Raw genomic sequence first — 56,999 nt, 5'->3', positions numbered from 1 at the left:
GTAAGACCCCTTAAAGACGATAAGGTAGATAGGTCAGGAGTGTAAGCATGGTGACATGTTAAGCGGACTGATACTAATAGGTCGAGGGCTTGACCGAAAAGGCAAGCGAGCTTGAAAGAAGAAAAACTACTGTCTGGTTTTGAGTGTCCTGAAGACACTTGAAAAGAAGAATCTGGTAATGATAGCATGATGGACACACCTGTACCCATTCCGAACACAGAAGTTAAGCATCATCGCGGCGAAGATAGTACATTGTGCGAAAATAGCTCGTTGCCAGTTCCTTCTTTTTTTTATGTTTTAAGAATTTTCCCTTAAGTGGTTTTTTATTTTCATATAATGAAAGCTTTTACATATTTAAAATAATTAGTCTAAACTATCCCTTGAGGTGAATATAATGGAATTAAGTATTTTGTTAATTCAACAAATATGTCAATTATTTATTATGATCTTTTTTGGCTTTTTGCTTGTAAGAGGTCGAGTTTTAACAGCGGAAAATAGTAAAGTATTATCTATTTTACTTTTATATGTTGCATGCCCTTGTGCCATTATCAATTCTTTTATGATTGATTTTACATCAGATAAGTTGATTGGTTTAGGAATATCTTTTTTAGGGGCTATTTTAGTACATATCATTTTTATTCCACTTGCTAATTTATTAGGAAAAATTTTTGGTTTTACACCTATTGAAAAAGCAACACTTATTTATTCGAATTCTGGTAATTTAATTATTCCTTTAGTAGGAGCCATCTTAGGGAATGAATGGGTCATTTATTCAAGCGGTTATATGGTTATACAAACTATTTTATTATGGACACATGCTAAAAGTCTAGTTTGTAATGAACCATCATTTGACGTAAAAAAGATTCTATTAAATATTAATATTATTGCTATCATTATTGGAATTTGTCTTTTTATGTTTCAATTACAATTACCATCTTTACTTGTTGATACTTTTTCTAAAGTAGGAAGTATGATGGGACCATTAGCAATGATTGTTATTGGAATGCTTATTGGAGAAATGGATTTAAGGAGTATTTTTGTAGAAAAGAGAACATATTTAATTTCTTTATTTAGATTAGTTGTCTTTCCATTAATTATGATTCTTATTTTTAAATTTACAGGTATGTCTCGTTTAACAGTTGATGCTGACAAAATTTTGTTGATTACAATTTTAGCTGCATCTGCACCACCGGCTGCAACGATTACACAATTTGCACAGCTTTATAATAAACATCCAGGATATGCAAGTATTATGAATGTGATGGGAGTTATATTTAGTATTATTACAATGCCACTCATGATTATGATTTACCAATTATTATAAAAAGGTAGAAATACCTTTTTATTTATATATTAATAAAAGGAGTTCAAATGAAAAAAATATTATGTGTTTTGTTATTATTTGTAATAGGTTGTACACCTAAAACAACAATGATTGAAATTCAAAAACATGTCTATGTAGAAAAAGAATTTAAAGACAGTTGGTTAGAAATGAATGAATTTGGAGATAGCTATATTAAGGAAGAACTACAAGGAGGATATGGTTATTCATATGATGATCAATATTTAGAAATCTTTTTTAATTCAGGTGGTAAAATTGAGCTTTATAATTATAGTATAAAAAAAGATAATTTGATCATTTCAGGCGAAATGATTCCTCCTGCAACTATTCGTTTAGTTCATCCGCATCTTGAGAATGTCACAAGTGAAGGAGTAATTATTCATGAATTAGGACATTATTTTGATGAAAAGTATCATTTTAGTTCTTCTAAACAATTTATAAAACTTTATAAAGAAAATAAAACATTATTCAAACAAAAGACAAAAAAAGAATATTTTGCAGAATGTTTTAAAGAATATGTTGGAAATCATCAAGAAAAGGTAAAACCTTTTCAATCTTATATGGAAACAATTACTAAAAAAATACGACAAAATAATAAATGACTCATGCAAAAAGCGTGACTTATGGGTAAAAAAACGATATAATGTGTCTAAAAAAGAAACTAATAAATAGGTTTTGATTAATGATATAAATGCTTTTTAAAATATGATAATATGTTATGGTGAGGTGAAAATGATGGATGATTTTATTAGACCGCCAAAAAAAGAAGTAAAACAAGAAACAAAACAAAGACCAATCAAAGAAGTTTTAATTGTTATTTTGATTATTGTTTGTCTTGCAATTGGGTATTTTGCAGGCTATGTTTCAAAAAAGAATGTTATTGTTAAAAATACAAATGATAGCAGTATTATTAATGAAGTTTATGATACTTTAGATAAGTATTGGGTAAATACGAATGATCAGGATGTAAATTTAAATACCTCTGCTATTGAAGGAATGGTTGCAGGATTAAATGATCCTCATTCAAGTTATCTAACAAGCAAAGAAGCTGTTGAATTTAATCAAACAGTTGCTGGAAATTATCAAGGCATTGGTGTAGGTTTTTCTATGGTAGAACAAGGGGCCATGATTACTAAAGTATATAGTGATTCACCAGCAAGTAAAGCAGGCTTAAAAGTTGGCGATATTATCACGAAAGCAGATGGAAATGAATTAGCACAAGCAAGTACTGATCAAGTAAGAGACTATGTGCGAGGTGAAGATGGAACAGAAGTTACATTAACGATTTTAAATAATCAAAAAACAAGTGATGTGACAGTTACAAGAGGCGCATTAGATACTTCTGCTTTTTATGAAATAAGAAAACAAGGAAATGTATCTTTTGGATATATTGAATTATCAACTTTTGGAACAGATACCGCTAAGCAAGTAGAAATAGCCTTAGAAATGTTTAAAAAGAAAAATATTCAAACATTAGTTATTGATTTAAGAGATAATGGTGGAGGCTATTTAACAGCTGCTACAGATATTTTAGATTTATTCTTTACTTCAGATGAAGTAATTTATCAAATGAAAGAAAAAAATAGTGCAGCAAAAAAATATTATGCAGAATCAGATAAAAAATATGAATTTGAAAATGGTTATATTCTTGTAAATGAAAATACAGCAAGTGCTTCTGAATTAACAGCAGGAGCTTTACAAAGTGAAAAAGGATATCAACTTATTGGTAAAACAACTTATGGAAAAGGAAGTGCACAAACTCAAAAAACGCTTTCTGATGGATCAGTTTTAAAGTATACGTATGCTAAATGGATGATTCCTAATGGAACATGTATTAATGGAAAGGGTCTAACACCTGATGAAGAAGTTGATAATGTTTCATTATCAGGAATTACAACAAAAGATGTAAAAGAAACCTTAAAAGTTGATTGTGTAAATACACGTATTAAATCTATGCAAAAGATGCTCAATATTTTAGGATATTCTGTTGATCGAGAAGATGGTTATTTTTCAGTTAATACACAAGCAGCATTACAACAATTTGAAACAGATAATCATTTAAATGTAGATGGAGAGTATAGTCAAAGTGATAAACAAATGCTGGTTGCAAGAATGATGATTTATATCAATAATCATGAAAATGATAAACAGTATGATCAGTTAATGAAAATCATAAAATAAGGTGGTGAAACTATGTCTCAGTTTAAACTCGTTTCTCCTTTTCAACCAATGGGAGATCAAGTTCAAGCTATTCAAGAACTTGTAGATGGTTTAAAAGCAGGTAAAAAGGAACAAGTCTTACTTGGGGGAACTGGAACAGGAAAAACATTTACTGTTGCTAATGTTATCAAAGAATATAATAAACCAGCGTTGGTTTTAGCACATAATAAAACATTAGCAGGACAATTATATTCAGAGTTAAAAGAGTTTTTTCCTGAAAATAGAGTAGAGTACTTTATTTCAAACTTCGATTTTTATCAACCAGAAGCTTATATTCCAGGTAGAGATCTCTATATTGATAAAAATGCAAAAACAAATTATGAAATTGAAATGTTACGTTCAGCAGCAATGAATTCACTTATTGAAAGAGAAGATGTCATTGTTGTTGCTTCTGTTGCTTCTATTTATGGACTTGGAAATCCTGAACAGTATAAAGAAATGATTTTCTCATTACGTGTTGATCAAGATATTGATCGTAGAGAATTATTGACATTTTTAGTCGATCGTCAATATCAAAGAAATGATATTGAACAAACTAAAGGAACTTTTAGGGTTCGTGGTGATGTTATTGAAATTGTTCCAGGACATAGTGAAAGTTATTTGATTCGTATTGAATTATTTGGGGATACAGTAGAACGTATTTGTGAAGTAGATCCCCTTACAGGACATATTTTAGGTTCTTATAATACGTATACTATTTATCCTGCTTATGGATATGTTACGAAAAAGGAACAAATGTTAAAAGCTTGTGATACGATTTCTAAGGAATTAGAAGAACGATTACAGTATTTTAAAGATGAAACAAAGCTATTAGAGTATGAACGTCTTGATCAAAGAACGAGACATGACGTGGAAATGTTAAGAGAAGTGGGAATGTGTCCAGGAATTGAAAATTATTCACGACATATCGATGGACGAAAAGCAGGTCAAAGACCTTATACATTGATTGATTATTTTCCTAAAGATTTTTTACTTGTCGTAGATGAAAGTCATGTTATGCTTCCACAAATTAGAGGAATGTATAATGGGGATCGTTCTCGTAAAGAAACATTAGTAGAATATGGTTTTAGACTTCCAAGTGCTTTGGATAATAGACCACTTGTTTTTGAAGAGTTTGAAGATTTGATTCATCAAGCTATCTTTGTTTCTGCAACGCCAGGTGATTATGAACTAGATAAGGTTCATCATCAAGTTGTTGAACAAATTATTAGACCAACAGGGCTATTAGATCCAATCATAGAAGTAAGACCTATTGATGGTCAAGTAGATGATATTATTGATGAAATTCATCAACGTATTGAAAAAAATGAACGTGTATTGATTACCACACTTACTAAAAGAATGGCAGAAGATCTCAGTGCTTATCTTGTAGAACTTGGGTTAAAAGTTGCTTATTTGCATAGTGATACTAAAACATTAGAAAGAACAGAAATTTTAAGAGATCTACGTCTTGGAAAATATGATGTTTTAGTGGGTATCAACTTGTTAAGAGAAGGGTTAGACTTACCAGAAGTTTCTCTTGTTTGTATTTTAGATGCTGATAAGGAAGGTTTTTTAAGATCGGAAAGATCATTGATTCAAACTATTGGACGTGCTGCTAGAAATAGTCATGGTAAAGTTATTATGTATGGTGATAAAATTACTGATTCTATGCAAAAGGCCATTGATGAAACAGCAAGACGTCGTGAAATACAAGAAAAATATAATAAGGAACATGGTATTATTCCTCAAACAATCAAAAAGGAAATTAGAGAAGCTATCCATGGACAAGAAAATGTGGATGAAGCCATTTCTCTTGTTAAAAAGGGTAAGAAAGCGAAGAAGAAAGATAAAGAAACACTTATTAAAGAACTTGAAAAACAAATGAAAGAAGCAGCTAAAGCACTTGATTTTGAAAGAGCAATGGAACTTAGAGATATGATGTTGGAGTTGCAAGGTGAAGTTTGAGTTTAATCATTTAGAAAAAAGTGTTTTAGATTCTTTATCTAAAAAGGGTCGAGTTTATCTTGTAGGTGGTATTGTTAGAGATATGGTGATGTATCAAAAGGTGGATTACCATGATGTAGATGTAGAAATCTATGATCTAGAAATAGATGAGATTATTGATATTTTATCTCAATATGGAAAAGTAAACGAGGTAGGTAAAAGTTTTGGTATTTTAAAATTGGATTGTTTACCAAATTTTGATTTTGCTTTACCTCGTATTGAAAGAAAGAAAGGACAAACACATCGAGAATTTGAGGTAGAAGTTCATAAAGATTTAGATATGAAAACAGCATGTTGTAGAAGAGATTTTACAATCAATGCAATGATGTATGATTATCAAAATGGAAAGCTGATAGATTATTATCAAGGACGAGAAGATATTAAAAATAAATGTTTAAAAATGGTTGATGAAAAAACATTTTATGAAGATCCTTTAAGAGTATTAAGATTAGCTCAATTTATGTCTCGTTTTGAATTTCAAGTGGATTTAAAAACAAAAGAGATTTGTCAAAAAATGGTCAATGAAGGAGTTTTACAATATTTATCTTTAGAACGAATTCAACAAGAATATAATAAGTTATTGATGTCTTCACATCCATCAACGGGTTTAAAATTCTTATTAGAACTCAATGCTCTTATTCGTCCTTTAGAAACATTAGTAACATGTCCTCAAAGATTAGATTTTCATCCTGAAGGAAATGTGATGAATCATACTTTATTAGTTGTTGACTTAGCTGCTTTATGTAAAGATAAAACAAGTTGGCCACTTGCTTTCATGTGGAGTGCTTTACTTCATGATATAGGAAAACCATTAGTAACAACTCCTGAAGGAAAAGCACCAGGGCATAATGAAAGTGGTGTAAAAGTTTTTAATCAATATTTTAGTCATTTTTTTACAAATAAAAAAATGAAAAAATATATTCGTACAATGATCTATTATCATATGCATTTGATGAATATGGTAAGAAATCAAAGTAAAGATTATAGTTACTATAAATTATTAAAAGGAATAGAAGGAATTTTTCCTTTAAACGATTTAGTATGTATGTCGAAATGTGATAAGTTAGGACGACTTGCAAATCGTCCAGAAACAATTTCAACATTAGATACTTATGTTGAAGAAAAGGTTTCAAGATGTGGAAATCATGCATTAAAACCTTTTGTGGATGGTAAACTCTTAATAGAATTAGGATTTAAACCTAATCAAGATTTCAAAGAATTACTTGATTGGGCCTATGATTTACAAATGAGAGGGCATGACAAAGAAAGTGTTATCCAATTATTGAAAGGAAGAAAAGATGGAAGATAAATTAATTATTCGAGGAGCAAGAGAAAATAATTTAAAAAACATTAATATCGATATTCCTAAAAATAAACTTGTTATTATGACAGGTCTTTCTGGTTCAGGGAAAACATCTTTAGCTTTTGATACAATTTATGCTGAAGGACAAAGAAGATATGTAGAATCACTAAGTGCTTATGCAAGACAGTTTTTAGGCAATATGGAAAAACCAGATGTTGATGCGATTGAAGGTTTATCACCTGCTATTGCAATTGATCAAAAAACAACTTCTAACAATCCACGTTCAACTGTAGGAACAGTTACAGAAATCTATGATTATTTAAGATTGTTATATGCACGTGTAGGAAAAGCTTATTGTCCTAAACATGATGTTGTTATTGAAAGTCAAACAATTAAACAAATGGCAGATACGATTGACCAATACGCTGATGGCGATCGTTTAATGGTTGTCGCAAGAGTTGTTAAAAGAAAGAAAGGAACTTTTAAAGATTATTTTGCGGACTTATTAAAAGATGGTTATTTACGTGTGGTTGTTGATGGACAAAATTACATGTTGGATGAAGAAATTGAACTTGATAAAAATAAAAAACATGATATTGATGTCGTTATTGATCGTATTATCAAAAAAGAAGGTTATCGTAGTCGTTTAGTAGATTCTTTAGAAGTCGGTTTGAAACTAACGGGTGGAGAAGTCATTGTTCAAAACTTAACAACAAAAACAGAAGAACTTTTTAGTGAACATCTTGCTTGTCCAATTTGTGGTTTTTCTGTTCCTAAATTAGAACCACGTTTATTTTCATTTAATAATCCATTAGGAGCTTGTCCGGATTGTCGTGGATTAGGGATTAAAAATGAAGTGGATGATGATTTATTGATTCCAGATTGGAGTAAATCAATTAATGAAGGTGGACTTCGTTATTTTAAAACAGCAGTAGGAACAAATCGTATTGAATGGCAAAGATTTTTAATTCTTTGTAAGAAATATAAAATAGATTTAGATAAACCATTAAAAGATTTTACAAAACAAGAATTGAGTTATATTCTTGATGGTTCGAGAGAACCTATTAGTTATGAAATCGTATCAGATAGTGGAAATGTCTCACGTACAACAAAATTTATTGAAGGTGTGAGAACATTAATTGCAAGAAGATATGAAGAAACAACTTCAAAATGGTCAAAAGAATGGTATGCATCCTTTATGTCAGAACATACTTGTCCTACATGTAAGGGAAGAAGACTTAATGATCAAGTTCTTTCTGTAAGAGTCGGTGGTTTAAATATTGCTGAATTTACAGAACAATCGATTGGGGATGCTTTACATTTTATTCAAAATATAAAATTAACAGACTATGAAATGAATATTGCTCGATTAGTTGTTAAAGAAATCAATGATCGTCTTACATTCTTAAATAATGTTGGTCTTGGTTACTTAACACTTGCTAGACGTGCAGGAGGATTATCTGGTGGAGAAGCTCAACGTATCCGTCTAGCAACTCAAATTGGAACACGTCTTACGGGAGTGTTATATGTTTTAGATGAACCATCTATTGGTTTACATCAAAGAGATAATGAAAAGCTTATTAAATCTTTACAAGATATTAGAGATTTAGGAAATAGCGTTCTCGTTGTTGAACATGATGAAGATACAATGAGAGCTTCAGATTTTATTGTTGATATTGGTCCAGGAGCTGGTGTTCATGGTGGACAAGTCATTTGTGCAGGAACACCAGAAGAAGTTATGAATTGTAAAGATTCTATTACAGGACAATATTTATCTGGAAATAGAAAGATTGAAGTTCCTAAAAAACGACGTAAAGGGAATGGCTTATTTATTGAAGTCAAAGGGGCTAAGGAACACAATTTAAAGAATATTAATGTTAAATTTCCTCTTGGTAAATTCAATGTCGTTACAGGAGTATCAGGAAGTGGTAAATCAACATTAGTGAATGATATTTTAGGAAAATCATTAATGAGATATGTTTATCAATCAAAAGAGAGACCAGGTTTACATAAAGAAATCTTAGGAATTGAAAATATTGATAAAGTCATTGAAGTTTCACAAGATCCAATTGGAAGAACACCACGTTCAAATCCAGTAACTTATACAGGTGTCTTCGATGATATTCGTGATTTATTTGCACAAACAAATGAAGCGAAAATGAGAGGTTATGATAAAGGAAGATTCTCATTTAACGTTAAAGGTGGTCGTTGTGAAGCGTGTCAAGGTGATGGACTAAAGAAAATTTCAATGCACTTTTTACCAGATGTCTACGTTCCTTGCGAACAATGTGAAGGTAAACGATATAATGAAGAAACTTTACAAGTGACTTATAAAGATAAAAATATTTATGATATTTTAGAAATGACAGTAGAAGAAGCGTTAGATTTCTTTGATAATTTACCAAAAATTAGAAATAAGATCCAAACACTTTATGATGTTGGTCTTGGTTATATTAAACTTGGTCAAAGTGCAACAACTCTTTCTGGTGGAGAAGCTCAAAGAGTTAAACTTGCAAGTGAATTACAAAAGAAGTCAACAGGGAAAACTGTTTATATTCTTGATGAACCAACAACTGGATTACACAGTCATGATGTTTCAAGACTTATCGATGTTTTACAACGTATTGTTGATCAAGGAGATACAATTATTGTTATTGAACATAATTTAGATGTTATTAAAGTAGCAGATCATATCATTGATTTAGGACCTGAAGGTGGAGCTGGAGGAGGAACAATTGTTGTTACAGGTACTCCAGAAAAAGTAGCAAAGTGTGAAAAAAGTTATACAGGTCAGTTCTTGAAATCAATGCTTTAAGGAGAAAAAAGATGAAATCAATTACAGTAGAAAAATTATTAGGGAATAATAAAAATTATCAACAAGTTACAGGAAATGAAGAATCTTTAAAAAGAGTTATTTTAACTGGTGAAATCAATCGACCAGGTTTTGAATTAGCAGGATTCTTTAAACATAGTGACTTTAGAAGAATTATTGTCTTTGGTGATAAAGAAATGGCTTTTATTGCTGAGATGACAGAAGAAAGACAAAAAGAAATCTTTCCGTGTTTAATTAATGAAGAAGTACCTTGTATTGTAATTTGTAAAGGACATGCTTGTCCTGAAGTATTAAAAAATATTGCTGATGAAAGAAACTTTCCAATTTTTCAAACAGAAATGATTACAGGTGTTGTATCAAGTGAACTTATGAATACCTTAGAAGAAAAACTTGCAAGAGAAACATTAATGCATGGTGTTTTTCTAAATATTCATGGTAAAGGTGTCATTATTAAAGGGGATAGTGGAATCGGTAAATCAGAAATTGCTTTAGAACTTGTTAAAAGAGGCCATTTATTAGTTGCTGATGATGCTGTAGAACTTTATCGTATAGGACAAAAAATCGTTGGTAAAGCACCTGCTGTTCTTGCTAATTTATTAGAAATTAGAGGAATTGGGGTTATTGATGTTTCTAAGATGTTTGGTATTTCTGCTATTTTAGATAGAAATGATGTTGATTTGGTGATTCAGCTAGAACGTTGGGTACCATCACGTGAATATACACGTGTAGGGGTTGAAGAAAATGATATTTCAGAAGATGTTTTGGGAATTAAAATTCCTAAAATAGTTGTTCCTGTATCAAGTGGTCGTAGTATGTCGGTTATTATTGAAGCGGCAGTTATGAATATGCGTTTACGTGACGTAGGTATTGATTCAAGTAAAGAATTTGTTGAACGTATTCTTAAAAATATTGATCATAATAAACAAGAACAATGAGATTTTTCCCAAGTTTTAATACCTTTATAGAAATTGGACCACTTTCTATACAATGGTATGCAGTTTGTATATTGACAGGTGCAGCAATTGCTTATTTTTTAGGGCAATATCATTTTAAAAAATTAGGTTATTCAAAAGAAATACTTTCTGATTATGTTTTTGGTTTATTATTTGTAGGAATCATTGGTGCTAGAATTTGGTATGTGATTTTTATGTGGAATGAATTGTATGCCAATAATCCGATGGAAACCATTATGATCAATCATGGAGGACTTGCTATTCAAGGAGGAGTTATCACAGGACTTATTTATAGTTATTTCTTCTTTAAAAAAAGAAATATTTCATTTCTTGTTGCGGGGGATGCCATCATGCCAGGTGTCCTTATTGCCCAGGCATGTGGGAGATGGGGAAATTTCTTTAATCAAGAAGCTTATGGAAGTGCAGTTGATTTAAGTTTCTTAAAAGCACTTCATTTACCACAGTTTATCATTGATAAAATGTATATTCATGGTCAATATTATCAACCTACATTTTTATATGAATCCTTAGGATGTGTGATTGGTTTTTTAATTATTTTCTTTATTATTAGAAAGTACCAACAAAAACAAGGAATTCAGTTTTTTACTTATTTTATTTGGTATGGAGTTATTCGTTTTTTCATAGAAGCATTTAGAACAGATAGTTTATATGTTTTTGGATTAAAAACAGCACAACTTGTTTCTATTGTATTTGTTATTGTTGGTTTAATAGGATTTATTTATTGTCATTTTAAAGGACAAGATGTATTGGAGGAAAGATAGTGCATAAGACTATCTTTTTTTTGTAAAATAGATATAATAATTTACATTAAGGAGAAAAGTATGAAAAAAGCAATTATTTTTGATTTAGATGGAACACTCTTAAATACAGATTTATTAATAAAAAAATCATTTATACACACATTTAAAAAATATAAACCAGGTTATACTTTAAGTGAAGAAGAACTGCTTTCATTTCTAGGGCCTTCTTTAAAAAATACCTTTAGTCGATATGTAGAAGAAGATCAAGTGGATGAATTAATTCAATATTATCGAGAATATAATCATGCACATCATGAAGATTATGTCACAATTTATCCATATGTTGAAGAAATGTTAAAATATTTAAAAGCACAAGACTTTCCTCTAGCTGTAGTTACAACAAAATATAAAAAAGCAGCTATATTAGGATTGGATTTATTTAATATAACACCATATTTTGATGTCATCATTGGAGAAAATGATGTGAAACATTCAAAACCTGATCCTGAAGGAATATTATGTGCATTAAAAAAATTAAATTGTCAAGAAGGTTATTACGTAGGTGATAATGTAACTGATATTCAAGCGGGTAAAAATGTGGGAATTAAAACAGTAGGAGTGAAATGGTCACCTAAAGGATATGCTCTTATAGAAAAAGAACATCCAGATTTGTTAATTAATGATTATCAAGAATTTATAAATTATATAAAGGAGAAAGAAAAATGTTAGATTTAATAATTATTGGTGCTGGACCTGCGGGGTTAAGTGCTTGTTTATATGCGAGTCGTGCGGGATTAGATGTTTTAATATTTGATAGTGCAGCTCCAGGTGGTAAATTAAATGTTACTGCTCAAATTGAAAACTATCCTGGACTTAAACCAACACCAGGCCCTGAAATTGCTTTTACAATGTATGAAAGTGCCTTGAGTTTTGGAGCAAAAATGGAATATGGTGAAGTTTTAGATATTAAAGATTACGGAGATTACAAAGAAGTTATCACTGCTAAACAAACATATCAAACAAAATATGTTTTAATTGCGACAGGTACAAAAGAAAGACAAATGAATCTTGAAAAAGAAAATGAACTTGTTGGACGTGGAATTTCTTATTGTGCTGTCTGTGATGGTCCTTTCTTTAAAAATCAAGAAGTTGCTGTCATCGGTGGTGGAAATTCAGCGCTTGAAGAAGCAATGTATCTTGCAACATTATGTAAAAAAGTACATTTAATTGTAAGACGAGATGTTTTTAGAGCTGATAAAATTATTCAAGACCGTTTATTAAAAAGTGAAAATATTGAAGTTCATTTTAAAAGGAAACCAGCTGAGATTTTAGAAGAAGATAACAAAGTAAAAGGTCTTGTTTTAGAAAATAGTGAGACAGGTGAAAAAGAAGAATTAATGATCAATGGTATTTTCCCATTTATTGGTTTAGATCCTATGACACAATGTGCAAAATCATTAGGAATTGTTAATGCAGAGGGGTATATTGACGCTAATGAAAATATGGAAACAGCAGTTAAAGGAGTTTTTGTTGCAGGAGATGTAAGAAGTAAGCAATTAAGACAAGTTGTTACGGCTACAAATGATGGTGCTATTGCTGGACAATACATTGCTTCATTAAAATAAAAGCTCAGATGTTCACATCTGGCTTTTATTTAGAGATGAATTTTGATAGAATAGATACGAAAATAGAAAGGGGAGGTATTATGGATAAAATTGAGATTGTCATTGTTACAGGTATGTCAGGTGCTGGAAAAACAACTGCAATGGCTGCTTTTGAAAATATGGCTTATTGTTGTATTGATAATTATCCTATTGCCTTGTTAGGGGCTTTTTCAGAATTTTTAAAAGATAATACGAATTATCAAAGAATAGCCATGGCAGTAAGTTTAGCTGATGCACCAAAAGCTATTCGTTTTTTAAACAATGTAGATTGGTTAAATGTATCAGTTGTTTTCTTAGATTGTGATGATAATATTATTTTAAAAAGATATAAAGAAACAAGAAGAACACATCCTATCTTGATTTCTAATAAAGCTTCTACATTAGTTGAAGCTATTGAATATGAAAGAAAATTAGCAAGACCTATTTCTAAAGAAGCAAATATGGTTATTGATACAACTCATTTAAAAGGAAATAAATTCCAACAACTATTAGAAAATCAATTTAATCATCAATCTATAGATCCATTTAGAATAAGTTTTGTATCCTTTGGATATAAACATGGAATTCCTAAAGATGCAGATTTACTTTTTGATGTGCGTTTTTTACCAAATCCTTTCTATATAGAGGAACTTAGAAATCTTACAGGAAACGATAAAGAAGTTTATGATTATGTAATAGATAAACCTGAAACACAAGTCTTTATTCAAAAAATGACAAACTTACTAGATTATTTATTAGAAGAATATGATAAAGAAGGAAAGACACATGTTGTTATTGGTATTGGATGTACTGGTGGACAACATCGTTCAGTGAGCTTAACAAATTATTTTGCAGATCACTATAGTCAAAAGTATCATGTTCATCGTCTACATAGGGATGCTGTTCATTAATGAAAGTATCATTTGCTAGACAAGTTAAAGAGGAAGTTGTTTTTAATGATTTTGATATTTGTTGTCAAAAAGCTATTTTATCAGCAATTATTAAAGTCAATGGAACACTTTCTTTATCAAATCAAGGTTTATTACTTACAATAAGAACAGAAAATGCAAAAATAGCATCTAAAGTTCATAAAATGTTAAAAGAAGTGTATCATCCTCATATAGAGTTTCTTGTTTCTAGAAAAATGAAATTACAAAAAAATAATGTCTATATTCTTAAAGTCTCAAAAGCAAGAGAAATCTTAGATGATTTAGGTTTAATGAATGGATTAGGTTTCCATACACTTCCTGATAAAAAAATAATTCAAAAAGAATGTTGTAAAAGAGCATTTTTAGCGGGTATCTTTTTATCTGGAGGATCTGTGAATAACCCAGAAACCTCTAATTATCATTTAGAGTTATCTGTTGATGAAGAAGAATATGCTTTATTTATTCAAGAATTAATGAATTATTTTCATTTAAATGCCAAAATGACAAAAAGAAGAAACAAATATGTTATATATTTAAAATCGGCAGAGAAGATAGGAGACTTTTTAAGAGCCATTGGTGCGAGCCAATCGGTGATGAATTTTGAAAGTACTCGTATTGATCGTAGTATGTCAAATACTGTAAATAGATGGAATAACTGTGATATTGCTAATGAGGTCAAATCAATGGCTTCTTCTAATAAACAATTAGAAGATATCAGTATTATTGAGATGTTTATGGGACTTGATATGCTTGATGAAAAAACAAGAACTGTTGCTTTGATTCGTAAAAAATATCCAGATTATACATTAAATGAATTGTGTAATGCTTATCAAGATGAAACAGGTTTGACGATTAGTAAATCGGGATTGCATCATCGTTTTAAAAAATTAAGTGAACAAGCAGCACAATTAATGCAAATGCAAAATGAATAAAGATATTCACATTTTATTTGGTTTACGAATTAAAGAATTAAGAGTGAGAGCACATATCTCTCAAGAAGAACTTTCATTTCGTTCAGGATTATCTAAAAATTATATTTCTGATGTTGAAAGAGGGACAAGAAATATTTCCTTAAAAGCTATTTCAAAATTAGCAGATGGTTTGAAAGTAGAAGTGAAGGAATTATTTAATTTTTCTAAATAGGAGTAAAAAAATGCCAATTTATCAAATTATTTTAGTTATTGCAGTTGTTATTTTAGTTTTAAGTTTATTATTAAATTTATTATTCAGTCCTATTACATGGATCATTATTGCTATTCTTGTGATTTATTCTTTTATTAGAAGATACTTATATGAAAAACAATTGAAAGAATATAATGAAAGAATTGAAAAAGAAATCGCAGAGAAAAAAGCTGCTTATCAATCAGGTCAAGCTTACCGTAATGGGAGTGACGATGTTATTGATGTAAATTATGTAGAAAAAGATGAAAATGAATAAAAACTATTGACATCTAATTCATAGAGGTATACTATGGTACCAACAATACAAAAAGACATTGAAAAGGAAAGTAATTTATTGAAAATGCCTAGAGAGTTCTTGGTTGGTGGAAAAGAAACATGGAAGATAAACGAAAATGGCCTTGGAGTTGCATACCGACCCAAGATATTGGTTAGGCTATGACGGATTCACCCGTTAAAGTGATAGAGTATGATGGTACTCGATGAGGAAATAATCGTGAGGTTATTTTAAATTAAGGTGGTAACGCGAGGTAACTCGTCCTTTGTATAAAGGACGAGTTTTTTGTTTGTTGTATTGTAATAAAAGAAAAAGGGGAAAAGAAAAATGAAAAAGGGATTAAAATTATTATTATCAGCAGCATTTGCATTATCAATTGCAGGATGTGCTAATGGATCATCAAACGATGATAAAACAATTAAAATAGGAGCAACAGCTATACCGCATGCAGAGATCTTAAATGATGTCGTTAAAGATGAGTTAGAAAAAGAAGGTTATACATTAGAAGTGACTGAATTTACAGATTATGTAACACCTAATACTTCATTAGAAGATGGAGATTTAGATGCTAACTATTTCCAAACATTAGCGTATTTAAAAGAACAAAATAAAGAAAGAAAATTACATTTAAAAGCCGTGGCCGGTATTCATTATGAAGCAATGGCTCTCTATTCAGAAAACTTAAAATCATTAGATGATTTAAAAGATGGAGCTACAATTGCTGTACCAAACGATGGTTCAAATGAATCAAGAGCACTTGCTTTACTTGCTAAAAATAACTTAATTGAATTAAACGATGATACACTTTATACAACATCAAGTATTACATCAAATCCACATAATTATAAAATCGAAGAATTAGAAGCAGCCAACTTATCAAACAACTTACCAGATGTAGATGTTGCTGTTATCAATGGAAACTATGCATTAGAACATAATTTAGGAGATAGCGCAAACGTTTTATTAACAGAAAGTTTTACAGATGAAGAAGCACAACCTTATATCAATTACTTAGTAGTTAAAGAAGGAAATGAAAATACTGCTAAAACAAAAGCTTTAAAGAAAGCATTACAATCTAAAAAAGTGAAAAACTATATTAAAAAATATAAAGGATCAGTGAAAGATGTCTTTACAGATCCAACAAAATAAGGAGATTTAAAATGAGTGTTATTTATTTAGCGGGAGGATGCTTCTGGGGCGTTCAAAAGTATTTTGACCAATTTGAAGGAATTATTAAAACAATAGTAGGTTATGCCAATGGACGTACAGAAAATCCAAAATATGAAGATGTTAAAGCGGGGAAAACAGGACATGTTGAAACGGTAAAAATTGAATATGATGAAAGTCTTCGAAGTTTAAATCAAATATTGGATGATTATTATAAAATAATTGATCCTACTTCTTTAAATAAACAAGGAGAAGATGAAGGAATTTCTTATCGTACAGGTATTTATTATACAAATGAAAGTGACTTAGAAATTATTCAAAATAAAACAAATGAAATTCAAAAAAATTATCAAGAAAAAGTGGTTGTTGAGATACAACCACTCGATAATTTCTATGAAGCAGAGGAGTATCATCAAAAATATTTAGAAAAGAATCCCCAAGGATATTGCCATATAGGAAAATGTTTCTTTGGTTGAGAGGAAGAGGTTTATGATTGAAATTCAAAATTTATATAAAAGTTATGGCTCTTTAGAAGTGCTCAAAGATATTTCTTTTAAGATAGAAAAAGGAGATATTTTTGGAATCATTGGACAAAGTGGAGCAGGTAAGTCAACATTGCTACGTTGTTTCAATGGTCTAGAGAATTTTCAAAAAGGAGAAGTGATTGTTGATGGACAAGCAATTTCATCTTTAAATAAAAAACAAATGAGTGATATTCAAAAAGAAATGGGTATGATCTTTCAAAACTTTAATCTTTTAAATAGATTAAATGTTTATGATAATATTGCTTTACCATTAAAGTTTTGGAAACAAGATCCTCATAGTTTAGAAAATAAACAGAGAATTGAAAAACTTTTGAAATTGGTGGGATTAGAGGAAAAAAGTCAAGCTTATCCTCGTCAATTAAGTGGAGGACAAAAACAAAGAGTAGCGATTGCTCGAGCACTTGTTTTAAATCCCAAAATTCTTTTATGTGATGAAGCTACATCAGCATTAGATCCACAAATTACAAGAGATATCTTAAATCTATTATTAAAAATCAACAAAGAGATGAATATTACGATTGTAGTTGTCACACATCAAATGGAAGTTATTAAACAAATCTGTAATAAAGTCGCTTTTCTTAAAGATGGACGTGTTTTATCAGTGGGTAAACCGGAAGAACTTTTTGTGGCACCAAATCAAGAAATTCAAAAATTTGTGGGCGATGATATTGAAATTCTGCCACAAACTGGTAAAAATATTAAATTATTCTTTACAAATAATAATTCCAAATCACATACGATTACACAACTTGCTAGAACACTTGATATCAACTTTGATATTTGCCAAGGAAAACTTGAAAACTTTAGAGGCTCCATGATGGGAAGCCTTATTATCAATATTGATGAAAAAGATCTACAAGCAGTAGAAAATTATTTAGATCAAGAAAAAATTACCTGGGAGGAAATTGTATGAGCGATGTTATTTTAAAAGCAACGTATGAAACGTTATATATGGTCATTGGATCAACTTTCTTTGCTGTTATTTTAGGTTTTATTCCTGCTATTATTTTAACACTCACAGCACCTGATGGATTAAAACCTAATAAAGTTATTTATACAATTTTAGATATTCTTGTTAATATTTTTAGAAGTTTCCCATTTGTAATTTTAATGGTCATCGTAATACCTCTTACACGACTTATTGCCGGTAAAGCGATTGGAACGACAGCAGCTCTTGTGCCACTTACAATTTCAGCTATTCCTTTTGTTGCTAGAGTTATCGAAAGTGCATTAAGAAGTGTTGATGTTGGGTTAATTGAAGCAGCTAAATCATTTGGAGCCAGTGATTTTCAAATCATTTATCGTATTTATTTAAAAGAAGCAATTCCTGCTATTTTATCAGGAATAACACTTACTATGATTAGTATTATTGGCTATAGTGCAATGGGTGGTGCCTTAGGGGCAGGAGGACTTGGAGATATTGCTATTCGTTATGGATATCAAGCCTACAAGATTCCTTATCTTGTTGTTACAAGTATCATTCTTATTATCTTTGTACAAATTATCCAAACAATCGGCAATCATTTATATAAAAAATTATCTTAAAAGACCAAAGAGGTCTTTTTTTATGATATGATGAAAAAAAGGAGGGGGAGTATGAAGTGTAAATATTGTGGGGTAGAAATTGGTAATAGTTTAGAATGTCATTTATGTGGGCATAAACAAATTGGGAAAACAACGTGTCCAGTATGTTCAAAACTTATTTATCCTTATCAAGAATATTGTTCTAATTGTGGAAGTCCTACAATTTATCGTAAGTCTGAGCCAATAAAAAAAGTAACCCCTGATACAAGTGTACATAGTGAAGCAAGTCATAATTATCATACAGTTTCTGAAAGTTATGATTATAAAAAGAATGCCTATGATTATAAAAAGCCTTTTAAAGATTTGAATAAGTATGTACCCATTCAAAAAAATAAAAAAACGTTTAATCATCCAAATGTAAGAAAAAATAAACGAATTGTTAAAATAATTATAGGAATTATTGTTGCTTTTAATTTAATTATTCCGATTGCAGGAGCAATTATTGGATTCATAGGAGATAGTTTAGAAACAGATGAAACGACATCTTTTGATGATAGTGGAAATAGTTCATTAACAGATTTTAACATTCAACAAGATACATCACGCAGTGATTATAATTATAATTTCCAAAAAAATAGTGGTGGAGTTTATATTTATCAAAATCATCTATATCTAGCAACAGGAGATCAACTTCTTAAATATGATTCAACACTTGAAAATAAAGAAGTTTTAGAAGAAGGAAGTTGTGATCATCTTTATGTAGATGATCGAGGTTATTTCTATTTACAATATGGAGATTTGATTTTTGCAGATCATCAAAATAATAAAAAGACTTTATTAAATGATGCCTATGATTGTTATGTTCTTGATCAATCTATTTTCTATATTCAAAATGATAATTTATATTGTTTAACGATAGATGATCAAATGAATAAAGTAGATAATAAAAAGATCAAAGAGAATGTAAATCATTTTAGTATTGATGATCAAAGCCAACGTATTTTATATGAAAATTTAAATTATAAAAATCAATTAATTGATTTTAATGGAAATGTTTTGAAAAAAGATGTTGATAGTTATGATGATTGTTATTTTTCTAATGGTTTATTATATTATCGTACTTATCAAGGAATCTATTATGTTGATTTAGATACACAAGAGGAAAAAGGACTTAAAGAAGTTGATAATATTTATCGTTTTGCACTCGCAAGAGATGAAGCAAATCAACAAGATATTGCTTATGTAGAAAGCTTTGATGATCAATTGGATTCATATGTAGGAGATGAGCAATATGCTATTTACGATGATGCAAGAGATTATTTTGTTGCTGGTCAATATGTTGTTTTTTATGCCTATGATGATGATTATAGTCAACATTATTTTATTGGAAATAGTGAAGGAATGTATACATCAATTGGAGAATGACAATTTAGTCATTCTTTTTATTTTATGACTGTGGTAGAATAAGGTCACTAGGAGTGATAAGAATGTATTGTAGTCAATGTGGAACATATGTCGAAGATGATATGCTGTTTTGTCCTCAATGTGGAAAACAGCTTCAACCAATAAAAAAAGTATGTATTCGTTGTCATCTCCCTTTAAGCGAAGATGAAGAAATTTGTCCTGCCTGTGGAACAAGACAAACACAAGAGGAGGTTGTTGAAGAAGAGGATCCTTATAAAGGATATTGGAAAAAGCCAATTCTTTGGATACTTTCAGCTGTTTTATGTTTATCAGCTGTTTTTCTAGGAAGTTATATGACAAGTCATCCTTTACAATCAACGTCAAGTCAAGAAAAAAATTATGTCTTAAAAGGCAAAGTGAGTACGTATAATGTTTCTGCTAATAATCAAGCAGGTGGACAATATCTAAAAGATAATCAACATCTTTATTATGTTATCAATAATCAACTTTTAGTAAGTGATTTAGATGAATTAGAAACAAGTGAAGTATTGATAGAGGATTGTGTGGGCTATTTAAGTATTGAAAATCATGTTCTTTATTATTGTGATTCTCAATATAATTATCAAGCTTATGATTTAAAGACAAAAACAACGACCCAAATATTAGAAAATGTGTATTATCCAATTATAAAAAATCATGTTATTTATTATCAATTAGATCAAGATCATGAAAGTTTATATCGTTATTCATTGGATGATCAAACAAATCAAAAATTAAATGATGAAACATCTTATGATATTACAATAGATGGAAAATATATTTATTATTTAGCTAAAAATGATGAACAATATGCTTTAAAAAGAATGACAATTACAGGTGAAAATATTGAAACACTCTATGAAAAACAATGTACATTCGCTCTTGATAACAAAGATTTATATCTTACTGATAATTCACAAATTATAAAAATCAATAAAGGAACATTAAAACAAGAAACAATCAAAAAAGTAGAAAATAGAGCCATTGCTTTAGTCAATAATAAAATTGTCTATGCGACAGGAACCCAACTTAAAATGATGAGTTTAAATGGGAAAGATGATCAGATTTTATTTAAGAATATCGTTGTATCAGATTTACAAGTTTTAGGATCTGATTTATTTACCAAAGGATATGTTCAAGAAAGTGGAATCAAATATATTGTTTTCAATATTAAAGGGCAATATAAAGCTTTAAATGAAAATACAGCACAAGAATTTGAAAATTTACAAGATGCATAGGAGAATAATATGAAAGTATATGAAATATTAGAGGCAACAAAAGGTATTTTAGTTTCTGGAAATAAAGAAGATGAGATTTGTTTCTTTAGTCAAGATAGTAGACAAATGAAACATGGAGGAATGTATATTCCTTTAAAAGGTGAAAGATTTGATGGACATGATTTTATTGAAAGTGCTTTTCAAACAGGAGCAACAGCAATTATTACCGCTAAAGATGTAAGTTATCCAGATAAAATTGTGATTAAAGTAGAAGATACTTATCAAGCTTTAAAAGATATGGCCATTTATTTAAGAAGTCATCGCCCTGTAAAGGTTGTGGGAGTTACAGGAAGTGTTGGAAAAACAAGTACACGTGATATGGTCTATAGTGTTGTTAAACAAAAATATAAAACTTTAAAAACAGAAGGTAATTATAATAATGAAATAGGTCTACCATTAACAATTTTAAGATATCAAGATGAAGAAGTCATGGTCTTAGAAATGGGGATGAATCATTTAAATGAAATGTCAAGATTATCTATGATTGCTCATCCTGATGTCTCATGTATTACCAATGTTGGAACAGCACATATTGGTGAACTAGGAAGTCGTGAAAATATTTTAAAAGCAAAGTTAGAAATTACAGATGGTATGAAAGATCAATCTACTTTAATTATTAATAATGATAATGATATGTTACAGACTGTTGATTTACCTCGTTTAAATGTTGTAAGAGTTGGAAAAAATGAAGGGGCTTCTATTCAAGCAAGTGATATTGAATTATTTGAAGATCACAGTACATTTATTGTTCATTATCATGATCAAAGTGAAAAAATTTGGGTTCCTGTTCAAGGAGAGCATAATGTTTTTAATGCGTTAATTGCAATTGCAGTAGGATTAGAGTTAGATATTTCTCTAGAAGATATTAAAAAAGGAATTCAAGAATTTAAATTAACGAAGAATCGTATGGATATTCTTGAAAAAAATCATAAAACAATTATTGATGGAACATATAATGCAAGTGTTGATTCAATGAAATCAAGTATTGATGTTCTAACAAATTATAAAAAACGTAAAGTTGCTATTTTAGCGGATATGTTAGAACTTGGAGATTATAGTCAACAACTTCATGAAGAAGTGGGAAACTATGTTGCTACTAAAGAAATAGATGTTTTGATTTGTATTGGAAAAGAAGCAAAGTATATGTATCAAAAAGCAAAAGAAAAAATGAAGAATGTTTATTATTTTACTTCTAATCAAGAAGTTATTGAACAATTAGATCAATTTTTAAAGAATGATGATGTGGTTTTAGTTAAAGGAAGTCACTCTATGAATTTAAAAGAAATTGTAGAAAAGATATAAGTTATGAAAAAAAAGAAAAAATTAAGATTAAAAAGACCCTTTCAGTTAATTCTTGCTGCATTATTGTTTTTATTGGCTTTTTCATTCTTTCAACTTATAAAAAATCAATTTAAACAAGAGAATCCATTGGTTTCAACTCAGGTATTGAATTATGAAGATTTAATGCTAAAATATGCTAGAGAAAATGATATAGAAGAATATATAGAATTATTACAAGCGATGATGATGCAAGAATCAGGGGGGCAGGGAAATGATCCTATGCAATCTTCAGAATGTGAATTTAATACACAGTTTGAAAAGAAGCCCAATGCCATCAATAATCCTGAATATTCCATTCAAGTAGGTATTCAATACTTTGCAAAGTGTTTAAAACATGCAAATGTGACTTCAATAAAAGATGAAAAAGGCATCTTTTTAGCCTTACAATCTTATAATTATGGTATTGGATATATTAAATATGTTGAACAAACTGACAAGCAATACACTTATCAAAATGCTATAGCGTTTTCGCAAAAATGTAAAAAAGAATATAATGTATCCGTCTATGGAGATAGTAAGTATGTATATCATGTTTTACGTTATTATACAGATACTTCTCTTGTTGATGATTGGTTAGAATTATATCGATAAGGAGATTATTATGAAACAAAAATTAATGGTTGTTTGTGGCGGACAATCGAGTGAACATATTGTTTCTCGTATGTCTTGTACTTCAGTAATGAATAATTTAAATAAAGAAAATTATGATGTGACTTTAGTAGGAATTGATCAAGATGGTTCTTGGTATATTTTAGATCAAAATCAAGAAGATCTTGCTAAAGATACATGGCTAGACAATGCAAAAGCTCTTCAAGATGTTTTTGGTTTATTAAAACAACAAGATGTTGTTTTACCAATTTTACATGGAGCTTTTGGTGAAGATGGAACAATCCAAGGTTTATTTGAACTTGCTGGAGTTCCTTATGTGGGATGTCGTGTTTTAGCTTCAGCAGTATCTATGGATAAAATCTATACAAAGAAGATTTTAGAAACAGCAGGGATTCCTCAAGTAAAATCCTTATATGTTAAAAAAAGATATGATGGAAAACTTGTTGTTGTCAATAAACAATTTGATGAAATTGAAGATATTGAAAAAACAGTGGAAGAAGAATTAGGATTCCCATGTTTTATTAAAGCAAGTCGTTCTGGATCAAGTGTAGGATGTTATCGTTGTGATCATAAAGAAGATTTAATGACTAAACTTATTGAAGCTTCAAAATATGATCGTCATATTGTCGTTGAAGAATGTGTTGATTGTATCGAACTTGAAACGGCTGTTTTAGGAAATGATGATCCAATCGTTTCACGTGTTGGACAAATCATGCCTCATGGTGAATTCTATACTTTTGAATCTAAATATGAAGATGAAGAAAGTAAAACATGTATTCCTGCTTTAGTTGATCAAGAAATTCAAGATAAGATTCGTGAATATGCTTTAAGAGTATTTAAAGCAGTTGATGGACATGGTCTATCAAGAGTTGATTTCTTCTTAGATAAGAAATCAAATCAAATCTATTTAAATGAAATCAATACTTTACCTGGATTTACAAAGATTTCAATGTATCCACAATTAATGAATGATTTTGGTATTTCTTATAGTGAATTATTAGATAGAGTCATTAAACTTGCTTTTGATAAATAATAAAAAAATATTAATTTAATAATATATTTTAAATTATTGAAATTATCTTAAAGACATTGACTTTGTAAAAAAAAAAGTCTAACATTACAAGTAACCATAAAATAAATACTTCGATAGGAACTAGTAAGTACTATTTCAAGGCGTAGAGAAATTCTGGTTGGTGAAAAGAGTTGTTTGAGTAATACTGAACTCATCCTTGAGTGGAGCGCTGAACTTAAGTAGGTGGCTACGGTATGCAACCGTTATTTTGTAAGAGTATGAACTATTATGTAGCGTACTTAGCGAGGTGGATAAAGTGATTTATTCACAAATTGAGGTGGAACCACGAAGTAATATAACTCTCGTCCTCAAAATGGCTGGATTGGCTATTTTGAGACGGGAGTTTTTTTATATTATTAAGGAGGAAATGGAAATGAATTACGAAAAGTACAAGAGATTTGAAACAATTAAATTAAAAGACCGTACTTGGCCTGATAAAACAATTGAAAAAGCACCAATTTGGTGTTCAGTTGATTTAAGAGATGGAAATCAAGCATTAATTACACCAATGAAAATAGAAGAAAAAGTGGAAATGTTCCAACTTTTAGTAGACTTAGGATTTAAAGAAATTGAAGTAGGTTTTCCTTCTTCAAGTCAAATTGAATATGATTTCTTAAGATTATTAATTGAAGAAAATTTAATTCCTGATGATGTGACGGTTCAAGTATTAACTCAAGCAAGAGAACATTTAATTAGAAAAACATTTGAAGCTTTAAAAGGATTAGATAAAGCCATCGTCCATGTTTACAATTCAACTTCTATTTTACAAAGAGACGTTGTCTTTAACAAAGATAAAGATGAAATTAAACAAATTGCAATTGATGGTGTTCAATTAGTAAAAGATTTATCAAAAGAATTTGAAGGAAAAGTTATTCTTGAATATTCACCAGAAAGTTTTACAGGAACTGAAGTTGATTATGCAATGGAAGTATGTGAAGCTGTTATGGATACATGGGGAGCAAGTAAAGATAATAAAGTGATTATCAATTTACCTTCAACTGTAGAAATGGATACACCAAATGTTTATGCTGATCAAATCGAATGGATGTGTCGTAACTTCAAAGATCGTGAAAGAGTCATTGTTTCTGTTCATCCTCATAATGATAGAGGTTGTGGAATTGCTTCAACTGAACTTGCTTTATTAGCGGGTGCTGATCGTGTTGAAGGAACGTTATTTGGTAATGGTGAAAGAACAGGAAATGTTGATGTTGTGACTGTTGCTTTAAATATGTTCACTCATGGAGTTGATCCACAATTAGAATTAGGAAGTATTAATGATATTAAACATGTTTATGAAAAATGTACAAAAATGGATATTCCACCAAGACATCCATATGTTGGACAATTAGTCTTTACAGCATTCTCTGGAAGTCACCAAGATGCAATCAATAAAGGAATGCATGCTTTAAGAGAAAGAAATTCAAAGATGTGGGAAGTCCCTTATTTACCAATTGATCCAAGTGATTTAGGTAGACAATATGAACCAATTGTTCGTATTAATTCACAATCTGGTAAAGGTGGCGTTGCTTATGTTATGGAAAGCATGTATGGCTATCATTTACCAAAAGGATTACAAGTGAACTTTGCAAAAGTGATTCAAGATATTTCTGAAGAAGAAGGAGAAGTTTCACCAGAAAGAGTTTATGATACATTTATTGAACAATATGTAGATATTAAAGAACCATATGAATTTATTAAACAAAAATTAATTGATATTTCTGAAGATGATTCTGAATTTGAAAGAAAAGCAGAAATTACATTAAAAGATCATGGTGAAGTAAGAACAATTGTTGGTTATGGTAATGGACCAATTGATGCTGTTAAAGATGCATTTAATGAAAATGGCTTTGTTTATACACATTTCTTAGATTATAGTGAACATTCATTATCATCAGGATCTAGCTCAAAAGCAGCTGCTTATGTTTATTTAAGAGTTAAAGGAAGTGCTGTTCAAGAATATGGAGTAGGGGTACATCCAAATATTACAACAGCAACAATTAAAGCAATCATTTCAGCTATGAATAGAATTCATAAACAATTGAAAAAATAGGGAGGATTAAAACATGGATAGACTTGTTTTGTCATTACTTGTTGAAAATAATCCAGGGGTATTAAACCGTGTTGCTGGTTTATTTAGTAGACGAGGATATAACATTGAAAGTATTTCAGTAGGACAAACAAATATTAAAGGAATGTCACGTATGACAGTCGTTTCTACTGGTGATGAACAAATTTTAACGCAAATTGAAAAACAATTAGGGAAACTTGTAGAAGTCGTTGAAATTGAAAAACTTGAACCAGATGATTCAGTTTATCGAGAACTTGTCTTAATTAAAGTAGATGCAAATGCTGATCAAAGAACAAATATCAACTCAATTGTTGATATCTTTAGAGCACATATTATCGACGTTTCACCAACTTCATTAATTATAGAAGTTACTGGGAATACAAGAAAAGTCAATCAGTTATTAACGATGCTTAACGGATTCAACGTGACAGAAATTGCCCGTACAGGACTCGTTGGAATGCATAGAGGAAGCCAAGAAGATTAAGGGGGATATTAAAAATGGCAAAAATTTTTTATGAATCAGATTGTGACTTATCATTATTAGATGGGAAAACAGTAGCCATCATCGGATATGGTTCACAAGGACATGCACATGCATTAAACTTAAAAGAATCAGGAGTAAAAGTCATCGTAGGATTATACGAAGGATCAAAATCATGGAAAAAAGCTGAAGAACAAGGATTTGAAGTTTGTACATCAGCAGAAGCTGCAAAAAAAGCAGATATCATCATGATCTTAATCAACGATGAATTACAAGCAAAATTATACAAAGAATCAATTGAACCAAACTTAGAAGAAGGAAACATGCTCATGTTTGCTCATGGATTCAATATTCATTTCAATCAAATCGTACCACCTAAAAATGTAGACGTAACAATGATTGCACCAAAAGCACCAGGACATACAGTAAGAAGTGAATATCAAGCAGGAAAAGGAACACCATGTCTAGTAGCCGTAGAACAAGACTACACAGGAAAAGCACAAGACATCGCCTTAGCATACTCATTAGCAATCGGTGGAGCAAGAGCAGGTGTATTAGAAACAACATTCAGAACAGAAACAGAAACAGACTTATTTGGAGAACAAGCAGTCTTATGTGGTGGAGTATGTGCTTTAATGCAAGCAGGATTTGAAACATTAGTAGAAGCAGGATATGATCCAAGAAACGCCTACTTTGAATGTATCCATGAAATGAAATTAATCGTAGACTTAATCTATCAATCAGGATTTGAAGGAATGAGATATTCAATTTCAAATACAGCAGAATATGGAGATTATATTACAGGACCAAAGATCATCACAGAAGATACAAAGAAAGCAATGAAACAAATCTTAAAAGATATCCAAGATGGAACATTCGCAAAAGACTTCTTATTAGACATGTCAGCAGCTGGAGGACAAGCACATTTCAAAGCAATGAGAAAATTAGCTGCAGAACATGAATCAGAAAAAGTCGGAAAAGAAATCAGAAAACTTTATTCTTGGTCTGATGAAGATAAATTAATTAATAACTAATCAACACACTTTAGTGTGTTGTCATTGGAAAGTCGTGACTTTCTAATGACAACCTACTAAGGTTAAAAATGAAGGGGGAATTTAAAAAATGGCAATGACAATGACACAAAAGATCTTAGCAAAACATGCGGGATTAGATCATGTTGAAGCGGGACAATTAATTGAAGCAAAATTGGATGTTGTAATGGCAAATGATATTACAGGGCCAATGGCATTACCAATTTTTGATAAAATGGCAGATAAAGTCTTTGATAAAGATAAAGTGGTTTTAGTGCCAGATCACTTTACACCAAATAAAGATATTAAATCTGCAGAAAACTCAAAAGCAATTTTGGATTTTACAAACAAACAATGTTTAACACATCGTATGGAACAAGGTAAATGTGGTGTAGAACATGCTATCTTGCCAGAAAAAGGAATCGTTGTGGCTGGTGAATGTATTATTGGGGCAGACAGTCATACATGTACTTATGGGGCATTAGGAGCTTTTTCTACAGGTGTAGGAACAACAGATATCGCCACTGGAATGGCAACTGGGGAATTATGGTTTAAAGTACCAAGTGCAATTAAATTTGTGATTACTGGTAAACCAAGTGAATATGTTAGTGGGAAAGATGTTATTTTACATATTATTGATAAAATTGGTGTTGATGGGGCTTTATATAAATCAATGGAATTTGTGGGAGACGGTATTCAATATTTAACAATGGATGATCGTTTTACAATTTGTAATATGGCCATTGAAGCAGGAGCTAAAAATGGTATTTTCCCTGTTGATGATCAAACAATTGCTTATATTGAAAAACATTCTAAAAAGCCTTATGAAGTCTTCGAAGCAGATGAAGATGCTGAATATGAACAAGTGATTGATATTAACTTAAGTGAAGTTAGACCAACAGTAGCATTTCCTCATTTACCAGGAAATGGTCATACAATTGATGAAATTGAAGAAATAGATAAAATCTATATTGATCAAGTTGTTATTGGATCATGTACAAATGGACGTTTATCTGATTTAGAAAAGGCAGCTGCTATCTTAAAAGGTAAAAAAGTAGCAAATAATGTACGTGTAATGGTTGTACCAGCAACACAAAAAATCTTCTTACAATGTATCCAAAAAGGCTTAGCTGAAATCTTTGTAGAAGCTGGATGTGCTTTTAATACACCAAGTTGTGGACCATGTATGGGTGGTCATATGGGTGTTATGGCTAAAGGTGAAAAATGTGTTTCTACAACAAACCGTAACTTCGTAGGTCGTATGGGAGATACAGAAGCACTTATTTATTTAGCTTCTCCACAAGTTGCTGCAGCAAGTGCGATTGCTGGATATATCGCAAATCCTGAAAAGGTAGGTAAAGAATAATGAAAATTTATAAATATAAAGATAATGTAGATACTGATGTAATTATTCCTGCACGTTATTTAAATTCATTTGATGCTAAAGAACTTGCAAGTCATGCAATGGCAGATATTGATCCTACTTTTGCCACAACTGTAGAAAAAGGAGATATTATTGTTGCAGGTCAAAACTTTGGTTGTGGTTCTTCGAGAGAACATGCACCTCTTTGTTTAAAAACTGCAGGTGTTAAATGTGTTATCGCTAAAAGCTTTGCACGTATTTTCTATCGTAATTCAATTAATATTGGATTCCCAATTATGGAATGCGAGGAAGCAGCTGATAAAATTGAAGTTGGTGATGAAGTAGAAGTTGATTTTTCTACAGGTGTTATCACTAATAAAACAAAAAATGAAACTTATCAAAGTCAACCATTCCCAGAATTCTTACAAAAGATGATTGATGCTGATGGTTTAGTAAATTACGTAAATTCTAAAAAATAGGGGATTAGAAATGGAAAAGAATATTGCGGTTATTAAAGGTGATGGAATCGGACCTGAAATCGTTACAGAAGCGATGAAAGTTTTAGATGCTGTTGCAAAAAAATATAATCATAAATTTAATTATACAGAAATCTTAATGGGTGGTTGTTCAATTGATGCTTATGGTGTACCATTAAGTGATGAAGCTTTAAAAATTGCTAAAGAAAGCGATAGTGTTTTATTAGGGGCTATTGGTGGAAATACGACAACTTCACCATGGTATAAATTAGAGCCATCATTAAGACCAGAAGCAGGTTTATTAAAAATTAGAAAAGAATTAGGATTATTTGCTAATTTACGTCCTGCTTATTTATATGATGAATTAAAAGGGGCTTGTCCACTTAAAGAAGAATTAACTGAAGGTGGATTTGATATGATGATCATGCGTGAACTTACAGGTGGTCTTTATTTCGGTGAACGTTCTACTGAAAAAGAAGGAGATCAAATGGTTGCTCATGATTCAATGAGTTATAGTGAAGTTGAAATTCGTCGTATTGCTAAACGTGGATTTGATATTGCGATGAAAAGAAATAAAAAGGTAACAAGCGTGGATAAAGCAAATGTTTTAGATACTTCTCGTTTATGGCGTAAAGTTGTAGAAGAAGTTGCTAAAGAATATCCTGAAGTTACTTTAGAACATATGTTAGTAGATAACTGTGCAATGCAACTTGTAAGAGATCCAAAACAATTTGATGTCATTTTAACTGAAAATATGTTTGGTGATATTTTATCAGATGAAGCAAGTATGGTTACTGGTTCTATTGGAATGTTATCAAGTGCTTCTTTAAGAGAAGATAGTTTTGGTATGTATGAACCAAGTCATGGTAGTGCACCAGATATTGCTGGGCAAAATATTGCTAATCCAATTGCAACTATTTTATCAGCAGCAATGATGCTTCGTTATTCTTTTGATTTGGATGAAGAAGCTAAAGCAGTAGAAGAAGCAATTGAAAAGGTATTAAAAGAAGGATATCGCACAACAGATATCATGTCAGAAGGTAAAACATTAGTAGGGACTCGTGAAATGGGAGACCTTATTGTAAGTCATTTATAGGAGGATATAGGGATGAAAAGTGATTTTGTAAAAAAAGGAACTGAAAGAGCGCCTCATCGTTCATTATTCAATGCCGCTGGATATACAGATGAAGAATTAGAAAGACCATTAATTGGGGTTGTCAATTCTTTCAATGAAATCGTTCCAGGACATATGAACTTAGATAAAATTTGTGAAGCTGTTAAAAAAGGAATTTATTTAGCTGGTGGGGTACCAGTAGAAATTCCGGCAATCGCTGTATGTGATGGTATTGCCATGAACCACACAGGAATGAAATATTCACTTGTAACACGTGAATTAATTGCTGATAGTACAGAAGCAATGGCTGAAGCACATCAATTTGATGGTTTAGTTATGATTCCTAACTGTGATAAAAATGTGCCAGGATTATTAATGGCAGCTGCCAGAGTCAATGTTCCAACAATCTTTGTTTCTGGTGGACCAATGTTAGCTGGTCGTAAAATGGATGGTAAAAGAACTTGTTTATCTTCATTATTCGAAGCAGTAGGACAATTCAATGCGGGAAATATGACAGAAGATAAACTTCATGAATTTGAACAAAAAGCTTGTCCAACTTGCGGTTCATGTTCAGGTATGTATACAGCAAACTCTATGAACTGTTTAACTGAAGTTTTAGGTATGGCTCTTCGTGGAAATGGAACAATTCCAGCTGTTTATTCAGAAAGAATTAGACTTGCTAAACATGCCGGTATGCAAATTGTTGAATTAATTAAAAAAGATATTCGTCCTCGTGATATTATGACTGAAAAAGCTTTTACCAATGCTTTAACAATGGATATGGCACTTGGATGTTCTACTAACTCAATGCTTCATTTACCAGCTATTGCTCATGAAGCAGGAGTTACTTTAAATCTTGAAATTGCGAATGAAATTTCTAAGAAGACACCTAACTTATGTCACTTAGCTCCAGCGGGTGATACATTTATGGAAGATTTAAATGAAGCAGGTGGAATTTATGCAGTAATGAATGAAATTAATAAATTAGGTTTATTATCAACTGATTTATTAACTGTTACTGGAAAAACAGTGGCTGAGAATATTGAAGGATGCGTCAACTTAGATCCTGAAATCATTCGTCCAGTTGAAAATCCATATTCACCTTATGGTGGTATCGCTGTTTTAAAAGGTAATATTTGTCCAAATGGTGCGGTTGTAAAGCAATCAGCGGTTGCTAAAGAAATGATGGTACATACAGGACCAGCGCGTGTCTTTGACTGTGAAGATGATGCCATTATAGCTATTCGTGAAGGAAAAATTGTTAAAGGTGATGTTGTTGTTATTCGTTATGAAGGACCTAAAGGAGGACCTGGAATGCGTGAAATGTTATCACCAACTTCAGAAATCGCTGGTATGGGCTTAGATAAAGATGTTGCTTTAATCACAGATGGTCGTTTCTCTGGAGCTACTCGTGGAGCTTCTATTGGACACGTGGCACCTGAAGCTGCTTTAGGTGGACCAATTGCTTTTATTGAAGAAGGAGATATTATTGATATTGATATTTTAAATCATTCAATGAATGTTCGTGTTAGTGATGAAGAAATGGCTGCAAGAAAAGCTAAATGGCAACCAAGAGAACCTCGTATTAAAAAAGGTTACTTAGTAAGATATGCTTCTTTAGTAACATCTGCAGATAAAGGTGCGGTATTACAAGCACCAGAAGAAAAAAAATAAAAGGAGGAAAAACAAAATGATGTTAACTGGTTCAGAAATTATATGTGAATGTTTAATTGAACAAGGTGTCGATACAGTGTTTGGTTATCCGGGAGGAACTATTCTTAACGTCTATGATGCACTTTATCGTTATCAAGATAAAATCAATCACGTTTTGACTTCTCATGAACAAGGTGCTTCTCATGCCGCTGATGGTTATGCAAGAGCAACAGGAAAAGTTGGTGTTTGTATGGCTACTTCAGGACCAGGGGCAACAAACCTTGTTACTGGAATTGCGACGGCTTATATGGATTCAACACCACTTGTTGCTATTACTGCAAATGTTGGTGTTGAAATCTTAGGACGTGACAGTTTCCAAGAAATTGATATTACTGGTGTGACAATGCCGATTACAAAACATAATTTTATCGTTAAAGATATTAAAGATTTAGTGCCTGCAATTCGTAAAGCATTCTATATTGCAAAAGAAGGTAGACCAGGACCTGTCTTAGTAGACGTTACTAAAAACGTTACTGCAGAAAAGATGGAATTTGAATCACTTCAACCAAAAGCTATTGAACCTAAAATTGAAACATATACTGTTGAAGATTTAGATCAAGCAATTGAAATGATCAAAGAAAGTGAAAAACCATTTATTTTTGCTGGTGGTGGTGTTATTTCATCTGGTGCAAGTCAAGAATTAAAAGAATTTGCTGAAAAAATTGATGCACCTGTTTGTGAAACATTAATGGGTAAAGGGGCTTTTGATAATACAAGACCTCGTTATACAGGAATGCTTGGAATGCATGGAACAAAAGCAAGTAACTTTGGGGTGAGTCAATGTGATTTATTAATTACAATTGGGGCACGTTTCTCTGATCGTGTAACTGGTAATACAAAAACATTTGCTTCAAATGCTAAAATTATTCATATTGATGTAGATGCTGCTGAAATCAATAAAAATATTCAAGTTGATTTAGGTATTATTGGTGATGCTAAATGTATTTTAAGTGAATTAAATAATAAACTTGAAAGACAAAATCATCCTCAATGGTTAAAACAAATTCGAGATTTAAAAGATCGTTATCCATTAACTTATGATGAATCAACACTTACAGGACCTTATGTGATTGAACAAATTGATTATTTAACTGATAGTAATGCAATCATTTGTACGGACGTAGGACAACATCAAATGTGGGCTGCACAATATTACCATTATCGCCGTCCTCGTCAATTAATTACATCTGGTGGAGCTGGAACAATGGGATTTGGTTTAGGCGCTGCAATTGGTGCTAAGTATGGAAATCCTGATTTCCCAGTATTTAATATTGCTGGTGATGGATGTTTTAGAATGAACATGAATGAACTTGCGACAGCAAGTCGTTACAATGTACCTATTATTCAAGTTGTTATCAACAATAAGGTATTAGGAATGGTAAGACAATGGCAAACATTATTCTATGGTAAACGTTATAGTAATACAATTTTAGATGATAAAGTTGATTTCTGTAAGGTTGCTGAAGGATTAGGATGTAAAGCAATTCGTGTTTCTACTAAAGAAGAAGTTGCTCCAGCTATTAAAGAAGCCTTAGATACAAATGGACCTGTTTTAATTGAAGTAATGATTGGTAAAGATGATAAAGTTTTCCCAATGGTTGCTCCAGGTGGTGCTATTTCTAAAGCATTTGATGAAACAGATTTAAAAAATAAATAATTATTAAATGATCAAATAGAAATATTTGGTCTTTTTTTATGAAATACTTGACCTTCTAGCTACTCTAAAGTGTATGTTTCAAGTAGAAAGAAGGGAAATAAGATGAAAAAGTTAGTGAAATTAATCATAGTTCTTGTTTTAGTGATGGTAAGTGGTTGTACAACACAAAAGAAAGAAGAAAATGCAAGAGTAATAGATACAAGTATGTTTTTATATAAAGTATCTAATCAAGAAGGAAATTATTCATATTTATTTGGAACATGTCATCCAGGAAGATATCCTATTAAAAGTTTAGATAAAACAACAGAGAAAGTATTAGATGAAAGTGATTCGATTTATTTGGAATGTGATATGAAACCATCGCCAAAAGAAACAGAAGAAATCACTAAATACAATACGTACAATTCAATTCGTGATTTAGGTCTAGAAGATAAATATGAAAATCTTATGAAACAATACAAAAGTTTGAAAGGAAAACCTGGTTATGCACTCTATAATGTATTTGTAATAAACTCACTTATAAATAGTGATCCTGAAGTATTGAATAAGGCCAATATAAGTAAGTTTAGTGCAATTGATAAATATATTTATGAGTATGCTCAAAAGAAAAAGAATTTTAAAGAAGTTGAAGGTATTGAATTTCAAATGAAGCTAATAACTGAATTATCAGGGGATTACTCAGAGACGATATTAGATAATTTAGCAAATAAAGAAATGGTAATAAAAAGTGCTAAAGAAGATTTAGATGCTTATTATAGTGGTAATACACAATATTATGAAGATGAACAAAATTTATTGTTAAATCAGTTGGAACAATTAAATGATAGTGATAAAGAAAAGTATGAAAAGTATTGGAATATACTTGCATATAATAGAAACATTCATATGAAAGATACTTTAGCCGATAGTATTCATAATAATAAACATGATTTTATAGGTGTAGGATGTAAACATCTCTATGGTAAAAAAGGAATTATCCAATTATTAAAGGATGATGGCTATTTAGTTGAATGTATGAAATAATGAAGGTAGGTGAAAATTATGCAAATAAAAGAAGTTCAAGAAAAACTAAAAATCAGTTCTTATACACTAAGATATTATGAAAAGATGGGACTCATTCAACCTTATCGTGATGAAAATAGTTATCGAAATTATAGTGAAGAAGATATTCACAAAATAGAGAGAATTATGTTTTTAAGAGATATCAATGTACCTATAGAAGATATTAAAGATATCTTAAATAATAAAGTTACATTTCAAGATGTCTTAGAAAGTCATATTGAAAAAGTAAATATCGAAATAGAATCATTACAATATATAAAAAACATGTGTGAAGATTTAAAAGAAAAGAATATTCCTTTATTAGATCAAGTAATTGAAGATAATCAAATAGGAGATAAAAAAGTTAAGAAAAGAGATTTAAAGAAAGTATTTGATTATTTTAAGAAAGATCAAACGGTGGTTATTGGAACGAGATTTGATTTGAATATGTATTTTAGAACATTTATTTATGCATTGATTACTGCTCCAGTTCTAACATTTGCTGCTATTAATTATTTACAAAGATTTAATATTTTGAAAAAGGGAACAATAAACCATATTTCTATTTATTTGATATTAATGATTTTAGTTATGTTACTTTCAATTGTGAGTATTTCTTATATGTGCTCACGACAAAAGTATATAGAACTTACAGATAATAAGATTTCTATTTTAGATGCAAAAAAAGTATCACATATAAAATTAAGTTATCTAATTTTAAAGAAAGATTTAACAACTATTATGGAGAATTATAGTTGGGAGGATTTAAAATATGTAGAAATTAAATTAGTAATTAAGTACGGTGGAATAGGAATTGGAACAAGTAAGACGATGTATTATTATTTACCAAAATATATATTTCATTTTAAAAATTCTTCAAGCAAAAGTTTTTTAGAATGGAATAATCCTAAAGCTGCTTATCAAATATTAAGAAATAAAAATATAGAAATTGTGACTAGTGATGAAATATTAGATTGTTTTGAACAAAATGAATTAAGTGTTTATGATTTCTTTGAAAATATCTATCATAAAAATGGTAAAAACAGATAGTTAAAAAAGTAGGTGAAAATTATGCAAATAAAAGAAGTTCAAGAAAAATTAAAAATCAGTTCTTATACACTAAGATATTATGAAAAGATGGGATTGATTCAACCTTATAGAGATGAAAATGGTTATCGAAATTATAATGAAGAAGATATTCATAAAATAGAAAGAATTATGTTTTTAAGAGATATCAATGTACCTATAGAAGATATTAAAGATATCTTAAATAATAAAGTTACATTTCAAGATGTCTTAGAAAGTCATATTCAAAAGGTAAATACCGAAATAGAATCATTACAATATATAAAAAATATGTGTAAAGATTTAAAGGAAAAGAATATTCCCTTATTAGATCAAGTAATTGAAGATAATCAAATAGGAGATAAAAAAGTTAAGAAAAGAGATTTAAAGAAAGTATTTGATTATTTTAAGAAAGATCAAACAGTGGTAATTGGTTATAAGTCGATACCAAGGAGTCTATTAGGTATTGTTGCTTTATCTTTATTTATTTCTGCTATTTTTGGAATTTTAATAGGTTTAGCATTTCCTAATATGATATCTTATGTTAACGAACAAACACAAAATTCAGTACAACATTTTCAAATATCTTTTTATGAAGCATCAGGGAGACTCATCATTCTTTCTATGTGTATTTCATTTATTATTCTTTTGATTATATTTGTTATTTGTGAAACTAAATTAGAATATGTTGAATTAACAGATAATAAGATTTCAATTTGTAGTTATCGTTATCAAAGCAGAAAATCTATTTTAAAAAGTTTGATAACTAAAAAAGAAAATAATGAAAATAAGGAATATAGTTGGCAAGATTTAAGAAGAGTAAAATTAGAACTTTATTTTACAAAAGGTGGTGGAGGACATCAGGGATTATATACATTTTATGTAATGCAATTTAGTTTTATTTTTCAAGATAGATTTGAATTTGTCATTGATATGGGAAAATCAGTTGAGGAAAATCCTAACATGGTTTATCAAATATTAAGAAATAAGAATATTGATATTCAAGCAAGTGATGAAGTAATTGATTATTTTGAACAAAATGAATTAAAATTGTATGATTATTTTGAAAATATTTATCATAAAAATGGAAAGAATAGATAAGAGGATTAGATGTATATTTAATCCTTTTTCTTTGTTAATAAATTAACTTTATTTTTTTATAATTGCCTGTTGTAAATTGTTTCTAAAAGAGTACAATGTAGTGGAATTTAGGGAGAAAGATTATGAAAAAGATAAAAAAAAGAGATTTAATTAGTTTTGGATGTGTCTTTTGTTCTTCGCTGATTATGGCTGCTACAACTAAAACATTTGTAAGACCAGCACACTTATTGTCAGGTGGGTTTATGGGTATTGCCTTACTTGTAGATATGATTGCTGATTTATTTGGAAAATCAATTCCAACAGCATTCACTTTAGTTGCTTTAAATGTACCTGTTGCGCTTATTTGTGCCAAGAAAATATCAAAACGATTTGTATTCTTTTCATTATTACAAGTCTTTTTAACATCATTTTTATTACAAATCATTCCAAATTATCCATTATTTGATGAACAAGTTTTAAATGTTGTATTTGGTGGATATATTTGGGGAATGAGTATTGTACTTGCTTTAAAAGCGGGTGCTTCTTCAGGTGGTACAGATTTTATTGCTTTATATTTTGCTAATAAAAATGGGCGAGAAATCTGGATGCAAGTTTTTGTCTTTAATGCTATGATTTTATGTATTTTTGGAGTTATTTTTGGATTTGATAAAGCAGGGTATTCTATTTTGTTCCAATTTATCTCAACAAAAACAATTTCTACTTTCCATACACGATATAAACGAGTTATGTTACACATCTATACTGCAAAAAAAGACGAAGTGGTGGATACTTATTTAGAAAAATTCCATCATGGGATTACTGCTTTAGATGGTTATGGAGGATATTCACATCATCCTGTAAGCTATTTAACAGCAGTTGTATCAAGTTATGAAGTTGGAGATGTTTTAGAAGCTTTAAAAGAAACAGATCCTAAAATTATTGTTTCTGTAACTAAAGTTGAAAACTTTATTGGACGTTTTTATAATAAACCATTGGATTAACGAGTATACACCCGTTAATTTTTTTATGTCTTTTGATGCAAAATAGAATAGAATCCACCTTCAATACTGTAAGCATCATAGCCTTGTTGACATAGATCATCAGCGAGTTTTTTTGATTTAGCTCCGCTATAACAAATAAGAATAAGTGGTTCTTTTTTAGAAAAGTAATATTGATTGAGATTGAACTTTTCATAGGGAATATTTGTGAATTTTGTCAGATGAACTTTCTTATACTCATAGGGATCTCTTAAATCGACAAATTGATAATCATTCTCTAACATAGATGGGATTTTTTGGATAGGGATTACATTCGTATTTTTCATATTTTTCACCTCATAATATAATATGAAATTAATTGAAAACAATGATTATAGATGATATAATTCAGCCATGGAGGAATTATAAAAATGGATAAGAAAACAATTAGAGATATTGAAGTCGCTGGAAAAACTGTTTTAGTTCGTGTTGACTTCAACGTACCAAGAAGTAAAGAAACAGGAGAAATTACTAATGATAATCGTATTGTTGCTGCATTACCAACAATCAAATATTTATTAGAACAATCTCCAAAAGCTATCGTTTTATTCTCTCACTTAGGTAAAGTGAAAACTGAAGAAGACAAAGCTAAAAACAATTTAGCTGTTGTTGCTCCTAGATTAGCTGAATTATTAGGTAGAGATGTAAAATTCGTAGATTGCACTCGTGGTGCTGAATTAGAAGAAGCTGTTAAAAACGCTGAAAATGGACAAGTTATCTTAGTTCAAAACACTCGTTATGAAGCTGGAGAAAGTAAAAATGATCCTGAATTAGGAAAATACTGGGCTTCATTAGGTGATGTATTTGTTGAAGATGCATTTGGTTCAGTTCATAGAGCTCATGCTTCTACAGCTGGAATCCCTGCTCATTTACCATCAGCAGCTGGTTTCTTAGTAGAAAAAGAAATCAACTACATTGGAAAAGCTGTAAGTAATCCAGAAAGACCAATGGTTGCTATCTTAGGTGGAGCTAAAGTTTCTGATAAAATCTTAGTTATCGAAAACTTATTAAAAATTGCTGACAAAGTTATCGTTGGTGGAGGTATGTGCTATACTTTCGCTAAAGCTCAAGGTCATTCAATCGGTAACTCTTTAGTTGAAGATGATAGAATTGACGTAGCTAAAGATATCTTAGCTAAAGCTGGAGATAAATTAATCTTACCAGTAGATTCTGTAATCAATACTGCATTTGCTGCAGAAGGTGATATTAAAGTTTGTGGTGAAGATGTACCTGATGGATACATGGGATTAGACATCGGACCTAAATCTGTAGAAAACATCAAAGCTGCTTTAGCTGGTGCTAAAACAGTTGTATGGAATGGACCTATGGGTGTATTCGAAATGGAACCATTCGCTAAAGGAACAATCGCTGTATGTGAAGCTTTAGCTGGTTTAGAAGGTGCTAACACTATCATTGGTGGTGGAGATAGCGCTGCTGCAGTAATGCAACTTGGATATGCTGATAAAGTTTCTCACATCTCAACTGGTGGTGGAGCTTCATTAGAATATATGGAAGGTAAAGTTCTTCCAGGTATCGCTGCAATTGATGATAAATAATAAGGAAGGTATTTGTAATCATGAGAAAACCAATTATCGTAGGAAACTGGAAAATGAATAAAACAATCGCTGCTACAAAAGCATTCGTAGAAGCTGTTGATCCAGAAGTAACTGATAAAGCTGACTGGGGAATTGCTACTCCATACTTAGCTTTACAAACTGCAAAAGCAGGAGCTAAAAACTTAATCGTAGCTGCTGAAAACGTACACTTCAAAGATAGCGGAGCTTATACTGGTGAAGTATCTGTTGAAATGTTAAAAGAAATCGGAGTTGAATGGGTTATCTTAGGTCACTCTGAAAGAAGACAATATTTTGGGGAAACTGATGAAACAGTTAACGCTAAAATGCTTCAAGTTCTTAAAAATGATATGACTCCAATCGTATGTGTTGGTGAAACATTAGAACAATATGAAGCTGGAACTACTAAAGATGTTGTTAAAACTCAAGTAGTTGCTGCTTATAAAGATGTATGTCCTAAATGTGCTTCAAGAAGCGTTATCGCTTATGAACCAGTATGGGCTATCGGAACTGGAAAAACTGCTACAAACGAAATTGCTCAAGATGTTTGTGGATATATTCGTTCAGTAGTTGCTGAATTATATGGACAAGAAGTTGCTGATCAAGTAAGAATTCAATATGGTGGATCTGTTAAACCTGAAGGTTTAAAAGCATTATTAGAACAACCTGATATTGATGGTGCTTTAGTTGGTGGAGCTTCATTAGTTGAAGATTCATACAAAGCAATGATTGCTGCTTTAGACTAATTGTTGTTTAAACTCTAGGAAAATTCCTAGAGTTTTTCTTTTTTTTAAATTTATTTGATAAAATGCAAAAAAAATATAAAAAAGTATTGCATTTATCAAGAGATAATGGTAAATTAGTTGTCGACGCAATAGGCTAATTGCGCATTCATTGTTGTGTGGAAGGGTAACACCCATTTGACCACAACACGGACAAATTTTTACAAGGAGGAAATGTCGCGTGAGTAAGAAAGTTGTTAGAGTTATGAAAATTCAATTCAAAGCAGGGCAAGCTAAACCTGGTCCAGCATTAGCAGGTGCAGGTATCCAAATGCCTAAATTCTGTACTGCTTTCAATGATCAAACTAAAGATCGTATGGGAGAAACAGTACCAGTTGTCTTAACAGTATATGAAGACAAAGATTTCAGCTTTGTATTAAAAACTGCTCCAGCTTCAGAAATGATTAAAAAAGCTTTAGGAGTACAAAAAGGTTCTAGTAATGCAGGAACAACTACTGTAGGAACATTATCAGCTGATAAATTAAAAGAAATCGCTGAATACAAAATGCCTGACTTAAATGCTTATGATTTAGATGCTGCAATGAAAATCGTTGCTGGTACAGCTAAAAACATGGGTGTAAAAGTTGAAGGAATCGATGCGTAAGCATCACGTGGAAGGATAATCCGTTATAACCACTAAGGAGGAAATTAAATGGCAAAGAAAAGTAAAAGATATACAGAAGCAGCTGCATTAATTGAAAATGGAAAACTTTATTCAGCTGAAGAAGCTATTGAATTAGTTAAAAAAACAAGTAATGTAAAATTCGATGCAAGTGTCGATGTTGCTTTCAATTTAGGATTAGATGTTAGACAAGCAGATCAACAATTACGTGGAGCTGTTGTATTACCACACGGAACTGGTAAAACTAAAAAAGTTTTAGTTGTAGCTGAAGGAGAAAAAGCTCAAGAAGCTAAAGATGCTGGTGCAGATATCGTTGCTGGTAAAGAAATTTTAGAAGACATCAAAAAAGGATGGTTAGATTTCGAAGTTATGATCGCTACTCCTAACATGATGGCTGAATTAGGTAAATTAGGTCGTATCTTAGGACCTAAAGGTTTAATGCCTAACCCAAAAACTGGAACAGTAACTATGGATGTTGCTAAAGCAGTTCAAGAAACAAAAGCTGGTAAAGTAACTTACCGTACTGATAAAGAAGGTAATGTTCATTTACCAATCGGTAGAGTATCATTTGATGATGCTAAATTAGTTGAAAACTTCAACACAATTTACGATTTAATCGTAAGATTAAAACCAACATCAGCTAAAGGTACTTATATTAAAAATATTGCAGTTTCATCAACTATGGGACCTGCAATCAAAGTTCAAACTACTAAATAGTTTGTAAAAATGTCGCAATCAATATACCGTAGACAGTAACTGGGAAACCTTAATTTGTTACCGAGGTGTTGAGTTTATGAAGAACTTGAACTCCTATCTACGTATGGGAGTTTTAAATATAGCGCGTATATTGTTGCATATATAAAAATTTATAGGAGGTGTAGCAATGTCAGTAGAAGCAATCAATGCGAAAAAAGTCGTTGTTGAAGAAATCGCTGGTAAATTTAATGATTCACAATCTGCTGTAGTAGTAGAATATCGTGGATTATCAGTAGCAGAAGTCACTGAATTACGTAAATCATTACGTGAAGAAGATGTTGAATTCAAAGTTTACAAAAACAAATTAGTTCAAAGAGCTACTGAAAGCGCTGGATATGCTGAAATCAATGATAAATTAGTAGGTCCAAACGCTATTGCATTCGGTCATAGTGATGCCGTTGCACCTGCAAGAATTTTAGCTAACTTTGCTAAAGATCATGAAGCTTTAGTAATCAAAGCTGGAATTGTTGAAGGAAAAGTATTAGAAGTAGAAGAAATTAATGAAATTGCTAAATTACCTGGACGTGAAGGAATGTACTCAATGTTACTTGGTATGTTACAAGCACCAGTTAGCAAATTCGCTAGAGTTGTAAAAGCTGTAGCAGATGCAAGAGAAGAAAACGGTGGAGAAGCACCAGTTGAAGCACCTGCTGAAGAAAAAGTAGAAGAAGCTGCTGAATAAGCAGAATTAATGAAAAGGAGAATATAAACATGGCAAAATTAACACATGAAGATATCTTAGCTTACTTAGAAGTAGCTACTATTTTAGAATTAAATGATTTAGTAAAAGCAATCGAAGAAAAATTTGATGTAACTGCTGCTGCACCAGTTGCTGTAGCTGCTGCTGCTGATGCTGGAGCTGCTGCTGAACCTACAGAAGTTAACGTAACATTAACTGAAGTTGGTGGAACTAAAGTTGCTGTAATCAAAGCTGTAAGAGAAATCACTGGATTAGGATTAGTTGATGCTAAAGGATTAGTTGACAAAGCACCTTCAGTAATCAAAGAAAAAGTATCTGCTGATGAAGCTAAAGAAATCAAAGAAAAATTAGAAGCTGCTGGAGCTACAGTAGAAGTTAAATAATTATAACTTTGATTTAAAAGAAGGATCTTACGATTCTTCTTTTTTTTATTGGTTAACATTCTATTTATTTGTATAATAAAGAAAAAGGAAATAGAGGAAATACAAATGAAACATTATTTTACAGATAATACTGATTTAAAAAGTGAACAATCACAATTTATTTTTAGATTTCATAAATATGATCTTTTATTTACAAGTGATAATGGTGTTTTTTCTAAAAACATGATAGATTATGGGTCACGTGTTTTATTAGACAATATCGAAATTACAAATGAAAAAACACTTCTTGATGTAGGATGTGGTTATGGAACTTTCGGAATATGCCTTAATAAAGTTTATTCACATTTAAATGTGGATATGGTCGATGTCAATGATCGTGCACTTGAACTTGCCAAATTAAATGCTAAAAATAATAATATTCATGCAAATATTTATAAAAGCTTTATTTATGAAAATGTTCAAGGAAGTTATGATGTGATCGTAACAAATCCACCAGTAAGAGCGGGTAAAGAAGTTGTAACTACAATTTTACAAGAATCAATTGAACATCTTAATGAAAATGGAAGTTTATGGGTTATTTTACAAAAGAAACAAGGCGCTCCTTCGGCTAAAAAGAAAATGGAAGAAGTTTTTGGAAATTGTGAAATTGTTAAAAGAGATAAGGGATATTACTTGTTACATAGTGTAAAAAGATAATATTTCTTTTTTTATTTTTTATAAAAAAAGGTATTGACTTTTTTGAAACCTTTATCTAAAATACAATAATGACTATTAATATTTAAAATCAAGCGTTTTTGTGCGCTCAAAAACAGTTTAATAGAGATAAAGAAGGGTGGAGTTAATTCGTGGAAAAGCATACAACTACAGCAAAAAGCAAGATTACTCGTCGTAATTACTCTAGGATTTCAGGATCTTTAGAGTTACCAAATTTAGTAGAAATTCAAACAAATTCCTATAAATGGTTTAAAGAAGTAGGAATTAAAGAAGTATTTGATGATATCTACCCAATTACAAACTTTAATGAAACTTTATCATTAGAATTTGTTGATTGTGCCTTTGATGAACCAAAATATTCCGTAAACGAAAGTAAAGATCGTGATGCAAACTATGCAGCACCAATTCGTGCTACTTTACGTTTAATCAATTCAGGAACTGGTGAAATTAAAGAACAAGAAGTATTTATGGGTGATTTCCCATTAATGACTGATTCAGGAACTTTCATTATTAATGGGGCAGAACGTGTTATTGTATCTCAATTAGTACGTTCACCAGGGGCATACTTTGCTGATGCCATTGATAAAAGTGGTAAAACTGTCTTTGAAGGTAGTATTATCCCATCAAGAGGGACTTGGTTAGAGTTCGAAAATGATGCAAAAGATGTTTTAAATGTTCGTATTGACCGTAATAGAAAAATCCCAGGAACAGTTTTATTACGTGCTTTAGGACTTTCTAGTAATGAAGATATTATTGATGTTTTTGGTGATCATGAATTTATTTTGAACACTTTAGCAAAAGATAATACAACAAACACAGAAGAAGCTTTAATTGAAATTTATAATAAATTAAGACCAGGAGAACCTGCTACATTAGAAGGTGCTACAAGCCTTTTATATACTAGATTCTTTGATCCTAAACGTTATGATTTAGCTAAAGCTGGTCGTTTCAAATTTAAGAAAAAATTAAGTTTATTAGATCGTATTGCAGGACGTGTTCTTGCTGAAGATGTTAAAGATGTTGATGGTAACGTTGTTTGTACAAAAGGAACAGTTATTACAAATGAAGTTATTGATACATTAAGACCTGTTTTTGAAGCAGGTGCACACACTGTTGAAATGAAAACTAATCCTCGATTAGAAAGTAATGGTGTATTGCAAGTAGTTCATGTTTATGTTGATGAATCACGTACTAAAGTTATGAAAGTAATTGGTACAGATTTATCATTAAATTGTAAATATGTTACAATCTCTGACATGATTGCAGCATATTCATATATGTTGAACTTAGTTGATATTTTCAATTCTTATGATTTAGCACCTGAAGATAGAGTATCTCATATGGCTCGTATTGGTTTATTAGATGATATCGATCATTTAGGAAATAGACGTGTACGTTCTGTAGGTGAATTAATTCAAAACCAATTCAGAATTGGATTATCAAGAATGGAAAGAGTTGTTAAAGAAAGAATGTCATTATCTGAAGTGGATTCAGTAACACCACAATCTTTAACAAATATTCGTCCATTAACTGCCGCAATGAAAGAATTCTTTGCGTCATCACAATTATCACAATTCATGGATCAAATTAACCCATTAGCCGAATTAACAAATAAACGTCGTTTATCTGCATTAGGGCCAGGTGGTTTATCAAGAGACCGTGCAGGATATGAAGTCCGTGACGTACATGCTTCCCATTATGGAAGAATTTGTCCAATCGAAACTCCTGAAGGTCCAAACATCGGGTTAATTTCAACTTTAGCATCTTATGCTAAAATCAATGAATATGGATTTATTGAAACTCCATATCGTAAAGTTAATAAATGTGTTATCGATGAAGACGATGTACGTTATTTAACTGCTGATGAAGAAAAAAATTACATTATTGCACAAGCAAATGTACAAACATCTGATGAAGGTGAAATCTTAGATGAACAAGTTATCGCCCGTCATTTAGGTGAAAATATTATGGCTAAAAGAGAAGAAGTTGATTTTATCGATATTTCTCCAAAACAAATCGTTTCTGTTGCCACTTCATGTATTCCATTCTTGGAAAACGATGATGCAACTCGTGCTTTAATGGGTGCCAACATGCAACGTCAAGCTGTACCTTTATTAAATCCACATACACCATTTGTTGGAACAGGTATGGAATATCAAGCTGCAAGAGATTCTGGAGCAGCTTTAGTAAGTAAACATAACGGTACTGTAAGTTATGTAGATGCTAAACGTATTGAAATCGTGGATGATGAAGCAGTTGTTCACAAATATCGTTTAACAAAATTTGCTATTTCGAATGCAGGAACTTGTATCAACCATAAACCAATTGTTAAAGCTGGTGAAAAAGTTGTTGTTGGTCAAGTATTAGCTGATGGTCCAGCAATGGAACAAGGTGAATTAGCATTAGGCCAAAACGTGTTAGTTGGTTTTATGACATGGAATGGTTATAACTACGAAGATGCCGTTATTATGTCTGAAAGATTAGTAAAAGAAGATGTTTATACATCTATTCATATTGATGAATATTCAATTGAATGTCGTGATACAAAATTAGGGCCTGAAGAAATTACAAGAGATATCCCTAACGTTGGGGATGAAGCACGTAAAAACTTAAATAGTGATGGTATCATCATGATTGGTGCGGAAGTTAAAGAAGGGGATATCTTAGTTGGTAAAGTCACTCCAAAAGGTCAAGCTGAATTATCAGCAGAAGAAAAATTATTACTTGCAATCTTTGGTGAAAAGTCAAGAGAAGTTAAAGATAATTCATTAAGAGTTCCTCATGGTGGGGCTGGTATCGTTCATGATATTAAAATCTTTGATCGTAAAAATGGTGATGAATTACAACCAGGTGTTAACCGTGTTGTTAAAGTTTATATCGTTCAAAAACGTAAAATCTCTGAAGGAGATAAAATGGCTGGACGTCATGGTAATAAAGGGGTTATTTCAAAAATCTTACCAATCGAAGATATGCCACACTTAGAAGATGGTACACCATTAGATATCATGTTAAATCCATTAGGGGTTCCATCTCGTATGAATATCGGACAAGTATTAGAGTTACATTTAGGTTATGCAGCTAGACAATTAGGTTTATATATTGCTACTCCTGCTTTCGATGGTTTACATCGTGAAGACTTAGAAGCATTAATGAAAGAAGCAGGAATGAATGAAGATGGAAAACAACCTGTTATTTCTGGACGTACGGGTGAATATTTTGATTCTCCTGTATCTGTAGGTATTATGTACTTCGTTAAATTATCACACATGGTTGATGATAAATTACATGCACGTTCAGTAGGACCTTATTCATTAGTTACTCAACAACCACTTGGAGGTAAAGCTCAAAACGGTGGACAAAGATTTGGGGAAATGGAAGTTTGGGCACTTGAAGCTTATGGTGCTGCTTATACACTTCGTGAAATCTTAACTGTTAAATCTGATGATGTTGTTGGACGTGTTAAAACATATGAAGCTATTGTTAAAGGACAACCAATGCCAGAACCAGGATTACCTGAATCGTTTAGAGTATTAAAGAAAGAATTACAAGCATTAGCATTAGATATTCGTTTATTAGATGAAAATGATCAAGAAATTGATGAAAGAAATATCGAAGATGAAGAAAGACGTTTCCCAAGATCAATTGAAAAAGAAGATGTAAACGAAGAAAAAGAAGTTGTTACTGATGCTATGAAATCTGAAGAATTAGTTGAAACTGAAGAAAGTGAATCATTATAAGGAGGGAATAGAAAATGGCAAATACTAATAAATTTTCATCAATCCAAATTGGATTAGCATCTCCTGAAAAAATTCGTGAATGGTCTTATGGTGAAGTAAAAAAACCTGAAACGATTAACTATCGTTCTCAAAAGCCTGAAAAAGATGGTCTATTCTGTGAAAGAATCTTTGGACCATCTAAGGATTGGGAATGTAGTTGTGGAAAATATAAGAAAATTAGATATAAAGGTGTTGTATGTGATCGATGTGGTGTAGAAGTTACTAAATCTGCAGTACGTCGTGAACGTATGGGACATATCGAATTAGCTACACCAGTAGCACATATTTGGTATTTAAAAGGTATTCCATCAAGAATGGGATTAATCTTAGATATGTCACCAAAACAACTAGAAGAAATTATTTATTTTGTTTCTTATGTTGTTATTGATAAAGGAACTACACCTTTAGAATACAAACAAGTATTATCTGAAAGAGATTATCGTAAATGTTATGAACAATTTGGTCATACATTTGAAGCTCAAATTGGGGCTGAAGCGATTCAAACTTTATTAAAACAAGTTGATTTAGATGCAGAATTTGAACTTGTATCTAAAGAATTAAAAGAAGCTCAAGGACAAAAACGTACTAAATTATTGAAGAGATTAGAAGCTATTGAAGCATTTAGATCTTCTGATAATCAACCTGAATGGATGATTCTTGAAGCATTACCAGTTATACCACCTGATTTAAGACCTATGTTACAATTAGATGGTGGACGTTTTGCGACAAGTGATTTAAATGATTTATATAGACGTGTTATTACTCGTAATAATCGTTTGAAAAAATTATTAGAACTTGGAACACCTTCTATTATCGTTCAAAATGAAAAACGTATGTTACAAGAAGCTGTTGATGCCTTAATTGATAATGGTCGTCGTTCTAAACCAATTACTGGTGCTGGTGGACGTGCGTTAAAATCATTAAGCCATACATTAAAAGGTAAACAAGGACGTTTCCGTCAAAACTTATTAGGTAAACGTGTTGACTATTCAGGACGTTCAGTTATCGCTGTAGGACCAGACTTAAAAATGTATCAATGTGGTATTCCACGTGAAATGGCATTAAGCTTATTTAAACCATTTGTTATCCATGGTTTAGTTGATCAAGAAATTGCTACAAATATTAAAGCAGCTGAAAGATTAATTGATAAAATGGATGATAAAATTTGGCCAATCGTTGAAGAAGTTATCAAAGCACATCCAGTATTATTAAACCGTGCGCCAACTCTTCATAGATTAGGTATCCAAGCATTCGAACCTAAATTAGTAGAAGGGCGTGCTATTCGTCTTCACCCATTAGTAACTCCAGCGTTCAATGCCGATTTCGATGGGGACCAAATGGCTGTCCATGTACCATTAGGTGAAGAAGCAATTCAAGAAGCAAGACAATTAATGTTAGGATCAACAAATATCTTAGGTCCTAAAGATGGTAAACCTATCGTTACTCCATCCCAAGACATGGTGTTAGGTAACTACTACTTAACATTAGAAGATGTTGGAGCAATTGGTGAAGGTACTGTCTTTGCTGATAGAAATGAAGTTGATCATGCATATTTTGCTAAAACTGTAAATCTTCATACAAGAGTTGCTATTAAAGCATCTGCATTACACAATGCAACATTTACAGAAGCTCAAAATAACAGTTATTTAATTACTACTGTAGGTAAAATTTTCTTTAATGATATCTTTGATGGACAATTCCCATTTATCAATGAACCAGGTAAAGAAAACTTATCTGGAACACCTGATAGATACTTTGTTCCAATGGGAACTGATATTAAAGCACATATTGCTGCTCAACAACCAGTTAAACCATTAGGTAAAAAAGCATTAGGAAGCATCATTGATGAAGTGTTCAAACAATCTGCATTAACTGATACAAGTTTAATGCTTGATAAGTTAAAAGACCAAGGATTTAAATATTCAACAATTGCTGGTATTACAGTATCTGCTTATGATATCCAAGTGCCACAAGCTAAATTTGAAATCTTTGATAAAGCAGATCAAAAACTTGAACAAATTAAAACTTTCTATAATAAAGGTAAATTAACTGAAGCAGAAAGATACCAAAGCGTAATCAAATTATGGACTGGTGTTAAAGATGAAGTCCAAGAAGTCGTTCGTCAAGAGTTCGAAGCTGATGATCGTAACCCAATCTTCATCATGTCTGATTCAGGTGCCCGTGGATCACTTTCTAACTTCACTCAGTTAGTAGGTATGCGTGGATTGATGTCAAATCCAAAAGGGGAAACAATCGAGTTACCAATCAAGTCCGCCTTCCGTGAAGGTTTAACAGCATCAGAATTCTTTATTTCAACACACGGTGCCCGTAAAGGTTCTACAGATACTGCCTTAAAGACTGCCGATTCAGGTTACTTAACAAGACGTTTAGTAGACGTTGCTCAAGAAGTTATTATTTCTGAAGAAGATTGTGGAACAGATAGAGGATTCGTTGTTACTGAATTATACAATACAGATGACAATACTGTAATTGTTCCATTATATGACCGTTTAGTTGGTCGTTATTCACAAAAAGATGTTTACCATCCAGAAACTAAAGAATTATTAGTTGCTGCAGGTGAAATCTTTACTGAACAAAACGCTAAAGTTGTTTGTGATGCAGGTATTAAAGAAGTTGAAATTCGTTCAGTTCTTGGCTGCGTTGCTAAAGGCGGAGTTTGTAAAAAATGTTATGGTCGTAACTTAGCAACAGGTAATGTTGTTGAATTAGGTGAAGCTGTTGGGGTTATGGCTGCACAATCAATCGGTGAACCAGGTACTCAGTTAACAATGCGTACTTTCCATGATGGTGGGGTTGCCGGTGGTGCCGATATCACTCAAGGGTTACCTCGTATTCAAGAATTATTTGAAGCACGTAATCCAAAAGCCAAATCAATTATTTCTGAAATTGATGGTGAAGTATCAAATATTATTGATAATGCAGGAAGAATGGAAGTTGTTGTTTCTAACGATTTAGAAACAAGAAGTTACTTAACTCCATATGGTGCAAAATTAAGAGTTAATGTTGGTGATGAAGTACGTATTGGTGATAAAATCACTAAAGGTTCTATTGATCCAAAAGAATTACTAAATGTAGCTGATACAGAAGCTGTTGAAAATTATATTATTAAAGAAGTTCAAAAAGTATATCGTATTCAAGGTATCGAAATTTCTGATAAACATATCGAAATTATCGTAAGACAAATGTTGAAGAAAATTAGAATTGTTGAAGGTGGAGATACTGGAACACTTCCTGGAACACATGTTAATGTAACTCAATTTACTGAATTAAATAGAGAAGCATTAAAAGAAGGAAAACATCCAGCTGTTGGTAGACCAATCTTATTAGGTATTACTAAAGCATCTCTTGAAACTGATTCATTCTTATCTGCAGCATCATTCCAAGAAACTACTAAGATCTTAACTGATGCATCAATTAAAGGTAAGAAAGATATGTTAAAAGGATTAAAAGAAAATGTATTAATTGGTAAATTATTACCAGCTGGTACAGGATTTAGAGGTCCTTTAAAATCACCTGAAACATTAGCAAAAGAAGCTGAAGAAGCAAAAGCAGCTGAACTTGCTAAATATGATTTATTAGATGATAATCATGAAAATCTTGGAGATCAAATATAAAAAAATAGGCTTAGGCCTATTTTTTTTATATTTTTTAATTTTTTTGTTGACATTATCATTTTAATACTATAATATATTGTCAGTGCCCTGATTGGGTGCAATATTTATTGATTAAATATGAAACACCCGGTATTGTGTGTTATCAAGAAAGGAGAAAGAAATGCCTACAATTAACCAATTAGTAAGACAAGGTCGTACTGATAAAACAACAAAATCAAATTCACCTGCTTTAAATAGAGGTTATAACTCATTAGCTAAAAAAGCTACATCAACTAAATCACCTCAAAAGCGTGGTGTGTGTACTCGTGTTGCTACTATGACACCTAAAAAACCTAACTCGGCTTTACGTAAATATGCCCGTGTTAGATTATCAAATGGTATGGAAGTAACTGCATATATTCCAGGAATTGGACATAACTTACAAGAACATAGTGTTGTTTTAATTCGTGGTGGTCGTGTTAAAGACTTACCAGGGGTTCGTTACCATATTATCCGTGGTACAATGGACTGTGCTGGAGTTAACGATCGTAAACAAGCACGTTCTAAATACGGTGCTAAAAAACCAAAAGCTTAATTAATACTTATAGGAGGAAATATATATGTCAAGAAAAGGACGAGTTGCTAAAAGAGACGTTCTACCTGATCCAGTGTATAACTCTAAAACTATTTCTAAACTTATCAACAACATTATGTTAGATGGTAAAAAAGGTGTTGCACAAAACATCTTATATGATGCGTTTAAAAAAGTAGAAGAAAAAACTGGAAACCCAGCTATGGAAGTCTTTGATCAAGCAATTAACAATATTATGCCAGTTCTTGAACTTAAAGTAAGACGTATTGGTGGGGCTAACTACCAAGTACCAGTTGAAGTTTCTTCAGAAAGAAGAATGACTTTAGGTTTAAGATGGTTAGTAAACTATTCTCGTTTAAGAAACGAAAAAACTATGGTTGATCGTTTAGCAAACGAAATTATTGATGCTTCAAACGGAACAGGTGCTTCTGTTAAGAAGAAAGAAGATACTCATAAAATGGCTGAAGCTAATAAAGCATTCGCTCATTTCCGTTGGTAATATAACGGCTAAAATTTTGAAGGGAGAAAACAAATGGCTCGTGAATTTTCGTTAGAAAATACTCGTAATATCGGAATCATGGCTCATATTGATGCTGGTAAAACAACAACAACTGAACGTGTCCTTTATTACACTGGTAAAATCCACAAAATTGGTGAAACTCACGAAGGTGCTTCACAAATGGACTGGATGGAACAAGAACAAGAACGTGGAATCACAATCACTTCAGCAGCTACAACTGCGCAATGGAACGGATATCGTGTAAATATTATCGATACACCGGGCCATGTAGACTTTACGGTCGAAGTAGAACGTTCTTTACGTGTATTAGATGGTGCTGTAACTGTATTAGATGCAAAAGCTGGTGTAGAACCACAAACTGAAACAGTTTGGCGTCAAGCTACTACTTATGGTGTACCTCGTATTGTATTCGCTAATAAAATGGATGCAACAGGTGCAGATTTCATTATGTCATTAGAATCTTTAGAAAAGAGATTAGGAGTACAAGGTGTTGCAATTCAATTACCTATCGGTGCTGAAGATACTTTCGAAGGAATCATTGACTTAATTAAAATGAAAGCTATCTATTTTGAAGGGGCTAAAGGTGAAAATGTAGTTTACAAAGAAATTCCTGAAGAATATATGGCTCAAGCTGAAGAATACCGTGCTAAAATGTTAGATCAAGCAGCTACTTATGATGATGATCTATTAATGAAAGTTTTAGAAGGTGAAGAAATTTCTGAAGAAGAAATTAAAGCAGCAATCCGTAAAGGAACATTAGCTGTAGAATTATTCCCTGTATTATGCGGTTCAGCTTACAAAGATAAAGGTGTTCAACCAATGTTAGATGCAGTAATTGATTTCTTACCTGCACCAACTGACATTCCTTCAATTAAAGGTACTGATGAAGATGGTAATGAAGTAGAAAGACATGCATCAGATGATGAACCTTTCTCAGCATTAGCATTCAAAATCATGGCTGACCCATTCGTAGGAAAATTAACTTTCTTCCGTGTATATTCAGGTACATGTCAATCAGGAAGTTATGTATTAAACTCTACAAAAGATAAAAAAGAACGTTTAGGTCGTATTCTTCAAATGCATGCGAACAAACGTAATGAAATTGATGAAGTTTACGCTGGAGATATCGCTGCAGCTGTAGGTTTCAAAAACACAACAACTGGGGATACTATCTGTGACGAAAAGAATTTCGTTATCCTTGAAAAAATGGAATTCCCTGAACCAGTTATCCAATTAGCTATCGAACCAAAAACTAAACAAGATCAAGATAAGTTAAGTAATGGTTTAATTAAATTAGCTGAAGAAGATCCAACATTCAAAACATTTACTAACCCTGAAACTGGAGATACAGTTATCGCTGGTATGGGTGAATTACACTTAGACGTAATCGTTGACCGTTTAAAAAGAGAATTCAAAGTAGAAGCTAACGTTGGTGCTCCACAAGTTGCTTACCGTGAAACAATCACTCAAGCAGCTGAATGTGAAGGTAAATATGTAAAACAATCTGGTGGTCGTGGACAATACGGTCACGTATGGATCAAATTTGAACCTAATGAAGGTAAAGGATTTGAATTCGTTGATGCTATCGTTGGTGGGGCTGTCCCAAGAGAATATATCAACTCAGTAAAAGTAGGTCTTGAAGATGCACTTGAAACTGGTATGATTGCTGGATACCCTGTATTAGACGTAAAAGCTACATTATTTGATGGTTCTTACCATGATGTCGATTCATCAGAAATGGCATATAAAGTAGCTGCAAGTTTAGCACTTAAAAATGCTGCTAAAAAATGTGGTCCTGTATTATTAGAACCAATTATGGCAGTAGAAGTAACTGCTCCTTCTGAATATTTAGGTAGCGTTATGGGTGATATTTCATCTAGACGTGGTATGATTGAAGGGCAAGAAGAAAGAGGAAATGCTGTTTCAGTTCAAGCATCTGTACCATTATCAGAAATGTTCGGATACGCAACTGATTTAAGATCATTTACTCAAGGTCGTGGAAACTATACAATGCAATTTGATAGATACGAAGCTGCACCTAAATCAATTAGAGAAGAAATCATCAAGAAAAATGGTGGAAATGTATAATCTACATTAAAATCAAATAAATATTGATTTTTTCGAACAAATAAACTAGAATGTTTATTGTAAAAAATTAAAAAAAATAGGAGGAACCTTAACAATGGCTAAGGAAAAATTTGACCGCTCTAAAGCGCATGTAAATATCGGAACTATTGGTCACGTTGACCATGGTAAAACAACTTTAACAGCTGCAATCACTACTTGTCTTGCTAAAAAAGGACAAGCTGCTGCAATGGATTATGCTTCAATCGATGCTGCTCCAGAAGAAAAAGAACGTGGTATCACAATCAACACTGCACACGTAGAATATCAAACTGAAACTCGTCACTATGCACACGTTGACTGTCCAGGTCATGCTGACTACATCAAAAACATGATCACTGGTGCTGCACAAATGGATGGTGCTATCTTAGTAGTTGCTGCTACTGATGGACCAATGCCACAAACAAGAGAACACATCTTATTATCTCGTCAAGTAGGTGTTCCATACATCATCGTATTCTTAAATAAATGCGATATGGTTGATGACGAAGAATTAATCGACTTAGTAGAAATGGAAGTTCGTGAATTATTAAATGAATATGACTTCCCAGGTGATGATACTCCAGTAATCAGAGGATCAGCATTAAAAGCATTAGAAGGAGATCCTCAATGGACTCCAGCTATCGACGAATTAATGGAAGCTGTAGATACTTATATCCCAACTCCAACTAGAGACGTTGATAAACCATTCTTAATGCCAGTAGAAGACGTTTTCACAATCACTGGACGTGGAACTGTTGCTACAGGTAGAGTAGAACGTGGACAATTAAACTTAAATGACGAATTAGAAATCGTTGGTATCAAAGAAACTCAAAAAACAGTTGCTACTGGTATCGAAATGTTCAGAAAATTATTAGACTATGCTGAATCTGGAGATAACATCGGTGTATTATTACGTGGTATCAACCGTGATCAAATCCAACGTGGACAAGTATTAGCTAAACCTGGTTCAGTACATCCACATACTAAATTCAAAGGTCAAGTTTATGTATTAAGTAAAGATGAAGGTGGACGTCATACACCATTCTTCGCTAACTATAGACCACAATTCTATTTCAGAACTACTGATATTACTGGTGTAATCGAATTACCAGAAGGTACTGAAATGGTAATGCCTGGAGATACTGTAGAATTAACAGTTGAATTAATTCACCCAATCGCAATTGAACAAGGAACTAAATTCTCAATTCGTGAAGGTGGTAGAACTGTAGGTTCTGGAAACATCTCTGAAATTATTGAATAATAATTTTAACGAAAGGTCCTTCGGGACCTTTTTATATTTAAGATTTTTTTATTACCGAATATTTCTTATTTGTAGTAAATGACTTTTTGTTCAAAATAGTGCTTTATCTAACGAAAGCGCTTGAATAATAGATATGACTTTGATAAAATAATAGTGCAGATGTAAGTAGTCTGAATATTTGTTTATAGAAGGAGATAATAAAAATGGATCAACAAGAACAAATCGTAATTAACTTAATTGTTAATGCTGGTAGCGCACGTAGTTCAGCTATCGAAGCAATTCAATATGCAAAAGCTGGAGATATCGAAAAAGCTGAAGAATCTTTAGGAAACGCTAAAGAAGCAGTTAATGAAGCTCATCATTCACAAACTGAAATGATTCAAGCTGAAATTAGAGGAGAAAAAGCACCATTAAGCTTATTAATGGTACATGCTCAAGACCACTTAATGACATCATTATTATGCATTGACTTAGCTCAAGAATTCGTTGATGTTTATAAAAAAATTGGTTAATTATAAAAAGAAGCTCTAATATGTTATTTAAAAGTCTAACTTAATGTTAGGCTTCTTTTTTTATAAAATTAAGTATATCTTTGGAGCGATGATGAAAGTCTCGCTGATCAATGATGGACCAACAACAATCATCCTGGACAGTAAAGAAATCATATAGTCATAAGGCAAAGAAACGTTCTGTAAAGATCGTTTCTTTTAATCATGACAAAAAAACACAGATAAAAAAACGTTGATATGAAGGCATAAAAAGAGGGAAAGAGAGAAAAAGATAAAAAAATACAGAAAAAAAGCTTTACAAAAGGGAGAGGGGATGGTAATATAAATGGGCACTCGACGAGAGAGTCAAGTGAGAGGACATTGAAAACTGAACAGGAAAGAATAAAACACAACGTCAATTAAGTTAAAGAAATAAAAAAGAGCTAAACAGACCAAAGTTGTCTGAAGAGATAGAAGGACAATGGAGAGTTTGATCCTGGCTCAGGATGAACGCTGGCGGCGTGCCTAATACATGCAAGTCGAACGCTTCACTTCGGTGAAGAGTGGCGAACGGGTGAGTA

Annotated in this window: 51 protein-coding genes, 3 rRNA genes and 3 other annotated features; of the genes, 53 read left to right on the top strand and 1 reads right to left on the bottom strand. The window is 31.5% G+C overall.

Annotated features, from left to right (window positions below; all coding sequences use genetic code 11):
* From C7U54_RS10975 to C7U54_RS10795, 37 genes are all read left to right on the top strand, one after another.
* Positions 1 to 97, top strand: a 23S ribosomal RNA gene (locus tag C7U54_RS10975); the annotation flags it as partial.
* Positions 98 to 171: 74 nt separating this feature from the next.
* A 5S ribosomal RNA gene (gene rrf / locus C7U54_RS10970) occupies positions 172 to 279 on the top strand.
* A 115-nt stretch (positions 280 to 394) separates the two neighbouring features.
* Entirely contained in the window at positions 395 to 1,324 is a 930-nt protein-coding gene (locus C7U54_RS10965) for an AEC family transporter (protein WP_022001441.1), read from the top strand.
* A 47-nt stretch (positions 1,325 to 1,371) separates the two neighbouring features.
* Complete coding sequence (locus tag C7U54_RS10960) at positions 1,372 to 1,944, top strand: hypothetical protein (protein ID WP_107030318.1); 573 nt, start codon at positions 1,372 to 1,374, stop codon at positions 1,942 to 1,944.
* 133 nt (positions 1,945 to 2,077) lie between these two features.
* The gene (locus tag C7U54_RS10955) at positions 2,078 to 3,523 is read left to right on the top strand and encodes a S41 family peptidase (protein ID WP_107030317.1); all 1,446 of its coding nucleotides are present in this window, start codon (positions 2,078 to 2,080) and stop codon (positions 3,521 to 3,523) included.
* A 12-nt stretch (positions 3,524 to 3,535) separates the two neighbouring features.
* Positions 3,536 to 5,509 (top strand): excinuclease ABC subunit UvrB, encoded by a 1,974-nt coding sequence (gene uvrB / locus C7U54_RS10950; protein WP_107030316.1) that lies wholly within the window; start codon positions 3,536 to 3,538, stop codon positions 5,507 to 5,509.
* Positions 5,499 to 6,857, top strand: a complete 1,359-nt coding sequence (locus C7U54_RS10945) for a CCA tRNA nucleotidyltransferase (protein ID WP_227352239.1) — start codon at positions 5,499 to 5,501, stop codon at positions 6,855 to 6,857. The genes uvrB and C7U54_RS10945 overlap by 11 nt, the downstream gene beginning before the upstream one ends.
* Positions 6,847 to 9,666, top strand: a complete 2,820-nt coding sequence (gene uvrA, locus C7U54_RS10940) for an excinuclease ABC subunit UvrA (RefSeq protein WP_107030315.1) — start codon at positions 6,847 to 6,849, stop codon at positions 9,664 to 9,666. Before C7U54_RS10945 ends, uvrA begins: the two co-directional genes overlap by 11 nt.
* Before the next feature lie 11 nt (positions 9,667 to 9,677).
* Positions 9,678 to 10,619, top strand: coding sequence for an HPr(Ser) kinase/phosphatase (hprK, locus tag C7U54_RS10935; RefSeq protein ID WP_022001435.1), 942 nt, complete (start codon positions 9,678 to 9,680; stop codon positions 10,617 to 10,619).
* Entirely contained in the window at positions 10,616 to 11,419 is an 804-nt protein-coding gene (lgt, locus tag C7U54_RS10930; protein ID WP_107030314.1) for a prolipoprotein diacylglyceryl transferase, read from the top strand. Before hprK ends, lgt begins: the two co-directional genes overlap by 4 nt.
* A gap of 60 nt (positions 11,420 to 11,479) precedes the next feature.
* Positions 11,480 to 12,127: a pyrophosphatase PpaX gene (gene ppaX / locus C7U54_RS10925; RefSeq protein ID WP_107030313.1), complete on the top strand. Its 648-nt coding sequence runs from the start codon at positions 11,480 to 11,482 to the stop codon at positions 12,125 to 12,127.
* Complete coding sequence (gene trxB / locus C7U54_RS10920; protein ID WP_022001432.1) at positions 12,121 to 13,023, top strand: thioredoxin-disulfide reductase; 903 nt, start codon at positions 12,121 to 12,123, stop codon at positions 13,021 to 13,023. Before ppaX ends, trxB begins: the two co-directional genes overlap by 7 nt.
* Positions 13,024 to 13,103: 80 nt before the next feature.
* Complete coding sequence (gene rapZ, locus C7U54_RS10915) at positions 13,104 to 13,952, top strand: RNase adapter RapZ (RefSeq protein ID WP_107030312.1); 849 nt, start codon at positions 13,104 to 13,106, stop codon at positions 13,950 to 13,952.
* Positions 13,952 to 14,902 (top strand): DNA-binding protein WhiA, encoded by a 951-nt coding sequence (gene whiA / locus C7U54_RS10910; RefSeq protein WP_022001630.1) that lies wholly within the window; start codon positions 13,952 to 13,954, stop codon positions 14,900 to 14,902. The genes rapZ and whiA overlap by 1 nt, the downstream gene beginning before the upstream one ends.
* Complete coding sequence (locus C7U54_RS10905) at positions 14,895 to 15,113, top strand: helix-turn-helix domain-containing protein (RefSeq protein ID WP_022001629.1); 219 nt, start codon at positions 14,895 to 14,897, stop codon at positions 15,111 to 15,113. Before whiA ends, C7U54_RS10905 begins: the two co-directional genes overlap by 8 nt.
* 10 nt (positions 15,114 to 15,123) lie before the next feature.
* On the top strand, positions 15,124 to 15,408 hold the full coding sequence (locus C7U54_RS10900) for a hypothetical protein (RefSeq protein ID WP_022001628.1): 285 nt from the start codon (positions 15,124 to 15,126) through the stop codon (positions 15,406 to 15,408).
* Between the two features lie 49 nt (positions 15,409 to 15,457).
* Positions 15,458 to 15,695 (top strand) — a binding site (T-box leader).
* Positions 15,696 to 15,753: 58 nt separating this feature from the next.
* Positions 15,754 to 16,575 carry a MetQ/NlpA family ABC transporter substrate-binding protein gene (locus C7U54_RS10895; RefSeq protein ID WP_107030311.1) on the top strand — a complete coding sequence of 274 codons (822 nt, stop codon included), beginning with the start codon at positions 15,754 to 15,756 and terminating at the stop codon, positions 16,573 to 16,575.
* A gap of 11 nt (positions 16,576 to 16,586) precedes the next feature.
* Positions 16,587 to 17,069, top strand: coding sequence for a peptide-methionine (S)-S-oxide reductase MsrA (msrA, locus tag C7U54_RS10890; protein ID WP_107030310.1), 483 nt, complete (start codon positions 16,587 to 16,589; stop codon positions 17,067 to 17,069).
* 13 nt (positions 17,070 to 17,082) lie between these two features.
* Entirely contained in the window at positions 17,083 to 18,051 is a 969-nt protein-coding gene (locus C7U54_RS10885; protein WP_022001625.1) for a methionine ABC transporter ATP-binding protein, read from the top strand.
* On the top strand, positions 18,048 to 18,683 hold the full coding sequence (locus tag C7U54_RS10880; RefSeq protein WP_022001624.1) for a methionine ABC transporter permease: 636 nt from the start codon (positions 18,048 to 18,050) through the stop codon (positions 18,681 to 18,683). The genes C7U54_RS10885 and C7U54_RS10880 overlap by 4 nt, the downstream gene beginning before the upstream one ends.
* A 51-nt stretch (positions 18,684 to 18,734) precedes the next feature.
* On the top strand, positions 18,735 to 20,087 hold the full coding sequence (locus tag C7U54_RS10875) for a zinc ribbon domain-containing protein (RefSeq protein WP_107030309.1): 1,353 nt from the start codon (positions 18,735 to 18,737) through the stop codon (positions 20,085 to 20,087).
* Between the two features lie 62 nt (positions 20,088 to 20,149).
* The gene (locus C7U54_RS10870) at positions 20,150 to 21,343 is read left to right on the top strand and encodes a DUF5050 domain-containing protein (protein WP_107030308.1); all 1,194 of its coding nucleotides are present in this window, start codon (positions 20,150 to 20,152) and stop codon (positions 21,341 to 21,343) included.
* Between the two features lie 9 nt (positions 21,344 to 21,352).
* Positions 21,353 to 22,684, top strand: a complete 1,332-nt coding sequence (locus C7U54_RS10865; RefSeq protein ID WP_107030307.1) for a UDP-N-acetylmuramoyl-tripeptide--D-alanyl-D-alanine ligase — start codon at positions 21,353 to 21,355, stop codon at positions 22,682 to 22,684.
* Between the two features lie 3 nt (positions 22,685 to 22,687).
* Entirely contained in the window at positions 22,688 to 23,314 is a 627-nt protein-coding gene (locus C7U54_RS10860) for a lysozyme family protein (RefSeq protein WP_107030306.1), read from the top strand.
* 10 nt (positions 23,315 to 23,324) lie between these two features.
* Positions 23,325 to 24,365: a D-alanine--D-alanine ligase family protein gene (locus tag C7U54_RS10855; protein WP_107030305.1), complete on the top strand. Its 1,041-nt coding sequence runs from the start codon at positions 23,325 to 23,327 to the stop codon at positions 24,363 to 24,365.
* A 101-nt stretch (positions 24,366 to 24,466) separates the two neighbouring features.
* Positions 24,467 to 24,717, top strand: a binding site (T-box leader).
* Between the two features lie 60 nt (positions 24,718 to 24,777).
* A complete protein-coding gene (gene leuA / locus C7U54_RS10850; protein WP_022002543.1) occupies positions 24,778 to 26,454 on the top strand; it encodes a 2-isopropylmalate synthase in 1,677 nt (558 codons plus the stop codon).
* Between the two features lie 13 nt (positions 26,455 to 26,467).
* Positions 26,468 to 26,956, top strand: a complete 489-nt coding sequence (gene ilvN / locus C7U54_RS10845; RefSeq protein WP_048925154.1) for an acetolactate synthase small subunit — start codon at positions 26,468 to 26,470, stop codon at positions 26,954 to 26,956.
* Positions 26,957 to 26,970: 14 nt separating this feature from the next.
* Positions 26,971 to 27,987 carry a ketol-acid reductoisomerase gene (gene ilvC / locus C7U54_RS10840; protein WP_107030304.1) on the top strand — a complete coding sequence of 339 codons (1,017 nt, stop codon included), beginning with the start codon at positions 26,971 to 26,973 and terminating at the stop codon, positions 27,985 to 27,987.
* An 88-nt stretch (positions 27,988 to 28,075) separates the two neighbouring features.
* On the top strand, positions 28,076 to 29,350 hold the full coding sequence (leuC, locus tag C7U54_RS10835) for a 3-isopropylmalate dehydratase large subunit (RefSeq protein ID WP_107030303.1): 1,275 nt from the start codon (positions 28,076 to 28,078) through the stop codon (positions 29,348 to 29,350).
* On the top strand, positions 29,350 to 29,826 hold the full coding sequence (leuD, locus tag C7U54_RS10830) for a 3-isopropylmalate dehydratase small subunit (protein ID WP_107030302.1): 477 nt from the start codon (positions 29,350 to 29,352) through the stop codon (positions 29,824 to 29,826). Before leuC ends, leuD begins: the two co-directional genes overlap by 1 nt.
* A gap of 10 nt (positions 29,827 to 29,836) precedes the next feature.
* Positions 29,837 to 30,919, top strand: a complete 1,083-nt coding sequence (gene leuB, locus C7U54_RS10825; protein ID WP_107030301.1) for a 3-isopropylmalate dehydrogenase — start codon at positions 29,837 to 29,839, stop codon at positions 30,917 to 30,919.
* 12 nt (positions 30,920 to 30,931) lie between these two features.
* Positions 30,932 to 32,611, top strand: a complete 1,680-nt coding sequence (ilvD, locus tag C7U54_RS10820; RefSeq protein WP_107030300.1) for a dihydroxy-acid dehydratase — start codon at positions 30,932 to 30,934, stop codon at positions 32,609 to 32,611.
* A gap of 16 nt (positions 32,612 to 32,627) precedes the next feature.
* Positions 32,628 to 34,307 (top strand): biosynthetic-type acetolactate synthase large subunit, encoded by a 1,680-nt coding sequence (ilvB, locus tag C7U54_RS10815; RefSeq protein ID WP_107030299.1) that lies wholly within the window; start codon positions 32,628 to 32,630, stop codon positions 34,305 to 34,307.
* A gap of 102 nt (positions 34,308 to 34,409) precedes the next feature.
* Positions 34,410 to 35,330: a TraB/GumN family protein gene (locus tag C7U54_RS10810; protein ID WP_107030298.1), complete on the top strand. Its 921-nt coding sequence runs from the start codon at positions 34,410 to 34,412 to the stop codon at positions 35,328 to 35,330.
* An 18-nt stretch (positions 35,331 to 35,348) separates the two neighbouring features.
* On the top strand, positions 35,349 to 36,398 hold the full coding sequence (locus tag C7U54_RS10805; RefSeq protein WP_107030297.1) for a MerR family transcriptional regulator: 1,050 nt from the start codon (positions 35,349 to 35,351) through the stop codon (positions 36,396 to 36,398).
* A 21-nt stretch (positions 36,399 to 36,419) separates the two neighbouring features.
* Entirely contained in the window at positions 36,420 to 37,514 is a 1,095-nt protein-coding gene (locus C7U54_RS10800; RefSeq protein WP_107030296.1) for a MerR family transcriptional regulator, read from the top strand.
* 122 nt (positions 37,515 to 37,636) lie between these two features.
* Positions 37,637 to 38,494 (top strand): YitT family protein, encoded by an 858-nt coding sequence (locus C7U54_RS10795; RefSeq protein WP_022002406.1) that lies wholly within the window; start codon positions 37,637 to 37,639, stop codon positions 38,492 to 38,494.
* A gap of 23 nt (positions 38,495 to 38,517) precedes the next feature.
* On the opposite strand, the gene C7U54_RS10790 is transcribed toward C7U54_RS10795, so the two are convergent.
* A complete protein-coding gene (locus tag C7U54_RS10790) occupies positions 38,518 to 38,817 on the bottom strand; it encodes a rhodanese-like domain-containing protein (RefSeq protein WP_022002407.1) in 300 nt (99 codons plus the stop codon).
* Positions 38,818 to 38,901: 84 nt separating this feature from the next.
* Here C7U54_RS10790 and C7U54_RS10785 point away from each other — a divergent pair, with 84 nt between their 5' ends.
* The 16 genes from C7U54_RS10785 to C7U54_RS10710 all read left to right on the top strand — a co-directional run.
* Positions 38,902 to 40,086 carry a phosphoglycerate kinase gene (locus tag C7U54_RS10785; protein WP_022002408.1) on the top strand — a complete coding sequence of 395 codons (1,185 nt, stop codon included), beginning with the start codon at positions 38,902 to 38,904 and terminating at the stop codon, positions 40,084 to 40,086.
* Between the two features lie 20 nt (positions 40,087 to 40,106).
* Positions 40,107 to 40,850 carry a triose-phosphate isomerase gene (gene tpiA / locus C7U54_RS10780; RefSeq protein WP_022002409.1) on the top strand — a complete coding sequence of 248 codons (744 nt, stop codon included), beginning with the start codon at positions 40,107 to 40,109 and terminating at the stop codon, positions 40,848 to 40,850.
* Between the two features lie 217 nt (positions 40,851 to 41,067).
* Positions 41,068 to 41,490 carry a 50S ribosomal protein L11 gene (rplK, locus tag C7U54_RS10775; RefSeq protein WP_022002410.1) on the top strand — a complete coding sequence of 141 codons (423 nt, stop codon included), beginning with the start codon at positions 41,068 to 41,070 and terminating at the stop codon, positions 41,488 to 41,490.
* A 48-nt stretch (positions 41,491 to 41,538) separates the two neighbouring features.
* The gene (rplA, locus tag C7U54_RS10770; RefSeq protein WP_022002411.1) at positions 41,539 to 42,225 is read left to right on the top strand and encodes a 50S ribosomal protein L1; all 687 of its coding nucleotides are present in this window, start codon (positions 41,539 to 41,541) and stop codon (positions 42,223 to 42,225) included.
* Positions 42,226 to 42,233: 8 nt separating this feature from the next.
* Positions 42,234 to 42,351, top strand: a sequence feature (ribosomal protein L10 leader region).
* Positions 42,352 to 42,391: 40 nt separating this feature from the next.
* Positions 42,392 to 42,946 carry a 50S ribosomal protein L10 gene (gene rplJ / locus C7U54_RS10765; protein ID WP_022002412.1) on the top strand — a complete coding sequence of 185 codons (555 nt, stop codon included), beginning with the start codon at positions 42,392 to 42,394 and terminating at the stop codon, positions 42,944 to 42,946.
* 29 nt (positions 42,947 to 42,975) lie between these two features.
* The gene (rplL, locus tag C7U54_RS10760; RefSeq protein WP_107030295.1) at positions 42,976 to 43,347 is read left to right on the top strand and encodes a 50S ribosomal protein L7/L12; all 372 of its coding nucleotides are present in this window, start codon (positions 42,976 to 42,978) and stop codon (positions 43,345 to 43,347) included.
* A gap of 72 nt (positions 43,348 to 43,419) precedes the next feature.
* Positions 43,420 to 44,043, top strand: coding sequence for a class I SAM-dependent methyltransferase (locus tag C7U54_RS10755; protein ID WP_330062727.1), 624 nt, complete (start codon positions 43,420 to 43,422; stop codon positions 44,041 to 44,043).
* 149 nt (positions 44,044 to 44,192) lie between these two features.
* Complete coding sequence (rpoB, locus tag C7U54_RS10750) at positions 44,193 to 47,798, top strand: DNA-directed RNA polymerase subunit beta (protein ID WP_022002415.1); 3,606 nt, start codon at positions 44,193 to 44,195, stop codon at positions 47,796 to 47,798.
* A 14-nt stretch (positions 47,799 to 47,812) separates the two neighbouring features.
* Complete coding sequence (gene rpoC, locus C7U54_RS10745) at positions 47,813 to 51,472, top strand: DNA-directed RNA polymerase subunit beta' (RefSeq protein ID WP_022002416.1); 3,660 nt, start codon at positions 47,813 to 47,815, stop codon at positions 51,470 to 51,472.
* Positions 51,473 to 51,632: 160 nt separating this feature from the next.
* Positions 51,633 to 52,046, top strand: coding sequence for a 30S ribosomal protein S12 (gene rpsL / locus C7U54_RS10740; protein WP_022002417.1), 414 nt, complete (start codon positions 51,633 to 51,635; stop codon positions 52,044 to 52,046).
* A 25-nt stretch (positions 52,047 to 52,071) separates the two neighbouring features.
* Positions 52,072 to 52,542, top strand: a complete 471-nt coding sequence (gene rpsG / locus C7U54_RS10735) for a 30S ribosomal protein S7 (protein ID WP_022002418.1) — start codon at positions 52,072 to 52,074, stop codon at positions 52,540 to 52,542.
* A 33-nt stretch (positions 52,543 to 52,575) separates the two neighbouring features.
* Positions 52,576 to 54,651, top strand: coding sequence for an elongation factor G (fusA, locus tag C7U54_RS10730; protein ID WP_022002419.1), 2,076 nt, complete (start codon positions 52,576 to 52,578; stop codon positions 54,649 to 54,651).
* Between the two features lie 94 nt (positions 54,652 to 54,745).
* Positions 54,746 to 55,930 carry an elongation factor Tu gene (tuf, locus tag C7U54_RS10725; RefSeq protein ID WP_022002420.1) on the top strand — a complete coding sequence of 395 codons (1,185 nt, stop codon included), beginning with the start codon at positions 54,746 to 54,748 and terminating at the stop codon, positions 55,928 to 55,930.
* Positions 55,931 to 56,133: 203 nt separating this feature from the next.
* Positions 56,134 to 56,442: a PTS lactose/cellobiose transporter subunit IIA gene (locus tag C7U54_RS10720; RefSeq protein WP_022002421.1), complete on the top strand. Its 309-nt coding sequence runs from the start codon at positions 56,134 to 56,136 to the stop codon at positions 56,440 to 56,442.
* Between the two features lie 43 nt (positions 56,443 to 56,485).
* Entirely contained in the window at positions 56,486 to 56,599 is a 114-nt protein-coding gene (locus C7U54_RS15590) for a D-aminoacyl-tRNA deacylase (RefSeq protein WP_396129925.1), read from the top strand.
* Positions 56,600 to 56,896: 297 nt separating this feature from the next.
* Positions 56,897 to 56,999: ribosomal RNA gene (locus C7U54_RS10710) — 16S ribosomal RNA — on the top strand; the annotation flags it as partial.

The organism is Faecalibacillus intestinalis (assembly GCF_003024685.1).
Taxonomy (GTDB): domain Bacteria; phylum Bacillota_I; class Bacilli_A; order Erysipelotrichales; family Coprobacillaceae; genus Faecalibacillus; species Faecalibacillus intestinalis.
Note: the sequence above shows the minus strand (reverse complement) of the source record. Positions and strands in the feature narration are given on the sequence as shown.

Coding starts and splice junctions, on each gene's coding strand:
- leuD (WP_107030302.1), top strand. CDS start 29,350: ATGAAAATTTATAAATATAAAGATAATGTAGATACTGATGTAATTATT.
- C7U54_RS10860 (WP_107030306.1), top strand. CDS start 22,688: ATGAAAAAAAAGAAAAAATTAAGATTAAAAAGACCCTTTCAGTTAATT.
- rapZ (WP_107030312.1), top strand. CDS start 13,104: ATGGATAAAATTGAGATTGTCATTGTTACAGGTATGTCAGGTGCTGGA.
- rpoC (WP_022002416.1), top strand. CDS start 47,813: ATGGCAAATACTAATAAATTTTCATCAATCCAAATTGGATTAGCATCT.
- leuA (WP_022002543.1), top strand. CDS start 24,778: ATGAATTACGAAAAGTACAAGAGATTTGAAACAATTAAATTAAAAGAC.
- C7U54_RS10880 (WP_022001624.1), top strand. CDS start 18,048: ATGAGCGATGTTATTTTAAAAGCAACGTATGAAACGTTATATATGGTC.
- ilvB (WP_107030299.1), top strand. CDS start 32,628: ATGATGTTAACTGGTTCAGAAATTATATGTGAATGTTTAATTGAACAA.
- msrA (WP_107030310.1), top strand. CDS start 16,587: ATGAGTGTTATTTATTTAGCGGGAGGATGCTTCTGGGGCGTTCAAAAG.
- uvrB (WP_107030316.1), top strand. CDS start 3,536: ATGTCTCAGTTTAAACTCGTTTCTCCTTTTCAACCAATGGGAGATCAA.
- rplJ (WP_022002412.1), top strand. CDS start 42,392: ATGTCAGTAGAAGCAATCAATGCGAAAAAAGTCGTTGTTGAAGAAATC.
- C7U54_RS10965 (WP_022001441.1), top strand. CDS start 395: ATGGAATTAAGTATTTTGTTAATTCAACAAATATGTCAATTATTTATT.
- rpsL (WP_022002417.1), top strand. CDS start 51,633: ATGCCTACAATTAACCAATTAGTAAGACAAGGTCGTACTGATAAAACA.
- ilvN (WP_048925154.1), top strand. CDS start 26,468: ATGGATAGACTTGTTTTGTCATTACTTGTTGAAAATAATCCAGGGGTA.
- tuf (WP_022002420.1), top strand. CDS start 54,746: ATGGCTAAGGAAAAATTTGACCGCTCTAAAGCGCATGTAAATATCGGA.
- C7U54_RS15590 (WP_396129925.1), top strand. CDS start 56,486: ATGTTAGGCTTCTTTTTTTATAAAATTAAGTATATCTTTGGAGCGATG.
- C7U54_RS10795 (WP_022002406.1), top strand. CDS start 37,637: ATGAAAAAGATAAAAAAAAGAGATTTAATTAGTTTTGGATGTGTCTTT.
- C7U54_RS10865 (WP_107030307.1), top strand. CDS start 21,353: ATGAAAGTATATGAAATATTAGAGGCAACAAAAGGTATTTTAGTTTCT.
- ilvD (WP_107030300.1), top strand. CDS start 30,932: ATGAAAAGTGATTTTGTAAAAAAAGGAACTGAAAGAGCGCCTCATCGT.
- C7U54_RS10885 (WP_022001625.1), top strand. CDS start 17,083: ATGATTGAAATTCAAAATTTATATAAAAGTTATGGCTCTTTAGAAGTG.
- ppaX (WP_107030313.1), top strand. CDS start 11,480: ATGAAAAAAGCAATTATTTTTGATTTAGATGGAACACTCTTAAATACA.
- leuB (WP_107030301.1), top strand. CDS start 29,837: ATGGAAAAGAATATTGCGGTTATTAAAGGTGATGGAATCGGACCTGAA.
- uvrA (WP_107030315.1), top strand. CDS start 6,847: ATGGAAGATAAATTAATTATTCGAGGAGCAAGAGAAAATAATTTAAAA.
- tpiA (WP_022002409.1), top strand. CDS start 40,107: ATGAGAAAACCAATTATCGTAGGAAACTGGAAAATGAATAAAACAATC.
- C7U54_RS10810 (WP_107030298.1), top strand. CDS start 34,410: ATGAAAAAGTTAGTGAAATTAATCATAGTTCTTGTTTTAGTGATGGTA.
- hprK (WP_022001435.1), top strand. CDS start 9,678: ATGAAATCAATTACAGTAGAAAAATTATTAGGGAATAATAAAAATTAT.
- C7U54_RS10960 (WP_107030318.1), top strand. CDS start 1,372: ATGAAAAAAATATTATGTGTTTTGTTATTATTTGTAATAGGTTGTACA.
- C7U54_RS10900 (WP_022001628.1), top strand. CDS start 15,124: ATGCCAATTTATCAAATTATTTTAGTTATTGCAGTTGTTATTTTAGTT.
- C7U54_RS10875 (WP_107030309.1), top strand. CDS start 18,735: ATGAAGTGTAAATATTGTGGGGTAGAAATTGGTAATAGTTTAGAATGT.
- whiA (WP_022001630.1), top strand. CDS start 13,952: ATGAAAGTATCATTTGCTAGACAAGTTAAAGAGGAAGTTGTTTTTAAT.
- C7U54_RS10790 (WP_022002407.1), bottom strand. CDS start 38,817: ATGAAAAATACGAATGTAATCCCTATCCAAAAAATCCCATCTATGTTA.
- C7U54_RS10785 (WP_022002408.1), top strand. CDS start 38,902: ATGGATAAGAAAACAATTAGAGATATTGAAGTCGCTGGAAAAACTGTT.
- C7U54_RS10720 (WP_022002421.1), top strand. CDS start 56,134: ATGGATCAACAAGAACAAATCGTAATTAACTTAATTGTTAATGCTGGT.
- rpsG (WP_022002418.1), top strand. CDS start 52,072: ATGTCAAGAAAAGGACGAGTTGCTAAAAGAGACGTTCTACCTGATCCA.
- rplL (WP_107030295.1), top strand. CDS start 42,976: ATGGCAAAATTAACACATGAAGATATCTTAGCTTACTTAGAAGTAGCT.
- C7U54_RS10905 (WP_022001629.1), top strand. CDS start 14,895: ATGAATAAAGATATTCACATTTTATTTGGTTTACGAATTAAAGAATTA.
- rplA (WP_022002411.1), top strand. CDS start 41,539: ATGGCAAAGAAAAGTAAAAGATATACAGAAGCAGCTGCATTAATTGAA.
- C7U54_RS10955 (WP_107030317.1), top strand. CDS start 2,078: ATGGATGATTTTATTAGACCGCCAAAAAAAGAAGTAAAACAAGAAACA.
- C7U54_RS10805 (WP_107030297.1), top strand. CDS start 35,349: ATGCAAATAAAAGAAGTTCAAGAAAAACTAAAAATCAGTTCTTATACA.
- C7U54_RS10895 (WP_107030311.1), top strand. CDS start 15,754: ATGAAAAAGGGATTAAAATTATTATTATCAGCAGCATTTGCATTATCA.
- lgt (WP_107030314.1), top strand. CDS start 10,616: ATGAGATTTTTCCCAAGTTTTAATACCTTTATAGAAATTGGACCACTT.
- leuC (WP_107030303.1), top strand. CDS start 28,076: ATGGCAATGACAATGACACAAAAGATCTTAGCAAAACATGCGGGATTA.
- C7U54_RS10870 (WP_107030308.1), top strand. CDS start 20,150: ATGTATTGTAGTCAATGTGGAACATATGTCGAAGATGATATGCTGTTT.
- C7U54_RS10800 (WP_107030296.1), top strand. CDS start 36,420: ATGCAAATAAAAGAAGTTCAAGAAAAATTAAAAATCAGTTCTTATACA.
- C7U54_RS10855 (WP_107030305.1), top strand. CDS start 23,325: ATGAAACAAAAATTAATGGTTGTTTGTGGCGGACAATCGAGTGAACAT.
- ilvC (WP_107030304.1), top strand. CDS start 26,971: ATGGCAAAAATTTTTTATGAATCAGATTGTGACTTATCATTATTAGAT.
- fusA (WP_022002419.1), top strand. CDS start 52,576: ATGGCTCGTGAATTTTCGTTAGAAAATACTCGTAATATCGGAATCATG.
- trxB (WP_022001432.1), top strand. CDS start 12,121: ATGTTAGATTTAATAATTATTGGTGCTGGACCTGCGGGGTTAAGTGCT.